The sequence below is a fragment of the Achromobacter sp. 2789STDY5608615 genome, assembly GCF_001298995.1.
Classification (GTDB): Bacteria; Pseudomonadota; Gammaproteobacteria; order Burkholderiales; family Burkholderiaceae_B; genus Achromobacter; species Achromobacter insuavis.
This window is the reverse complement of record NZ_CYTY01000030.1, coordinates 1-50,013: the sequence shown is the minus strand read 5'-3', so window position 1 is coordinate 50,013 and position 50,013 is coordinate 1. Positions and strand designations below refer to the sequence as shown.

Below are 50,013 nucleotides of genomic sequence, written 5' to 3'. Positions count from 1 at the left end.
GCGGGGCCGCCGTGGCCTTGCAGTTCGAGCACGTCCTCGCCGGTGTAGGAATGCGGCCCCTTGAAGTACAGCGCGATGCCTTCATCGAGCAGTTCGCCGTCGACCGCCTTGAACGGCAGATAGTGCGCGTGGCGCGGCGTGAGTTCGCGCTGGAACAGGCGACGCACCAATTCGGACAGGTCCGCACCAGAAACGCGCACGACGCCGATGCCGCCTCTTCCGGGGGCGGTGGCAATGGCGGCGATGGGAGCATGAACGGACATATCGGGGACAACGCGAGGCAAGGACAATAGGGGAATATAACTGTTGCGCGGGGCCTTGTTTGCTGGTTAAGGTGCGCCAGAGGTTTAAAACCCGAAACATCCCTGGGAGATCATGATGGCATCTCGGTTTTCGCGTGTGTTGGCCTGTGGTTCGGTAGCGGTCCTGCTGGCCTTCGGCACCCTCAATTCGGCGCTGGCGCGCGACCTGGTGATCGGGCTGAAGACCGAGCCATCGTCGATGGATCCGCAGTATCACGCGTTGACGCCGAACACCCAGATCTCCCAGACCATCTTCGACACGCTGGTGGCCACCGACGCGCAGCTCAAGCCGGTGCCGGCGCTGGCCGAATCCTGGACCGTCGACGGCAAGGTGTGGACCTTCAAGCTGCGGCCCGGCGTCAAGTTCTCCGACGGCTCGCCGTTCACCGCCGAGGACGTGGTCTTCACCTATGACCGCGTGCCCAAGGTGCCGAACAGCCCGTCGCCGTTCACGCTGTACCTGGGCTCGGTGGCCAAGGCCGAAGCGGTGGATCCGATGACCCTGCGCATCACCACCAAGGAAGTGGCGCCGAACCTGCTGGTGAACCTGGCGCAGCTGCCCATCATGTCGAAGAAGGCCGCCTCCGGCCCCGCGGCCGAAGGCAAGACCACCACGGAATTGAACAGCGGCGACGGCCTCATCGGCACCGGCCCGTACAAGTTCGTGTCGTGGAAGCGCGGCGCCGAATTCGTGCTGGCGCGCAATGAAAATTATTGGGGCAAGAAGCCTACCTGGGACAAGGTGATCTATCGCCCGATCAGCAACGCCGCGGCGCGCGTGGCGGCCCTGCTGGCCGGCGACGTCGACATGATCGAGGATCCCCCGACCGATGACCTGCCCAAGCTCAAGGGCGACAAGAAGCTATACGTCGAAGAGACGCCGTCGGTGCGCGTGGTGTACGTGGCGCTGGACCAGTACGCCGAGCCCTCGCCCGGCATCCAGGGCACCGACAAGAACCCGCTGAAGGACAAGCGCGTGCGCGAGGCGTTGTCGCTGGCGATCAACCGCGATGCGCTGGTCGAGCGCGTGATGGGCGGCGTGGCGCTGCCCGCCGGCAACCTGCTGCCTTACCCCATGTTCGGGTCGAGCAAGGAACACTCCAAGGCGCCCAAGGCCGACGTGGAAAAGGCCAAGGCGCTGTTGAAGGAAGCGGGCTATCCCAACGGCTTCTCGATCACGCTGGGCTCGCCCTCGGGCCGCTACGTCAACGACTCCAAGGTGGCGCAGGCCATCGCCTCGATGTGGACGCGCGTGGGCGTCAAGACCAGCGTCGACGCCATGGCGCCGCCGGTGTTCTTCAAGAACCGCGACAGCTACGCGTTCTCGGCCTATCTGGCCGGCTGGTCGGTGACCAGCGGCGAGATGTCGAACGCGCTGACCTCGCTCCTGGTGACGCGCAATCCCGAGGCGGGCCTGGGCACCACCAACCGCAGCCGCTACTCGAATCCCAAGATGGACGAGCTGGTGAAGGAAGCCTCGTCCACCATGGATGACGCCAAGCGCGCCGAGCTGCTGTCCAAGGCCAGCAACATCGCCATGGACGACTTCGCGATGCTGCCGGTGCACTTCGAGCTGTCGGTGTGGGCGATGAAGAACGACATCCGCTACCAGGGCCGTCCCGACCAGGTCACGCTGGCGCAGTTCGCAACGCTGAAGAAGTAATGCGCGCAGCGGGCGGTATGACGTGCTAGCGACAATCGTACGAAGACTGCTGCAAACCATCGTCGTCATGCTGGTCATGTCGGCGCTGGTCTTCGCCGGCATCTACATGGTCGGCGATCCGGTATCGATGCTGGCCAGTCCGGAGGCCACCGAGGCGCAGCGCGCCGCCATCCGCGCCTCGCTCGGCCTGGACCTGCCGCTGTGGCGGCAGTACCTGATCTTCATGGGCCAGGCGGTGCGCGGCGATTTCGGCAACAGCTTCCTGACCGGCGAGCCGGCCATGCACCTGATCCTGGAGCGCATGCCGGCCACGGTCGAGCTGGCCTGTGTGGCCATGCTGATGTCGGTGCTGATCGGCGTGCCGCTGGGCATTCTGGCCGGGCTCAAGCCGAAGGTGGCCGGCTCGCGCGTCATCATGACAGGATCGGTGCTGGGCTTCTCGCTGCCCAACTTCTGGGTCGGCCTGATGCTCATCATGGTGTTCGCGGTGATGCTGGGCTGGGTGCCGGCCGGCGGCCGCGGCCAGACCGTCAGCATCGGTTCGCTGCAGTTGAGCGTGCTGACGCTGGATGGCTGGCTGAGCCTGGCCCTGCCCGCGGCCACCATCGCCTTCGCCAAGTGCGCCATGATCATCCGCGTGACCCGCGCCGCCACGCGCGAGGCGCTGCCGATGGACTACATCAAGTTCGCGCGCGCCAAGGGCCTGTCGGAAAAGCGCGTGCTGGGTGTGCACCTGCTCAAGAACATCCTGATCCCCGTGGTCACCGTGGCGGGCCTGGAGTTCGGCCAGGTGATGGCCTTCGCGGTGGTGACCGAGACGGTGTTCTCGTGGCCCGGCATGGGCAAGCTGCTGATCGATTCCATCATCAACCTGGACCGGCCGGTGGTGGTGGCGTACCTGCTGCTGATCGTGTTCTTCCTTGTGATGCTGAACCTCGTGGTGGACATCATCTATACGGTGCTGGATCCCCGCGTACGCCTGGATAGCCGCCGATGACCGCCCCCGCGACCACCACCGTGCCGACCGCCGCCGCCAAGGAACAGACGCCCTGGCGCCGCTTCCTGGGCGATTTCTTCGCCAGCAAGCTGGCCACGCTGGGCCTGGTGATGCTGGTGCTGATCGTCGGCGCGGCGCTGCTGGCGCCGTGGATCGCGCCGCAGAATCCGTATGACCTGGCGACGCTGGACATCATGGATTCCAAGCTCAAGCCCGGCAGCGAAAGCGGCGACGGCGGCATTCATTACTGGCTCGGCACCGACGGCCAGGCGCGCGACCTGCTGTCGGCGATCCTGTACGGCATGCGCACCAGCCTGCTGGTGGCCACCGTATCGGTGCTGGCGGCGTTCGGCATCGGCGCCACGGTGGGCCTGATCGCGGCCTACTTCGGCGGGCGCATCGACGCGCTGCTGATGCGCATTGTGGATATCCAGTTGTCGTTCCCGGCGATCCTGGTGGCGTTGATGCTGCTGGCGATCCTGGGCAAGGGTGTGGATAAGGTGATCATTGCGCTGATCGTGGTGCAGTGGGCCTATTTCGCCCGCGCCGCGCGCGGCGCCGCATTGGTCGAGCGCGGCAAGGAATACGTCGAGGCGGCGCGCTGCATGTCGCTGTCGTGGGGGCGGGTGCTGTTCCGCCACGTGCTGCCCAACTGCATGCCGCCGCTGATCGTGATCGCCACCATCGACCTGGCGCACGCCATCGCGCTGGAAGCCACGCTGTCGTTCCTGGGCGTGGGCGTGCCGGTGACCGAGCCGTCGCTGGGCATGTTGATCTACAACGGCTTCGAGTACCTGCTGTCGGGTCAGTACTGGATCTCGTTCTTCCCCGGCATCGCGCTGGCGCTGGCCATCATCGCCATCAACCTGGTGGGCGACCACCTGCGCGATGTGCTCAACCCGCGCCACGCGAATTGAGGGTGGACGCGATGCAGACGCAAGCTGTGGACAAGTCGCCGGTGCTCGATGTGCGGGGCCTGAAGACGCATTTCTTCACCCGCAATGGCGTAGTGAAGGCGGTCGATGGCGTCGACCTGACGGTGGCCGAAGGCGAGATCCTGGGGCTGGTGGGCGAATCGGGTTCGGGCAAGAGCATCACCGGTTTCTCGCTGATGGGCCTGCTGGATGAACCGGGCCGCATCGTCGAGGGCGAACTGCGCCTGAACGGCGAGGACCTGCGCGGCGCGTCGCCGGCGCGCTGGCGGCAGTTGCGCGGGCAGGAGATCGCCATGATCTTCCAGGACCCGATGATGACGCTGAACCCGGTGCTGCGCGTCGATACGCAGATGATCGAAGCGGTGCAGGCGCATCACAAGGTATCGCGCGAACAGGCGCGTGAACGCGCCCTGCAGACGCTGACGATGGTCGGCATCCCGTCGCCGCAGGAACGCCTGCGGACCTATCCGCACCAGTTGTCGGGCGGCATGCGGCAACGCGTGGCGATCGCGATCGCGCTGCTGAATTCACCGCGCGTCATCATCGCCGACGAACCCACCACGGCGCTGGACGTGACCATCCAGGGGCAGATCCTGTTCGAAGTGCAGAAGCTGTGCCGCGAGACCGGCACCGGCCTGGTGTGGATCACGCACGACCTGGCGGTGGTGGCGGGCCTGGCCGACCGCGTGTCGGTGATGTACGCCGGCCGCGTGGTCGAGACCGGCAGCACGCGCGACGTCATCAGCCATCCGATGCATCCGTACACGCACGGCCTGATCGCCTCGATTCCGACGCCGGAATCGCGCGGCCGGCCGCTGGTGCCGATTCCCGGCATGACGCCGTCGCTGCTCAACCTGCCGCAGGGCTGTGCGTTCCGCGGGCGCTGCCCGCGCGCCAGCGAGGCCTGTATGACCGAGCCGCAGCCCGTGGAAGTGCGCCCGTCGCAATGGGTGCGCTGCTGGCATGCCGGCGCGCCGGAGGTCCAATGAACGCCGCCGATCGCAACGCCGCCCCCATCCTGTCGCTGCGCGGCGTGGAGCTGCGCTTCACACAACACGTGGACCTGGCCGGCCGCATCGCCAACCTGCTGGGCGCGGGTTTGAAGACGCAAGTGGTGCACGCCGTGGCCGGCGTGGACCTGGACGTGCAGCCGGGCGAGGTCATCGGCATCGTCGGTGAATCCGGTTGCGGCAAGTCGACGCTGGGACGCATCGTCTCGGGCATCCTGCCGCCCTCTTCCGGTGAAGTGCACTATCAGGGCCAGGCCGTGAAGGCCATGGCGGGCCCGCAGCGGCGCGCCTACGAGCTGGGCGTGCAGATGATCTTCCAGGACCCCTACGCCTCGCTCAACCCGCGCATGCGGGTGCGCGAGATCATCGGCGAAGCGCCGGTGGCGCACGGCCTGATCCGCGCGCGCGACAAGGCCGAGTATGTCGCCGGCCTGATGCGCCAGGTGGGGCTCGACCCGGCCTTCGCGCAGCGCTATCCGCACCAGTTCTCGGGCGGCCAGCGCCAGCGCATCGGCATCGCGCGCGCGCTGGCGCTGAAACCCTCGGTGATCGTGTGCGACGAGGCCGTGGCGGCGCTGGACGTGTCGATCCAGGCGCAGGTGCTGAACCTGTTCGAGAAGCTGCGCGACGAGCTGGACCTGACGTACCTGTTCATCAGCCACAACCTGAGCGTGGTCAGCCACATCTCGGATCGCGTCGCCATCATGTACCTGGGCCGCGTGGTCGAGCTGGCGCCGACCGACACGGTGTTCCAGCGCGCCAACCATCCATACACGCAGGCGCTGCTCAAGGAACTGCCGACGCTCACGCCGGGACGCCGCAGCTACCAGCCGATCAAGGGCGAGCTGCCGTCGCCGCTGGATCCGCCCGGCGGCTGCGCCTTCCATCCGCGATGTCCCCAGGCCATGCCGCGCTGCAAGACCGAGCGGCCGCTGCTGCGCGAGGTCGCGCCGATGCAGTTCAGCGCCTGCCATCTGAACGACCCGGCCTGACGCCAATCCGTAACAACGCTGGACGCGGCCGGCGACGGGCGCGAGAATTTCCCGGTACCCTGTCATACGACATCCGTTCTCTTCTTTCCTTTCCGCCTACCTTCCGCCATGAAAACCCTCGCCGAAATCGAACGCGCCCACGGTGAACTGACCGAACTGCGCCGTGACATCCACGCCCATCCCGAACTGGCCTTCCAGGAAACGCGCACCTCCAACCTGGTGGCCGAGCGCCTGCGGCAATGGGGGCTGGAAGTCCACACCGGGCTGGGGAAAACCGGCGTGGTCGGCGTGCTGCGTGGCGGCAGCGGCGGCAAGACCATCGGCCTGCGCGCCGACATGGATGCGCTGCCCATGCCCGAGCACAACCGCTTCGCGCACAAGTCCACCATCAGCGGCCGCATGCACGGCTGCGGCCACGATGGCCACACCACGATGCTGCTGGGCGCGGCGCAATACCTGTCCACGCATCGCGATTTCGACGGCACCGTGGTGTTCATCTTCCAGCCGGCCGAGGAAGGCGGCAACGCCGGCGCGCGCGCCATGATGCAGGACGGCCTGTTCGACAAATTTCCCTGTGACGCGGTGTTCGGCATCCACAACATGCCCGGCATGCCGGTCAATCAGTTCGGTTTCCGCGCCGGCCCCACCATGGCGTCGAGCAACCGCTGGGACATCGTCATCAAGGGCGTGGGCGGCCACGCCGCGCAGCCGCATGCGTCGGTCGACCCGATCATCGTCGCGGCCGACATGGTGCACGCGCTGCAGACGGTCATCTCGCGCAGCAAGAACCCGCTGGAGCAGGCGGTGCTGTCGATCACGCAGATCCACGCTGGCGACGCCTACAACGTGATTCCCGGCGAAGCGGTGCTGCGCGGCACGGTGCGCACCTATTCGGTCGAGGTGCTCGACAAGATCGAGGAAGACATGCGCCGCATCGCCACCACGCTGCCGCAGGTGTACGGCGGCAGCGGCACGCTGGACTTCGTGCGCGCCTATCCGCCGCTGGTGAACTGGGACAAGGAAACCGCGTTTGCCGCGCAGGTGGCCGAGGACGCCTTCGGCGCCGAGAACGTGGTGCGCGACATGCCACCCTTCATGGGCGCCGAGGACTTCTCGTTCTTCCTGGAGGCTCTGCCCGGCACCTATCTGTTCCTGGGCAACGGCGACGGCGACCACCGCATGGAGAGCTATCACGGCATGGGGCCGTGCCAGCTGCACAACCCGAACTACGATTTCAACGACGCGCTGCTGCCGGTGGGCGCGACGTATTGGGTCAAGCTGGTCGAGGCCTATCTGCCCAGGCACAAGTAGCGCGCCACCGCGCTTCATGCATTGTGGCGATATGCTTATGCGCGATGCCACACCAGCCGCCCGGTCTCCCGGGCGGTTTTTCTATATGACGCCAGGCTTTGTTCAAACGCCGATAACTTCGTTTGAGATACAAGGCGCGCTTTCCATAATCGGTCATTCCTGATCCATCCGCGGATGGACCGCAGCGCCGGCGCCAACGCCGCGACGCCAACCGGAGTGACCGATGTCCCAGAGCAACGCCGTGCGGCGCGAAGAGGCCGCCCCCGTCCCGCCGCCCCCGGCCGCGCAGGCGTTCGAGCTGCGGCCGCTGGCGGGCCCCGTGGGCGCCGAGCTCATCGGCCTGGACCTGGGCCGTGAACTGTCGTCCGCCGATTTCAAGCGCGTGCACCAGGCGCACCTGGACCACCACCTGCTGGTGTTCCGCGACCAGCGCATCACGCCGCAGCAGCACATCGACTTCAGCCGCCGCTTCGGCCGCCTGATGATCCACGTGCTGCACCAGTTCCACCTGGCCAACCATCCCGAGATCCTGATCGTCTCCAACATCATCGAGAACGGCCAGCCGGTCGGCCTGGGCGATGCCGGCAAGTACTGGCATTCGGACATCTCGTACAAGGAATTGCCCAGCCTGGGCTCGCTGCTGCACGCGCAGGAACTGCCGGCGCAAGGCGGCGACACGCTGTTCGCCAACATGCACCTGGCCTACGACACCCTGCCCGCCGCATTGCGCAACGCCGTCGAGGGCAAGCGCGCGGTGCATTCGTACCTGGCCAAGTACGGCCAGCTGCAGAAGGAAGGCAACTGGCGCCCCGACCTGAGCGCGCAACAGGTGGCGCAGGTGCAGGCGGTGTCGCACCCGGTGGTGCGCACCCATCCCGAGAACGGCCGCCGCGCGCTGTTCGTGAGCGAAGGCTTCACCACCCATATCGAAGGCCTGCCGGAGGACGAGAGCCGGCAGCTGCTGGACGAGCTGTTCGCGCACAGCGTGCGGCCCGAGCACATCTACCGCCACCGCTGGCAGCCGCACGACCTGGTGTTTTGGGACAACCGCTCGCTGATCCACCTGGCCGGCGGCACGCCCGACCACCTGCGCCGCAAGCTGTACCGCACCACCATCGAAGGCGACGCGCCGTTCTAGGCCGGCCCGCGACTTATCCACAAGGAACGCCATGCGTCTGTCTCCCGATCTGCGCGAACGATTGATCCGCACCGCCACCGCCGCGGGCGTCGCGCTGGCGCTGGCCATCGTCGCGCTGGCCGCGCCCACGCCAGCCGTGGCGGGGCAAGCCGACCTGCCCGCCCCCGGCGCCGCCAGCGCGCAACACGCGCCCTCGTCCCTGCCGCGCTGAACGGTTGGCCTAGCCGGGCCTGTGGATATCCCGCAGGCCCGGGCGCAGGGCCCGCGTCAGAAGTCGGCGCGCAACGTCAGCGCGACCCGCCGCCCTTCCCCGAAGACCACGCCCTGGCTCTGCGGCATGTAGTAGTGCTTGTCGAACAGATTGGTGGCGTTCAGCGACACCGTCATGTGCGGATCGATCTTGTAGGCGATGCGCGCATCCGCGGTGTAGAAGCCGCTCTGCGTGACCGTGGTGGCTCCGCTGCCGCTGAACAGCTTGCTGGTGGCATTGATGCCGCCGCCCACTTCCCAGCGGCTGAGGTCGCCGGGCAGGCGGTAGTTGGTCCAGACCCGGAACAGGTGCTTGGGGGCGATCTGCGAGAACGCCGAGGCGCTGGTATCCAGGCTGGCCTCGTCCAGGTACTTGCTGTCGTTGTAGGTATATCCGGCCATGACGGTCCAGCCCGGCGTGATCTGGCCGGAGGCGCGCAGGTCCAGGCCACGCGAGCGCGCCTTGCCGGCGGCCGCGAAGAACTGGCTGGTGTCATCGGTCGGCAGGGCGCGATTGCTTTGCGTGATCTGGTACAGCGCGGCCGATGTCTGCAGCCTGCCGTCCAGGTAGTTGCCCTTCACCCCCACTTCGAATTGTTCGCCTTCCATCGGCTTGAGCAGCTCGCCGGATGGCGTGCGCAGCGCCTGCGGCTGGAAGATGGTGGAGTAACTGGCATAGACCGAATGCGCGTCGTCGACGTCGGCCACCAGCCCGGCGTAGGGCGTGACCTTTTTCTTGTAGGCATCGCTGCTGGATGCGTTGCCGAACGGGTTGTAGGTCTGGTCCTGCTGATAGCGCGTATCCCACCACGAAACCCGCGCGCCGACGATGGCGGTGAGCGCATCGGTCAGGTGAAAGCGCGTGTTGCCGTAGATGCCGTATTGGCGCTGCACCACCGCGCCCTTGGAGGTATGTTCCGGCAAGCCGCTCCAGCTCGGCTTGGCGTAGGAATAGTTCCAGATGTCGATGGTCTGGAAGTTGAACAGGTTGTCGGTGCCGTAGTAGCTCGTGCCGTAGTTGTACATGCGGCTGTAGTTCGCGCCGATCACCAGATCGTGCTGGCGGCCCAGCAGCGTGTACTTGCCGGTGGCGTTCAGGTCGTAGCTCTGGTTGTCCTCGTAGTAGTCGGTGTTGGTGGTGCCGAAGGTGGCCGTGTGGGTGGCCTTGTCGACGTTGCCGAACAGCTCGCCGGACAGCACCCGCGCCGTGTTGTGGTCGAAGCTGCCGGTCGCGGTGAGCTTCCAGTCCTGGCCCAGCTTGTGTTCGAGGCTGGCGAACACATTGGTGTTGGCGTAGCGGTCGTGATTCCACGACGCCCCGAAGAAATCGTTGCGCTTGCCGGCCACCGAATAATCGTCGTACAGCGGCGCCTTGTCGGCCCAGCCGACGTTGGAATCGCGCTGGCTGTAGCTGACGCCCGCGCGCAGCAAGGTGTCGGCGGACAGGTCGGCCTCCAGCGTGCCGTAGTACGACTGGTCCTTGCGCCAGGTCGAATCCAGTTCCAGGTCCTTGCGCTGCGCGGCGGCCACGAAGCGCCCCCGCACCGTGCCGGATGCGTTCAGCGGGCCGCCGATATCCACCTGGCCGCCGAAGTTGTCCCGGGTGCCGGCGGTGGTCGAGACCGAGGCCGTGAATTCCGATGGCGCGCGCTTGCGCACCAGGCTGATGACGCCGCCGACGCTGCCGAAGCCGCCGTACAGGCCGGCTGGACCGTCCAGCACTTCGACGCGTTCGTACATGGCCAGGCTGGGCGCATTGGTGCCGGCGGTGGACGACATGTCCGAGTTCATCACCACCGGCAGTCCGTCCACCACCATCGAGCTGATGGGGAAGCCGCGCGAATAGTATTGGACCCGGTCGGCGTCGCTTTGCAGCACCATCACGCCGGGTGTGCGCTTCATGGCCTCGTCCAGCGATTGCAGGTTCTGTTCCTGGATCTGCTGCTGCGTGATGACGCTGATGGTCTGCGGAATCTCGCGTTGCGACAACGGGATCTTCGAGGCGACCGTGGTCGGCGGATTGAGGCGCTGGGCCACCGGGTCGATGGCCGCGCCGCTGACGGCGATGGCCGGCAGCGTGGCCACGCCATTGGCGGCGGGCGCGGCCTTCAGCACATATTGTCCCTGGCTGTTGGCAACCGCTTGCAGGCCGGTGCCGGCCAGCAGCGCGGCCAGGCCGTCCGCGGCGCCGAAGCGGCCTTTCAGGCCGGGGCTGTGCTTGCCGTCGACCAGTTCGGTGGCGCTGGCGAGATAGACGCCCGCCTCGGCCGAGAAGCGCGCCAGGGCCGCCTGCAACGGACCGGCGGGGATGTCGTAGCTGCGCGTGGCGGGCGCTTGCGCGGGGCGTTCCGAGGCCATCTGTTGCGCGTGGGCGGGCAAGGCCCCGGCCGCCAGGAACGCGGCGGCCAGATGCAGGGTCAGCGCGACGCGCCGGGGGCTGCGCAACGCAGGCGCGCGGCGCGGCCTGGCGATGGCGGGACGGGCGGGGGACAAGCGGCGGGACATGGCGTTCGATCCTTGCTGGAAGTGAGAGTGTCGTCAGCGCGTTGCCATCGCGGGGCCGCCGGCCCTGGCGTGCAATGGCGCTTTCACTTCCTGAATCAATCGAGCGGCCGCAAACGGAACCTGGCGCGCCGCGCACGCGACAAAAAAGTTGTAACGCCCATGTCAGCGCGGGGCCGCGTCGTCGGCCGCCACCAGCGTGGTCCACCATGGCATCGGCCGTTGCACCTTTACCTGCGCCGCTTGCGCCAGCAGGGCCAGGGCGCTGTCGACGTCGCGCAGCGGGAACGTGCCGAAGACGCGCCGTTGCGCCACTTGCGGCGCAACGCCGATATGGCCGAGCGTGTAGCGGCCCAGTTCATCGGCGATTTCCCGCAGGGTCAGGTTGTTGGCCAGCAGATCGCCCCGGATCCAGGCTTCGCGCGCCGGATCGGCGCGCGTGGCGGAGCCGACCTCGGCGGCGGTAAAGCGTGCCTGCCGGCCCCTCGCGATGACGGTCGGGGGCGCGTTTCGCGCGGTGCGGATCTCGACCGCGCCCTGATAGACCGCCAGCAGCGTCGCACCCGCCTCTTGCCGCACGGTGAAGCGCGTGCCGAGCGCCCGCAGCCGGCCTTCGGCGGTGTCGACCACGAACGGGCGGTCCTTGTCCGTCCCCGTCTCGATCAGGATTTCACCGGCCACCAGGTGCAGACGGCGCAACCCGGGCTGGAAGTCCCGGTTGAAGGCGCTGGCCGTGTTGAGCCAGACGCGCGAGCCATCGGGCAGCACGGTGGCGCGGATCTCGCCGGTGGCCGCGCGGTAGTCGGCGCTCCAGGCCGCGGCCAGCGGGCCCAGCGGCGTCTGGCGCCAGCCCAGCCAGCCGAAGACGCCGACGCCGGCCAGCGAGGCGATGCGGACCAGGGCGCGCCGGCGCCGCAGGACGCGCTGGCCGGCGGCGTGCAGGTTGTCGCTGGTCAGCCGCGGGTCGGGCGTGTCGCGCAAGGGCGCGAGGATGCGCTGGCTGACCTGTTCGACGTAGGCCCAGGCCTGGCGGTGACTGGCATCGGCATCGAGCCAGGCCAGCCAGCGTTGCCGGTCGGCCGCGACCGCGTCGCCGGAGATCAGCAGTGCATACCACTCGGCGGCCTGCTCCATGACATGGTGCGGCGGATTGGCGCGGGCCTGGCGCGCGTCCGGTCCTGGCGCGGGGATCAGGGGGATGGCGGCCATATGGGTCAGGCGAAGGTCGGATCCCGCAGCGCGCTGGCGGTGGCGGCCGCCTCGGTCAGCATGCAGCGCAGCATGACCTGGGCCACGTACTTGCGCACCATGCGCGGCGAGATGTGGAGTTCGGCGGCGACGTCGGCGCTCGGGACCTCGCACACCGCGGCCATCAGGAAGGCCTGGGCAGCCTTGGGCGGCAGGTCGCGCAACAGCGCGCCGATCTCCTGCAGCGCCTCCAGCACGATCGCCTGGCGCTCGGTGGACGGCGCGCAGGCCTCGGGCCGCGCCGCCAGCGTGTCGAGCCAGGCCTGCTCGATCTCGCGCCGATGCCACAGGTTGATGCACATGCCCTGCGCCATGCTGCGCAGATAGGCGCGGGCCTCGCCCGGACTGCCGAAGCCGCGCGGCGCCGGCTTGTGGATAAGCCGCAGGAAGGCGTCGTGCGCCAGGTCCGCGGCATCGGCCGCGTTGCCCAGGCGCCGCTGCAACCATCCGCGCAGCCAGCCGTGATGCTCGTGGTAGAGGGTCTCGATGGAGGGCGTGGAAAGATATCCCTGCGGATTCACGGTTCGATTCGGTGGCGGTGGAGGCTGGGGCAGACGCCCAAGGGGGGCGCATTGGCGATAAATAGTAATCATTATTGATATCGCATGAAAGGAAATTCGTCGATGCGCCGTTGCGGTGTGCGGCGCCGGGCACACTGCCCTCCTCTCTACAATGGACCGCCCGTCCCTTCTTCATCCGGCCGTCCACGGCGCCCCGGATGTGTCCTCCGGAACCCTTATGCTGGCCGCTTCCTCGATCGAACTCATCGGCAACACCCCCCTGATCGCGCTGAGCCGCGTGCACGACGGCCCCGGCCGCATCGTGGCCAAGGCCGAATTCCTGCAACCGGGCGGCAGCGTCAAGGATCGCGCCGCCAAGGCCATCCTGCTGGCCGCGCGCGCCGACGGCCGCCTGGCGCCCGGCATGCCGGTGATCGAGATGACCAGCGGCAACATGGGGGCGGGCCTGGCCGTGGCCTGCGCCGCGCTGGGGCATCCGCTGGTGGTCACCCTGTCCGCGGGCAACAGCCCCGCCCGCGCCCGCATGCTGGAAGGCCTGGGCGCCGAGGTGGTGCTGGTGCCGCAGGTCGATGGCGCCCCCGGGCAGGTCACCGGCGCCGACGTCGAGGCGGCGGCCCGGGTGGCGGCCGCGCTGGCGCGCGAACGCGGCGGTTTCTACGTCGACCAGTTCAATGCCGTCGAATGCATCGCCGCGCACGAAACCGGCACCGGCCGCGAAATCCTGGAACAGGTCGGCGCCCCCGTGGACGGCTGGGTCGCGGCCGTCGGCACCGGCTGCACCTTCATGGGCGTGGCGCGCGCGCTCAAGGCGGCGAGCGCCGCGACGTTGTGCGCGGCCGTCGAGCCGCTGGGCTGCGAGGTGCTGGCGGGGGAACCGGTGACCAAGGCGCGTCACCTGATCCAGGGCACCAGCTACGGCGCGGTGCCGCCGCACTGGGATCCGTCCCTGATGGACCTGAGCATCGCGGTCACCGACGACGAGGCGCAGCAATGGCGTCGCCTGCTGGCCGTGCGCGAGGGGCTATACGTGGGCTATTCCGCCGCCGCCAACGCGTGCGCGGCCGCCAAGCTGTTGCGCTCGGGCCGGCTGCCCGCGGACGCGACGGTGGCCACGGTGCTGTGCGATACGGGCCTGAAATACTAGCAAGCGGGTTTTCCACAGCTTCCGCGGATAACACTATCCACAGCGCCTGTGGAATTCCTGTGGATTGCCTGTGAATTGGCTGTGGACGAATGGGGATAACTTTTTTCGGCCTTGTTGTGGAAAAGTCGCTTGCGGTGGTTTTCGGAGCAAAACGCAGGCGGAACGCGCAGGCGCGGACGCGAAACCAGCCGTAAAAACAGCCAAAAAATAGCGGCGGAAAGAAATCGGGCGGCCCCATGGGCCGCCCGATACGCGCCGCGCGGCGCCTGCCGCGCGCGAATGCCGCGCCTACAGCTTCAGGCCCAGCGCCTTGGCCACGCCCGCCGCGTAGGCCGGATCGGCCTTGCGGAAGTGTTCCAGCTGGCGGCGCTGGATTTCCTCGGGCACGCTCGCCATGTGGCGGCCGATGTTGCCGAACAGCAGTTCCTGCTGCGCCGGCGTCATCAGGCGGAACAAGGCGCCCGGCTGCGAGTAGTAGTCGTCATCGACGCGGTGGTTCCAGCGCGCGGCGGCCTGGCCGTCCAGCGGCAGCGGCGGTTCGCCGGCCGACGGGGTTTCCTTCCATTCACCGGCGCTGTTGGGCTCGTAGTTGAGCGTGCCGCCGGCGTTGCCGTCCACGCGCGCCGCGCCGTCGCGGTGGTAGCTGTGGAACGGGCAGCGCGGCGCGTTCACCGGGATCTGGTGGTGGTTGATGCCCAGGCGGTAGCGGTGCGTGTCGCCGTACGAGAACAGCCGGCCCTGCAGCATCTTGTCCGGCGAGAAGTCGATGCCGGGCACCACGTTGGCGGGCGTGAAGGCGGCCTGCTCGACCTCGGCGAAGTAGTTCTCCGGGTTCTTGTTCAGTTCCAGCACGCCCACTTCGATCAGCGGGTAGTCGCCGTGCGGCCACACCTTGGTCAGGTCGAACGGGTTGATGTGATAGGTCTCGGCGTCGGCCGCGGGCATGATCTGCACCTTCAGCGTCCACTTCGGGAAGTTGCCCTGCTCGATGTTGTCGAACAGGTCGCGCTGCGAGCTTTCGCGGTCGTGGGCCACGACCTGCGCCGCTTCCTCGTCGCTCAGACAGGCGATGCCCTGCTGCGACTTGAAGTGGAACTTCACATAGAAGCGTTCACCGCCGGCATTGACGAAGCTGAAGGTGTGCGAGCCGAAGCCATGCTGCTGGCGCAGGTTGGCCGGAATGCCGCGGTCGCTCATCAGGATGGTGACCTGGTGCAGCGATTCGGGGCTGAGCGACCAGAAATCCCAGGCCGCGGTGGCGCTGCGCAGGTTGGTCTTGGGATCGCGCTTCTGGGTGTGGATGAAGTCGGGGAACTTGAGCGGATCGCGGATGAAGAACACCGGGGTGTTGTTGCCGACCAGGTCCCAGTTGCCTTCGTCGGTGTAGAACTTGATGGCGAAGCCGCGCACGTCGCGTTCGGCGTCGGCTGCGCCGCGTTCGCCGGCCACGGTCGAAAAGCGCAGGAACAGCGGGGTCTGCTTGCCGACCTTGGAGAAGATGCTGGCGCGGGTGTATTGGGTGATGTCGTGGGTGACGGTGAAGGTGCCATAGGCGCCCGAGCCCTTGGCATGCACCACGCGTTCGGGGATGCGTTCACGGTCGAAATGGGCGAGTTTCTCTATCAGCCAGAAGTCCTGCAACAGCGCCGGACCGCGCGGGCCGGCGGTCAAGGTGTTGTTGTTGTCGGCCACCGGCGCCCCGGAGGCGGTGGTCAGATGCTTCTTGTCGGTCATGGCTCACTCCCTACGTAATTCCTGGAATGCGCGGCGCCTGGGCCACGCTGCGTGATCGGACACCGTCCCGGACATTGCCGGCCGGGGGATATCTCCGACACATCATAGGGGTCAATTTTTTCGTTGTGAAGTTGATTGAACTACCAAATTTGATTGAAAATAACTATCGTCAGGGCGACTTGACGCGCATCGCCGTCAAACCAACGTGGAACCTGGACGAAAAAAAACCGGCCTCTGGGGGCCGGCTTTTCATGGCGCGAGCGGGAATCAGCGGTTGGCCGCGGCTTCCGTCTTGCGCTGCATGGCGCGGGTGATGGACCACTGCTGGGCGATCGACAAGGTGTTGTTGACGCACCAGTAGAGCACCAGGCCGGCCGGGAAGAAGAACATCATCCCGCCGAACACCAGCGGCATGATCATCATGACCTTGGCCTGGACGGGGTCCGGGGGCGTCGGGTTCAGTTTGATCTGCAGGAACATGGTGGCCATCATGATGGCGGGCAGAATGAAGAACGGGTCGCGGATCGACAGGTCGTGCACCCACAGGATCCACGGCGCGCCGCGCATTTCGACGCTGGCCAGCAGCACCCAGTACAGCGAGATGAACACCGGGATCTGCACCACCATCGGCAGGCAGCCGCCCAGCGGGTTGATCTTCTCGGTGCGGTACATCTCCATCATGGCCGCGTTGAGCTTCTGCTTGTCGTCGCCGTACTTTTCCTTCAGGGCCTGCAGGCGCGGGGCGACCTGCTTCATGCGGGCCATGGAGCGGTAGCTGGCGGCGGCCAGGGGGTAGAACAGCGCCTTGATCAGCACGGTCAGGGCGACGATGGTCCAGCCCCAGTTGCCCAGGATGGAATGCAGCCAGGTCATCAGCGTGAACAGCGGCTTGGCGATGATGGTCAGCCAGCCGTAGTCGACCACCAGTTCCAGGCCGGGGGCGAGCGCCGCCATGGCCTTCTGGTCCTGCGGACCGACCCACAGGTGCGAATCGACGCGGGCGGCGGCGCCCGGGGCGATCTCGCCGACGGCTTCGATGGTGCGGGCGGCGTAGACGTTCTTCTGGACTTCCAGCACTTCGTTGTTGCGCGGCTTGCCTTGCGGCGGCACCCAGGCGGTGGCGAAGTAGTGCTGCACCACGGCGATCCAGCCGTTGTCGGCCTGCTTGATGTAGTTGGCCTTCTTCTTCTCGATGTCGGCGAAGGTCATCTTCTGGAACTTGTCCTGTTCCGAGTAGACGGCCATGCCGGTGAACGTGTGATAGAAGCTGGAGGTGTCGGCCGGATCGTTGCCGTCGCGCTCGAGCTGCAGGTACAGCGCCGGCGTCACGGGGGCGGCGCCGACGTTGGCCAGGTCGTGGCGCACGTCGATGTCATAGCGGCCGCGATGCAGCGTGAAGGTCTTGGTGACCTTGACGCCGCCGGATTCGGCTTCGAACGCCACCACCAGGCTGTCGCCGGTCAGCTGGCGCTCGGTCGAGACCACGCGGAACGGGGTCTGGTGGGTGGGGAAGCTGCCGCCGATCACGCCGGTCTGGGCGATGTAGGTCAGGCCCGCGCTGCGGTCCAGCAGCACGGTGGGCTTGTCGGGCTGGCCGGTGGCCGGGTACTTCAGCAGCTCGGCGCGCACCAGTTGGGCGCCCAGCGTGTCGAAGGTCAGGCGCAGCACGTCGGTGGTGATGACCACTTCTTCCGAGCGCGTCGGCACCGGCGTGGCGGCGCCAGGCACGGCCGAAGGCGTGGCGGTGGCGGTCGCGGGCGGCGCATTGGGCACCGAAGGCGTCGCGTTGTTCGCGGCGGCCGGCGTGTCGTTGGCGGGCGTGCTGGCCGTGGGCGTGGGGGCCCCGAACAGCGACGGTTTGCCGTTATGGATCTGCCAGTTGTTCCAGAGGAGCAACAGCGAGAAGGAGAAAATCATCCAGAGGACGGTTCGTCGGATATCCATGGTGCCTACTGAAGTGAATACGGGCCAGCAAAGCCCGCCAGTTTAGCGTCAATCATGCTCGGTGCGGTGCCCATGGGAGCAGCAGGCCCCGCGGTTGGTTCCCTTGGACGGCGGAACCGGGTCCCAGCCGCCGGGCGACCAGGGGTGGCAGCGGCCGATGCGTCGCAGCATCAACCAGAAGCCGCGCCAGGGACCGTGGCGTTCGATCGCCTCGATCGCGTACGCCGAGCAGGTCGGGGTGAAGCGGCATTGCCGGCCGATCCAGGGACTCAGGAAAAACCTGTAGAACCGGATCGGGGCAATGAGTAATGCGGCCCCCACGGAACGCCCGCGTCGCGGACGGCCTGCCTGCCGGGGGGATGGCCCGTTCATCGCGCGATCCGCTCGAAGTGAGCGTCCGCTTCGGCCCGGGCCGCCTGTTTCAGCGCGGTGAGCGTGGCGGGCGTGACCTTGCTGTGCAGTCGCACGACGTAGTCTTTCGCCGGCAATCCCAGGCGCCGGTGGCGGAACGCTTCGCGGATGACCCGCTTGAGGGCGTTGCGCGTGGTGGCGTGGGCGGCGAAGCGCTTGGCGATCACCAGGCCCAGCCGGGCACAGGCGTCCTGACCGGGAGGCAGATCGTTGGAAGCGGCGCTCACAACGAAAAACGCCCCTCGGGCCAGACGCCGGCCTTTGAGGGCGGCGGCGAACTCGGAGGGGCGATGCAGCCGCGCCTCCGGCGGAAGCGTGGCGCGCGGCATGGACTGCGGGTCAGCGGGTCGGGTGTCTGCGCAAGAAGCGAGACTTAGACAGCCAGACGCTTGCGGCCCTTGGCGCGGCGAGCGTTCAGGATGGCGCGGCCAGCGCGGGTCTTCATGCGCACGCGGAAACCATGGGTGCGCTTGCGGCGGGTAACGGAAGGTTGGTAGGTGCGTTTCATGGACGATCCACAAAAAGAACAAAAGTCAGAAGGGACCTGCCCGGAGGGTTCCTGGTCGCAAATCCGGTAGCGGGTATCTAGTAAGCGCCTCGCTGCGAATTCGCACATGACATGCGGATTCACTGGCAAAGACAGGCTTGTAGACGGGGCTCTGGTCCGGGCAATACCCGGGCGACCTATTCAGCAAGGCACAGTTCCGGGGGCGGGGTAAGTGTAACCATTACCCTATTACCCGTGTGAACCTGGGCCTTCTGCGAAACCTTCTGACAGACAGAATTCGGAAAAGCCCACCATTTCAGCAAGTTTTCCCTGTCTTGTCAAACAGTTAAGGGGGCGGGTTGTGCACGCTCATGCCCTACCCTGTGGATAACCCGTGCCCAGGCAAGGTAGAATCGAGGTTTGAATAAGAGCGACATGAAAGAATTCTGGCAGACCTGCGTCAGTCGTCTTGAGCAGGAACTCCCCCCCCAACAAATCAGCGCGTGGATACGACCGCTGGTCCCGCTTGCGTATGACGAAACGCAGGCGGTGCTGCGCGTTGCCGCCCCCAACCGGTTCAAGCTGGACTGGGTGCGCAAGAACTTCTCCCACCAGATCGAAGCGTTGGCCGCGGAGTGGTTCGAGCGTCCGGTACAGGTCCTGTTCGAATTGCCCACGCAAGGCACCACCCCGCGCATGCCGGTGGCGCCCGTGCGCGCGCAGCCGCCCGTGCCGACCGCGCCTTCGGCCGCCGCGCCCCTGGGCGGCGCGCCGCCGCCAGGCATGCCGGCGCAGCCCGCCGCGCCCGCTCCCGTCGCGACCACCGCGGCGGCCGCGGCCGTGAACGCGGACGCCGCCAACATCGTGTACGAGCGCTCGCGCCTGAACACCGACCTGACGTTCGAGAACTTCGTGACGGGTAAGGCCAACCAGCTGGCGCGCGCCGCCGCGCTGCAGGTGGCCGAGAACCCGGGCACCTCGTACAACCCGCTGTTCCTGTACGGCGGCGTGGGCCTGGGCAAGACCCACCTGATCCACGCCATCGGCAACGCCATGGTGGCGGCGGGCACCGGGGTGCGCGTGCGCTACGTGCATGCCGACCAATACGTGTCCGACGTGGTCAAGGCGTACCAGCGCAAGGCGTTCGATGACTTCAAGCGCTACTACCATTCGCTCGACCTGCTGCTGATCGACGATATCCAGTTCTTCTCCGGCAAGAACCGCACGCAGGAAGAATTCTTCTATGCGTTCGAGGCGATGGTGGCGCAGCGCAAGCAGATCATCATCACCAGCGACACCTATCCGAAGGAACTGTCGGGCATCGACAGCCGCCTGATCTCGCGCTTCGATTCCGGCCTGACGGTCGCGATCGAGCCGCCCGAACTCGAGATGCGCGTGGCGATCCTGCTGCGCAAGGCCGAGTCCGAGGGCGTGCCGATGCCCGAGGAAGTGGCGTTCTTCATCGCCAAGCACCTGCGCAGCAACGTGCGCGAACTCGAAGGCGCGTTGCGCAAGGTGCTGGCCTACGCCCGCTTCCACGGCCGCGATGTGCTCACCGTGGACGTCTGCAAGGAAGCCCTGAAGGATCTGCTGTCCGTGTCCAACGGCCAGATCACCGTCGAGAACATCCAGAAGACGGTGGCGGATTTCTACAAGATCAAGGTCGCCGACATGTATTCGAAACGCCGGCCGGCCAATATCGCTTTGCCGCGCCAGGTCGCCATGTACCTGGCCAAGGAGCTGACCCAGAAAAGCCTGCCGGAAATCGGCGATCTGTTCGGTGGCCGTGACCACACCACCGTGCTGCACGCCGTACGCAAGATTTCCGACGCCCGCGCCAAGCAAGCGGAGCTCAACCATACCCTGCACGTGTTGGAACAAACTCTAAAAGGATGACCATGCAACTCGTACAAACCACACGCGATGCATTGCTGAAACCGCTGTCGACCGTGGCGGGCATCGTCGAAAGACGCCATACCCTGCCCATCCTGGCGAACATCCTGATGCGCAAGGAAGGCAACAAGGTTGCCTTCATCGCGACCGACCTGGAAGTGCAGATCACCACGCACGCCGACTTCGGTGTGGGCCACGACAACGAGTCCACCACGGTCGCGGCGCGCAAGTTGCTGGACATCCTGAAAGCCCTGCCGGACACCGGCGACGTGCGCCTGGCGCTGGCTAGCAACAAGCTGTCGGTGCAGTCGGCCAAGAGCCGCTTCGCGCTGCAGACGCTGGCCGCCAGCGAATTCCCCACCGTGGCCCAGCCCGAGCAGTGGGACGTGTCGCTGAGCATGCCGCAACGCACGCTGCGCCACCTGTTCAACATGGTGCACTTCGCCATGGCGCAACAGGACATCCGCTACTACCTGAACGGCATGCTGCTGGTGTTCGAACCGGGCCGCGTGCGCGCGGTCGCCACCGACGGCCACCGCCTGGCGCACTGCTCCACCGAAGCCGACGGCATCAGCGAACGCCACGAAGTGATCGTGCCGCGCAAGACCGTGCTGGAAATGCAGCGCCTGCTGGAAGACTCCGACGAGCTCGTCTCGATCGACGTGGCGCCGGGCCAGATCCGTTTCCGCTTCGGCGACGTCGAGCTGGTGTCCAAGCTGGTCGAAGGCAAGTTCCCCGACTTCACCCGCGTCATCCCGACCAACTACACGCGCCACTTCCTGGTGGGCCGCGAAGCCCTGCAGGGCAGCCTGCAGCGCGCCGCCATCCTGACCACCGACAAGTTCAAGGGCGTGCGCCTGCAACTGGCGCAGAACCAGATGAAGATCTCTTCTTCCAACGCCGAGCAGGAAGAGGCGCAGGAAGAAATCGACATCGACTACGGCCACGAACCGCTGGACGTGGGCTTCAACGTCGGCTACCTGCTCGACGTGCTGGCCAACGTCAAGGTGGACAACATCCAGTGGTCGGTCATGCCCGATGCCAACGCGTCGGCGCTCATCACCCTGCCCGAAGACGACCAGTTCAAGTACGTCGTCATGCCCATGCGGATCTGAGTCCGCGCAGCTGTGGGTTTGTGCCGCCCGCGGGCCTGATGGCCCGCCGGCGGTCCGGCCGCCAGGCCGTTCTTTAAAGCGTTATCGATACAGACATGTCAGATCAGCAGAACACCACTCCCGAGAACGGCGGCTACGGCGCCGACTCGATCAAGATGCTCAAGGGGCTGGAGGCCGTGCGCAAGCGCCCCGGCATGTACATCGGCGACACGTCGGACGGCACCGGTCTGCACCACATGGTGTTCGAAGTCGTCGACAACGCCATTGACGAAGCGCTGGCCGGCTGGTGCGACGACATCGTCGTCACGATCCACACCGACAACTCGATCTCGGTCACCGACAACGGCCGCGGCATCCCCACGGATATCCACAAGGACGACGAATTCCACCGCAGCGCGGCGGAAATCGTCATGACCGAACTGCACGCCGGCGGCAAGTTCGACCAGAACTCGTACAAGGTGTCCGGCGGCCTGCACGGCGTGGGCGTGTCGTGCGTGAACGCGCTGTCCGAGTGGCTGCGCCTGACCATCCGCCGCAACGGCGAAGTGCACCAGATGGAATTCCGCCAGGGCGAGCGCGTCGCGCCCCTGGCCGTGACCGGCACGACCGACAAGCGCGGCACCGAAGTGCGCTTCCTGGCCGACCCGATCATCTTCAACAACATCGAGTACCACTACGAGATCCTCTCCAAGCGCCTGCGCGAGCTCTCGTTCCTGAACAACGGCGTCAAGATCCGCCTGATCGACCAGCGCCAGGGCAAGGAAGAGAACTTCGCCTTCTCGGGCGGCGTGAAGGGCTTCGTCGAATACATCAACCGCGCCAAGACGGTGCTGCACCCGAACGTGTTCTCGGTCACCACCGAGTCGTCGGCGGGCGGCGTGCCGGTGGGCGTGGAAGTGGCGATGCAGTGGAACGACAGCTACAGCGAAAGCGTGCTGTGCTTCACCAACAACATCCCGCAGCGCGACGGCGGCTCGCACCTGACCGGCCTGCGCGCGGCGATGACCCGCATCATCAACAAGTACATCACCGACAACGAACTGGCCAAGAAGGCCAAGGTCGAGACCTCCGGCGACGACATGCGCGAAGGCCTGGCCTGCGTGCTGTCGGTGAAGGTGCCCGAACCCAAGTTCAGCAGCCAGACCAAGGACAAGCTGGTGTCCAGCGAAGTGCGTCCGGCCGTTGAAGAGGCCGTGGCCCGCACGCTGGAAACCTGGCTGCTGGAGCATCCGAACGACGCCAAGGCGCTGTGCGCCAAGATCGTCGAAGCCGCCCGCGCGCGCGAAGCCGCCCGCAAGGCGCGCGAAATGACGCGCCGCAAGAGCGTGCTGGAAGGCGCCGGCCTGCCCGGCAAGCTGGCCGACTGCCAGGAAAAGGATCCGGCGCTGTGCGAGCTGTACATCGTCGAGGGTGACTCCGCAGGCGGCTCGGCCAAGCAGGGCCGCGACCGCAAGTTCCAGGCCATCCTGCCGCTGCGCGGCAAGGTGCTGAACGTCGAGAAGGCGCGCTTTGACCGCCTGATCGCCAGCGAGCAGATCGCCACGCTGATCACCGCGCTGGGCACCAGCATCGGCCCGGATTTCAACGTCGACAAGCTGCGCTATCACCGCCTCATCATCATGACCGACGCGGACGTGGACGGCGCGCACATCCGCACGCTGCTGCTGACGCTGCTGTACCGCCAGATGCCCGAGCTGGTGCAGCGCGGCTACGTCTACATCGCCCAGCCGCCGCTGTACAAGGTCAAGGTCGGCCGCGAAGAGCGCTACCTGAAGGATGACCAGGAAGAAGCGCAGTTCATGCTGCAGCTGGCCCTGAAGGACGCCGAGATCATCTCCGGCGGCAACATCATCCGCGGCGACGAGCTGAACGAGCTGGCGCGCCAGTACGTGGCCGCCGACGGCGTCATCGCGCGCCTGTCGCGCGTGTTCGACGTGGCGGCGCTGTCGGCCATGGCCGAGGGCGTCGAGATCAACCTGGAGTCGACCGAGGCCGCCGCCGATTCGGCCAAGCGCCTGGCCGACGCCATGCGTGATCCGGTCAGCGGCAACGGCGTGGAAGTGGTGCCCGAATTCGACGAGGCCACCGAACGCCATCGCCTGTCGATCCAGCGCATGCACCACGGCAACGTGCGCGTCAGCATCATCGACGCCGACTTCGTCGGCGGTTCCGACTACGCGATCCTGTCGCGCGCCGCCAAGAGCTTCTCCGGCAAGGTCGGCCCGCGTTCGCTGGCCGCGCGTGGCGAAGGCGAAAAGCGCAAGGAGCAGAACGTCTCCGACTTCCGCGAAGCCATGCAGTGGCTGCGCAGCGAAGCCGATCGCGGCATCTCCAAGCAGCGCTACAAGGGTCTGGGCGAAATGAACCCGGAACAGCTGTGGGAAACTACCATGGACCCGAAGGTGCGCCGCCTGCTGCGCGTGCAGATCGAGGACGCCATCGCGGCCGACGAGGTCTTCACCACGCTGATGGGCGACGACGTCGAACCGCGCCGCAACTTCATCGAGGCGCATGCGCTGTCGGCGGGGAACATCGACGTCTGATCCACCGAAATCGTCCGGATGTTCGACAGGCCATCCGGAGTGCAGGAAAAAGGGGCTGTATTACAGCCCCTTTTTTATTGTCGTGAATGTAGGTGCCGACTGGTTCTCAGCGCCTCAGAGCGTTCGCGCTATGGATGTTCCGAGCACATACCGTCACGGTCAAGCTCGCCCGGCCGGTAGGTTGGCAGCAAATCGCGCTGCTCACCGTCCTCGTCCTCTACGGCGATTGAAGAGAGGTGCGAATTGTCCTCACAAATGTGACACTCCTCACGGCCCTCTTCGAACGCATGTTTTTTGCAAAAATACTGTGACGGCTCGCATACCGTGCGTTGGTAGTCCACCAGGACATGCGTCGCACTCGACGATCCGCACACTTCACACAAAAAATCAGCCACAAGACCTCCTTCTCCTGAAATTTCCATTCAAAAGCGTCGGTTTGTCCCGCACTGCGTAGTGGAGACAGGCGACACACGTATTGGAAATTCTCGCACACATACAAGAACCCTTTCGGCAGTTTCGTCAATTACGGGTCGCCGATCGGGATCTGCTTTGTCATGATTATCGGAGGCGTTGTTTATCTTATTGTCCCTGCACGTCGCTGGCCCACGGCTCCGCCGTCAACCGTTCGGCCAGGTATTCGATCAGCGCCTGCACCCGCGCCGGCCGCCGGCGGCCCGGCGGCGTGACGATGTGCAGCGCGATCGGGTCGATCTGCCAGTCGTCCATGGCGGTTTCCAGCGCGCCCGATTGCAGGTCTTCCCAGGCCAGGAATTCCGGCTGCAGCGCCAGGCCCAGGCCGGCCTGCAGCGCGGGTGACAGCGCCTCGGCGTTGTTGACGTTCAGCTGCACCGGCAGCGACTGCGAGAACTCGCCGTGCTTGTCGTGGCGGAAGCGCCAGCTCGAGCCGTTGCGCGCGTACATGTATTGCAGCGCGGTGTGCTGCGCCAGGTCGCGCGGATGCTTGGGCTTGCCGGCGCGCTTGAAGTAGCTGGGCGCGCCCACCAGCAGGATGCGCACCGAGCACAGGCGCCGCGCCAGCAGCGTGGAGTCCACCAGGTTGGAGATGCGCAGGGCCAGGTCGAAGCGTTCCGACACCAGGTCGGCCTGCTTGTCGTTGAACTCGATTTCCAGGTCCACATCGGGATGCGCCTGCATGAAGGGCGGCAGCATCGGCGCCAGGTGCGTGACGCCGAAGGACATGGGCGCGGCCAGGCGGATTTTGCCGCGCAGGCTGGTGGATTTCTCGGTGACCTCGGCCTCGACCGCCTCGCCCTCTTCCAGGATGCGCGCGGCGCGCTCCAGCGCCGCATAGCCGGACTCCGTCAACGACATGCTGCGCGAGGTGCGGTGGAACAGCATGGTCTTCATCTTGGTCTCCAGACGCGTGATGGTCTTGGACACCGTGGCCTGGGACAGGGACAGTTCGGCCGCGGCCTTGGCGAACGAGCCCGTGTCGGCGACCTTGGCGAAGATCGCCCAGCCCTCCAGATCCGGCAGTTTGTTCATGGTGGTTCTCGCAAAGAAAGTCGCGTCGATGATAGCGGCTGACTATGTGACGAACAAGAATGCCCGGGGCGCACCGGCGGGAAATGCCCGTGTCACGGGGATCATGCAAAAAATGGAAAGGATGCAATTCCCCGCTGCGGATTCTCAGGCGGGGGGCGGATCCCTACTATGCCCATACCGACACACGACGTGAACGAAACCCCTCAAGCGGCATTCGAGCACGACGACAGCGGGGCAAGCCGGAACGGTTTGCGCAGTGCCCGAATTCACCTTGCCGCATTCCCCTGAACGATTCCCTGAAAGAGAGAGCCACCATGTCCGCCAACAAATACCTCGAAGTCCTGACCCCGCAGAACAGCCAGATCATCTTCATCGACCAGCAGCCGCAGATGGCCTTCGGCGTGCAGTCGATCGATCGCCAGACGCTCAAGAACAACGTGGTGGGCCTGGCCAAGGCCGCGCGCACCTTCAACATCCCGACCACCATCACCACCGTCGAGACCGATGGCTTCTCGGGCAACACCTTCCCCGAACTGCTGGCCGTGTTCCCCGAGAACAAGATCCTCGAGCGCACCTCGATGAACTCGTGGGACGACCAGAACGTGCGCGACGCGCTGGCCGCCAACGGCCGCAAGAAGATCGTCGTGGCCGGCCTGTGGACCGAGGTCTGCAACACCACCTTCGCCCTGTGCGCCATGCTCGAAGGCGACTACGAGATCTACATGGTGGCGGACGCCTCGGGCGGCACCTCGGCCGACGCGCACAAGTACGCGATGGATCGCATGATCCAGGCCGGCGTGGTGCCGGTGACCTGGCAGCAGGTGATGCTGGAATGGCAGCGCGACTGGGCCCGCCAGGAAACCTACGACGCCGTGACCGGCATCGCCAAGGAACATTCCGGCGCCTACGGCATGGGCATCGACTACGCCGTCACCCACGTGCACAAGCTGGCCGAGCGCGTGACGCACGGCGAGCGCATCGGCCCCAACCCGGCCAAGTAAGCCCCGCGCCCGGGCCGGCAACGGCCCGGGCCGCTTCTTTTTCCGATCACGGCAGGCGGCGGGATGCACGGCCCCTGGCGACCCAGCGCGATCCCGGAGCATTCCATGCCGAATTCCCCTTCTCCCTCCGCGGGAGGCAGCTTTGCGCCTCTGCGCCAGCCCGTGTTCGCCGTCCTGTGGGCGGCCGCGGTGCTCGGCAACGTGGGCAGCTTCATGCGCGACGTCGCCAGCTCCTGGCTGGTGACCGACCTGTCGGCCAGCCCGGCCGCGGTGGCGCTGATCCAGACGGCGGCGACGCTGCCGATCTTCCTGCTGGCGATTCCGGCCGGCGTGCTGTCGGACATTCTGGACCGCCGGCGCTTCCTCATCTTCGTGCAGTTGCTGCTGGCCTCGGTCAGCGGCACCTTGTTGCTGCTGTCGCACTTCGGCGCGCTGACGGTGGACTACCTGATCGCGCTGACTTTCGTCGGCGGCATCGGCGCGGCGCTGATGGGCCCGACCTGGCAGTCGATCGTGCCCGAGCTGGTGCCGCGCGAGAACCTGAAGGGCGCGGTGGCGCTGAACTCGCTGGGGATCAACATCGCGCGCGCCATCGGCCCGGCCGCGGGCGGCCTGATCCTGGCCAGCTTCGGCGCGGCGGTGACCTACGGCATGGACGTGTTGAGCTATGTATTCGTGATCGCCGCCCTGCTGTGGTGGAAGCGTCCGGCGGCGACCGACAGCGCGCTGTCGGAGAACTTCCTGGGCGCGTTCCGGGCCGGCCTGCGCTATACGCGGGCCAGCAAGGAACTGCATCGCGTGCTGCTGCGCGCCGCGGTGTTCTTCCTGTTCGCCAGCGCGGTGTGGGCCCTGCTGCCGCTGGTGGCGCGGCAGATGCTGGGCGGCACGTCCGGCTTCTACGGCATGCTGCTGGGCGCCGTGGGCGCCGGCGCGATCCTGGGCGCGCTGGTGATGCCGAAGCTGGGCGCCAAGCTGAATGCGGACGGGCTGGTGCTGCTGGCGTCCGTGGTCAGCGCGGTGGTGATGGGCGTGCTGGTGTTCGCCCCGCCCAAGTGGCTGGCGGTGCTGATGCTGGTGCTGCTGGGCATGGGCTGGATCACCGCGCTGACCACCTTCAACGGCGTGGCCCAGGCGATTCTGCCCAACTGGGTGCGCGGCCGCGGCCTGGCGGTGTACCTGATGGTGTTCAACGGCGCGATGGCGGCCGGCAGCCTGGGCTGGGGCCTGGTGGCGCGTGAAATCGGCGTGCCCTACGCCCTGGTGGTCAGCGCCGTCGGCCTGGTGATCGTGGCGCTGCTGTTCCATCGGGCGCGGCTGCCGGTGGGCGAAGCCGACCTGCAGGCGTCGAACCACTGGCCCGAGCCGCTGGTGTCGGAGTCGGTGGCGCATGACCGCGGCCCGGTGCTGATCCAGGTCGAGTACCGCATCCGCCAGGCAGACCGTCCGGCGTTCCTGGAAGCGATGCAGCGCCTGTCCCAGGAGCGCCTGCGCGATGGCGCCTATTCCTGGGGCGTGGCCGAGCACACCAGCGATCCCGAGCGGGTGGTGGAGTGGTTCTTCGTGGAGTCGTGGGCCGAGCATCTGCGCCAGCACCATCGGGTCTCGCATGCCGACGCTGATCTGCAGGCCGAGGCGCTGCGGTTCCATATCGGTCCCGACAAGCCCGAGGTGCATCACTTCCTGGCCCTGAAGCGCTGACGCCCCGCTTTCCCATTCGTCCCACCTGGAGGCTCGCCATGATAGAGCGCCGACCTTTGACAACCCTGGGCCACGCCCGCCGCGGCTGGCTCGATGTGAAACACCATTTCTCGTTCGCCAACTACCTGGATCCGCGGCGCATGAACTGGGGCGCGCTGCGCGCCTGGAACGACGAGACCATCGCGCCGGGCGCCGGTTTTCCCGCGCTGCTGCACACCGATGTGGAAATCATCACCTGCGTGCGGGAAGGCGCGTTGACCCATGAGGATGACCTGGGCAACCGCGGCCGCACCCGCGCCGGTGACGTGCAGGTCATGAGCGCGGGCAGCGGCCTGACGCACGCCGAATTCAACATGGAAGGCGGGCCGGCGCGGGTGTTCCAGATCTGGATCGAACCGGATCGCCGCGGCGTGCCGCCGAGCTGGGGCAGGAAGACGTTTGCCCGCGATGCCTGCGACGGCCATTTCGTCACACTGGCCAGCGGCATCGAGGGCGACGAGGATGCGCTGCCGATCCGTAGCGATGCGCGGGTGCTGGCGGTGGCGCTCAAGGCGGGCCAGGCCGCCACCTACCGCTTCGCCCGCGGTCGGCGCCGCGGCTACCTGGTGGCGTCCAAGGGCCGCCTGACCGTCAACGACGTCGAGCTGGGCAGCGGCGACGGCGCCGCCATCGAGGACGAAGCCGATGTGCGCATCACCGCGCTCGACGACGCCGAAGTGCTGCTGGCCGATACCCACGCGTGATCCGACTTTCCCCCTTCCTGACACACACGAGAATGCGCATGAAGATCTATCTGCTTTCCCTGGGCGCCGGTCTGCTGGTCGGCGTGGTGTACAGCCTGCTGCAGGTGCGTTCGCCGGCGCCGCCGCTGGTGGCGTTGATCGGCCTGCTGGGCATCCTGGTCGGCGAGCAGCTGGTGCCGGTGGGCAAGCAGCTGCTCAATGGCACGGCCTTCGTCGCCGCCTGCGACAAGGAAAAGGCGGTGAGCCACGTGTTCGGGCAGCTGCCGGGCCGGCAGGCCCAGGACAAAGACCAGGGCTGAACCCCTTTTTTCGCACCCACGGAGATATCGTATGCCTACCCGCCGCGACCTCATCGGTGTTGCTTCCACGCTGGCCCTCAATAGCCTGTTGGGCGGACGCGCCGCTGCCCGTTCCAAAGGAGAATCCCCCATGCCAAACGCCTCAACCGCCTACCCGGACGTCATCTTCCACAACGGCCGCATCACCACGCTGGACCGCGCCAGGCCGCTGGCCAGCGCCGTCGCCATCCAGGACGGATGCTTCGTCGCGGTCGGCACCGATGCCGAGGTCATGGCGCTGGCCGGTCCCGCCACCCGCCGCGTCGACCTGAAGCAGCGCGGCGCCCTGCCCGGCCTGTTCGACAACCATACCCACGTGGTGCGCGGCGGCCTGAACTACAACATGGAGCTGCGCTGGGACGGCGTGCGCTCGCTGGCCGACGCCATGGCGATGCTCAAGCGCCAGGTCGCCATCACGCCGGCGCCGCAATGGGTGCGGGTGGTGGGCGGCTTCACCGAGCACCAATTCGCCGAGAAGCGCCTGCCGACGATCGAGGAGATCAACGCCGTCGCGCCCGACACGCCGGTGTTCCTGCTGCACCTGTACGACCGCGCCCTGCTCAACGGCGCCGCGCTGCGCGCGGTGGGCTACACCAAGACCACGCCCAACCCGCCGGGCGGCGAGATCATCCGCGACGCGCAGGGCAACCCGACCGGACTGCTGCTGGCCAAGCCCAACGCCACCATCCTGTACGCCACGCTGGCCAAGGGGCCCAAGCTGCCGTTCGACTACCAGGTCAATTCCACGCGCCATTTCATGCGCGAGCTGAACCGCCTGGGCGTGACCGGCGTGATCGACGCGGGCGGCGGTTTCCAGAACTATCCCGATGACTACGCCGTGATCCAGAAGCTGGCCGACGAAGGCCAGATGACGGTGCGGCTGGCCTACAACCTGTTCACGCAGAAGCCCAAGCAGGAGAAGGAAGACTTTCTCAAGTGGACGTCCAGCGTGAAGTACAAGCAGGGCACCGACTACTTCCGCCACAACGGCGCCGGCGAGATGCTGGTGTTCTCGGCCGCCGACTTCGAGGACTTCCGCGTCGAGCGGCCGGACATGCCGCCCGAGATGGAAGGCGAGCTGGAGGAAGTGGTGCGCGTGCTGGCGCAGAACAAGTGGCCGTGGCGTCTGCACGCCACCTATGACGAGACCATCTCGCGCGCGCTGGATGTGTTCGAGAAGGTCAACCAGGACACGCCGCTGACCGGGCTGAACTGGTTCTTCGACCACGCCGAGACCATTTCCGACAAGTCGATCGACCGCATCGCCGCGCTGGGCGGCGGCATCGCCGTGCAGCATCGCATGGCCTACCAGGGCGAGTACTTCATCGAGCGCTACGGCGCGGCCGCGGCCGAGGCCACGCCGCCCATCGCCAGGATGCTGGATCGCGGCGTGAAGGTTTCCGCCGGCACCGACGCCACCCGTGTCGCGTCCTACAACCCGTGGGTGTCGCTGTCGTGGATGGTGACCGGCAAGACCGTGGGCGGCACCCGCCTCTATCCGGCGCGCAACTGCCTGGACCGCGAGACCGCGCTGCGCATGTGGACCGAGAACGTGGCCTGGTTCGCCAACGAGGAAGGCAAGCGCGGCCGCATCCAGCCGGGCCAGCTGGCCGACTTCATCGTGCCGAGCAAGGACTACTTCCGCTGCAGCGAGGACGAGATCTCGTTCCTGACCTCGGACCTGACGGTGGTTGGCGGCCGAGTGGTCTACGGCGCCGGCGAATTCGGGCCCGAGGACGACAATCCGCTGCCGCCCGCCATGCCGGACTGGTCGCCCACGCGCCTGTTCGGCGGCTATGCCGCCTGGGGCGACCCCGACGGCGCCGGCCGCAATTCGCTGGGCTACCGCAACATGGCGGCCTGCGCGTGCGCCACCAGTTGCGGGCTGCATGGGCATGACCATGCCAAGGCGTGGGCCTCGAAGGCGCCCAGTTCCGACCTCCAGGGCTTCTTCGGCGCCCTGGGTTGCTCCTGCTGGGCCGTCTGAGGAGGCCGGCCATGAACGCGACCTTTCAATGGGAGCGGCGGCTGGCCGGCCTGGCCCGGCCGCTGTTCGGTTCGCCGGCAGTGCGGTTCCTGGCCTACCTTGGCCTGTGCGCCGCCTACCTGCAGGGCGGGCTGGTCAAGCTGACCGACTTTCCCGGCGCGCTGGCGGAGATGGCGCATTTCGGGCTGGCGCCCGGGCCGTTGTTCGCGGTGCTGGTGATCGCGCTGGAACTGGCGGCCTCCGCCATGATCCTGAGCGGCCGCCTGCGCTGGCTGGGGGCGCTGGCGCTGGCCGCCTTCACGCTGGCGGCCACGGGCATCGCGCTGCGCTACTGGGAGATGCCGGCCGGCCAGGAACGCTTCATGGCCGCCAATGCGTTCTACGAGCACCTGGGACTGGCGGGGGGATTGCTGCTGGTGGCGTGGCTGGATCTGCGCGAGCCGCGCCCGGACGGCGCGACTGCCTGACGACGGGCGGCCGCGGGCAAAAAAGGCCCCGATGTCGGGGCCTTGTCGTTTCCGCGCGGCGGGGGGGGGCGTTGCCATCATCGCCCCGGCCGCGCCTTCAGATCGGCCATTTCTTCCTGCATCAACTGGTGCGCGTAGCGCGAGAACACGCTGACCAGGCGGGTGCGGGTGTGGTACGGCGGGTACAGCAGCGCCACCGTGACCGGCACCGCCGGGCTGAACGGGCGCACTTCGACGCCGTTGGCCTCGTATTCCTCGCGCGCGGCCAGCGGGTTGATCAGCGCCACGCCCAGGCCGGCGCCCACCAGCGCACAGACCGACGAGCCCAGGCCGGCCTCGGCCACGGTCTGGCGCTCGACCTTGGCGGCCTTGAAGACCGCGTCGATCTTTTCCCGCAGCGGCGTGGCGCTGGGAAAGGCGATGAAGGGCTCGCCGGCGAAATCGGCCGGCTTGAGCTTTTTCAGCTTGGTCAACCGGTGCCCCTTGGGCAGCACCGCCACGCAGTTCATGGTCAGCACCGGCTCGACCTGGATGCCGGGGCTGTCGCCCGACAGCATCGCCAGGCCGGTGTCGCAGAAACCCGAGCTGATCCAGTTGTGCACCGCGCTGGCGTTGCCGGAATGGATCGAGACCATGACGTCCGGGTATTCGGTCTTGAAGGCGGCCACGATGCGCGCCAGCAGGCCGCCGGCCAGGCGCGGCATGGCCGCCACGCTCAGGCGGCTGGCGCTGAAGGAGCGGATGCTGGCCGCCGCCGATTCCAGGCCGGCCAGGCCGATGAAGGTCTTTTCGACCTCCTGGAAGAAGCGCGAACCGTCCTGGGTGGGGGTCAGGCGGCTGCCGTTGCGGTCGAACAGGGGAAATTGGGTGATTGCTTCCAATTGCGCTATTAAGCGGCTAACGTGCGGCTGCGAGGTATGCACTCTGCGCGCCGCGGCGGTCATGGATCCGGTCATCATGACGGCCCGGAAAGCCTCGATGTGTCGCAAGCCCATTCGTGTAATGGCCATATCAAATCCGTATAGAGGAATACCCGATTGGAACTGGATAAAACCATAACGCTAGTTGATACTTTTTGCCAGCCGCGGGGCTCATCGCGGGACGCGGCGGGTCGTATGCACTCCGGCTCCGCTGTTCGTGAACATAAGCACGCGCCGCTCGACCGGCGCCAAGGGAATAAGATGAAAGCATTTGCCGCGATTTCGGTCGCCGCCGCCCTGTTCGGCAGCGCCGCCGCCCACGCCGAAGGCCCCAGCCGCCTGGACAAGATCCGCGACACCGGCGTGATCACCATCGGCCATCCCGAGACCTCCGTGCCGTTCGCCTACCTGGACGGCAACCAGAAGCCGATCGGCTACACCGTCGAGATCTGCCAGGAAATCGCCCAGCACATCAAGACCGCGCTGAAGCTGCCCAAGCTGGACGTGCGTTACAACCCGACCACCTCCGCCACGCGTATCCCGTTGCTGGCCAACGGCACCATCGACCTGGAGTGCGGCAACACCACCAACAACCTCGAACGCCACAAGCTGGTGTCGTTCGCGCCCACCACGTTCGTGGCGCAGGTGGTGCTGGTGGCGCGCAAGGACGGCGGCGTGGATCCCAACAACCTGGCCTCGTTCCGCGGCAAGTCGATCGCGGCGCAGGCCGGCGGCCAGACCTTCAAGCTGATTTCGCGCTTGAACGCCGAGGGCAACCTGGGCATCACCATGGCACCCACCAAGGATACGGCGGAAACGTTGCTGATGGTGGAATCGGGACGCGCCGCGGGCTCGGCCAACGATGACGGCATCGCCTATGGCGTGGTGGCCTCGTCCAAGAACCCCGACGCCTTCGTGATCGGCACCAAGGGCCTGGAACTGGCGCCCTACGGCATCATGCAGCCCAAGGACGATCCGGCCTTCAAGAAGGTGGTGGACGACGCCGTGCTGGACCTGATGAAGAGCGGCCGCGTCGCCGCGATCTACGACAAGTACTTCAATTCCCCGATCCCGCCCAAGCAGATCAACCTGAAGTACCCGATGAGCGACGCGCTCAAGCGCGCCCTGGCCCATCCGACCGACTCCGGCGACCCCAAGGCCTACGAGTAAGCCGGTCCGCCGCCGCGGCCCCCGGGGGCCGGGCGGCGACACGCTAAACCGGGCGCCGGCCGCCGGCGCCCGTTTCTTTGGTTGTCCACAGGTCCTCAAAGCATGAATTACAACTGGAGCTGGAGCATCTTCCTGGAGATGTCGCCCGACGGCGTGCATACCTTCCTGGAGACCATCCTGATCGGCGTGGGCTGGACCCTGGCGCTGGCCCTGACGGCGTGGGTGTTCTCGCTGCTGCTCGGCTCGTGCCTGGGCGTGATGCGCACCGCCTCGTCGCGCCTGGCCAATGCGGTCGGCGCCACCTATGTCGAGATTTTCCGCAACGTGCCGCTGCTGGTGCAGATGTTCCTGTGGTATTTCGTGCTGCCGGAGCTGCTGCCGCATGCCTGGGGCCTGGCCATGAAGCAGATGCCGCAGCCCTGGGGGCAATTCCTGCCGGCGGTGCTCTGTCTGGGCTTCTACGGCTCGGCGCGCGTGGCCGAGCAGTTGCGCGCCGGCATCCAGTCGCTGCCGCGCGGCCAGTTCCAGGCGGGCACGGCGCTCGGCCTGACCGAGACGCAGGTCTACCGCTACATCATCCTGCCCGAGGCCTATCGCATCGTGCTGCCGCCGCTGACCTCGGAGTTCATGGGCACGATCAAGTATTCGTCGGTGGCGCTGACCATCGGCCTGCTGGAGCTGACCGGCCAGACCCGCTCGATGGCGGAGTTCAGCTTCCATATCTTCGAGGCGTTTTCGGCGGCGACCGTGATCTACCTGATCCTGAACGGCACGGTGGTGCTCGGCATGCGCCTGCTTGAACGCCATGTGGCGGTTCCCGGCCTGATCGGCGCGGCGACCAAGAACGGACGCTAGGAACCGCCATGGGCAAATTCGATTTCGACGTCATCGGCAGCGCGCTGCCGTACCTGTTCCAGACCGGCATGACGTTCACGCTGACCCTGACGCTGCTGGCGGCGGTGATGGGGCTGGCGCTGGGCACCGTGCTGGCGATGATGCGCCTGTCGCGCTACCGGATCCTGTCGGTGCCGGCGGGCATCTACGTGAACGTGATGCGTTCCGTGCCGCTGCTGCTGGTGATCTTCTGGTTCTACTTCCTGGTGCCCTACATCGCCGCCTGGATCGTGGGCTCGCCCACGCCGCTGCGGGTGGGGGCGTTCAACTCGGCGGTGGTCACGTTCACGCTGTTCGAGGCCGCGTACTTCTGCGAGATCATGCGCGCCGGCATCCAGTCGATCGCGCGCGGCCAGGTCTCGGCCAGCATGGCGCTGGGCCTGAACCACTGGCAGGGCATGCGCTACGTGATCCTGCCGCAGGCGATCCGCAACATGGTGCCGGCGCTGCTGACGCGGGTCATCATCCTGTTCCAGGACACCTCGCTGGTGTACGTGCTGTCGCTCACCGATTTCCTGGGCGCGGCGTCCAAGATCGGCCAGCGCGACGGCCGGCTGGTGGAACTCTATCTCTTCGTGGCGGTGGTGTATTTCGTGATCTGCTTCACGGCATCCCGTCTGGTCAAACGGCTGGAAAAGCGCGTCCGGGTGCTGCGCTAGGCGCCCAGGTTATCCACAGGTCCAACGATGCAACTCTCTTCGAAACCCCCGATGATCGAGATCAAGCAGGTCAGCAAGTGGTATGGCGATTTCCAGGTGCTGGATGATTGCAGCACCACCGTCGGCCGCGGCGAGGTGGTGGTGGTGTGCGGCCCCTCCGGCTCGGGCAAATCGACCTTGATCAAGACCGTGAACGCGCTCGAGCCCTTCCAGAAGGGCGAGATCGTGGTCAACGGCATCCAGGTGGGCGATCCGCGCACCAACCTGCCCAAGCTGCGTTCGGTGGCCGGCATGGTGTTCCAGCATTTCGAGCTGTTCCCGCACCTGTCGGTGACCGAGAACCTGTGCCTGGGCCAGCTCAAGGTGCTCAAGCGCGGCAAGGACGAGGCCCGCGCCCGCGCGCTGGCGCTGCTGGAGCGGGTCGGCCTGTCGGCGCACAAGGACAAGCACCCGGGCGAGCTGTCCGGCGGCCAGCAGCAGCGCGTGGCGATCGCCCGCGCCCTGTCGATGGACCCGGTGGTGATGCTGTTCGACGAGCCGACCTCGGCGCTGGACCCGGAGATGGTCAACGAGGTGCTGGACGTGATGACCGACCTGGCCGGCGAAGGCATGACCATGATGGTGGTGACCCACGAAATGGGGTTTGCCCGCCGCGTCGCCGACCGCGTGATCTTCATGGACGGCGGCAAGATCGTCGAAGACTGCCCGAAGGACGCGTTCTTCGGCGATGTCGAGGCGCGCGCCCCGCGCACGCGCCAGTTCCTTTCCAAAATTTTGCAGCACTGATAGCCATGAGCCAGCGGATCTCCGTCGACCCCTCCCACCCGCTCGTCGACCTGCGCAGCGACACGGTCACCCACCCCACCGCCGCCATGTACGAGCGCATGCGCACGGCGCCCATCGGCGACGATGGGCTGGACGGCGACCCCAGCGTGCGGGCGCTGGAAGCGCACGTGGCCGCGCGCCTGGGCAAGGAAGCCGGGCTGTTCGTGCCCAGCTGCACCATGGCCAACCTGCTGGCGGTGCTGGCGCAGACCCAGCGCAATGAGCAGGTGGTGCTGGAGTCGGCCGCGCACATGTACACATCCGAGCGCGGCGCCGCCACCTTCACCGGCTTGTTCTACCAGGGCGTGCCCGGCACCGACGGCGCGATGGACCTGAACCGCCTGGAAGACGCGATGCAATCGGGCGGCCACAAGCTCAAGACCTCGCTGGTGGCGATGGAGACCTCGCACAACAACGCCGGCGGCGCGGTGCTGCCGCTGGACCACATGCAGGCGGTGTACGGCATGGCGCAGACGGCCGGCGTGCCGGTGCACCTGGATGGCGCGCGCCTGTTCAACGCCGCGGTGGCGCTGGGCGTGGCGCCGGCCGAGATCACCCGCCATGCCGATACCGTGTCGCTATGCCTGTCCAAGGGCCTGAGCGCGCCGGTGGGCGCGGTGCTGACCGGTCCGCGCCAGGTGATGGCGCGGGCGCGGGTGCTGCGGCGCATGCTCGGCGGCACCCAGCGCCAGGCCGGCATCATGGCCGCGGCCGGGCTGGAAGGCGTGCAGACCATGGGCGACCGGCTGGTCGAGGACCATGCGCGCGCGCGTCGCCTGAGCGACGGCCTGAACCGCCTGGATCCGGTGCTGTCGGCCACGGTGCCGCAGACCAACATCGTGCAGGTCGAGACCGCCGACACCGGCATGACCAACGCGCACTGGGTCACGGCGCTGGAAGCGGCGGGCCTGCTGACGCGCCCGTGGGGCCGCACGCGGCTGCGCTGCGTGACCCACCGCCACATCGACGACGAGGACATCGACCGCGCCATCGAGGCCTTCAAAAAAGTGCTGGCAAGCCGCTGATCCGGCGTTTCACGGGGGCGGGCGATGCGATAATGCGGGATGTCCGCCGCTACCCAACTTTCCAAGAAAGATTATCTCTGCGCCCTGACGGTGGTGGTGATCTGGGGCCTGAACTTCGTCATCATGAAGATCGGCCTCAAGGGCCTTTCCCCCATGATGCTGGGCGCGCTGCGATTCGCGCTGGCCGCCTTCCCCCTGGTGCTGTTCGTGCGGCCGCCGCGCCTGCCATGGCAATGGATCGCCGCCTACGGGCTGGTGCAGGGGCTGGGCCAGTTCGGCCTGCTGTTCACGGCCCTCAAATTCGGCATGCCGGCGGGCATGGCCTCGCTGGTGATCCAGACCCAAGCCTTCTTCACGTTGCTGCTGGCCGCGCCGGTGCTGCGCGAACGCGCGCGGCCGCATCACTGGCTCGGGCTGGGCGTGGCCGCGCTGGGGTTGGCGGTGATCGCCGCCGGCCGCGGCGAGGGACCGGGCCAGATGACCATGCTGGGATTCGTGCTGACGCTGGGCGGCGCCGCGATGTGGGCGGTGTCGAACATCATCGTGCGCCTGGCCAGCCGCAAGTCGCCCGGCTACGACCCGTTCGCGTTCATCGCCTGGAGCAGCGCCGCGCCGGTGCTGCCGTTCCTGGGGCTGGCGGTGCTGGCCGACGGCTGGGACGCGGTGACGGGCATGATCCTGGGGATAGGCTGGGGCGAGGCGCTGTCGGTGTTGTACCTGGCGGTGCTGGCCACGCTGCTGGCCTATACCCTGTGGACGCAGCTGCTGACGCGCCATCCGGCCGCCAGGATCGCGCCGTTCTCGCTGCTGGTGCCGGTGGTGGGCCTGTGGGCGGCGTCGGCCGCCTTCGATGAGCGGCTGCAGCCGCTGCAATGGCTGGGCGCGGGCTGCGTGCTGGCCGGCCTGATCATCAACCAGGTCGGCGGGCGCTGGCTGCGCAACCGCTGATCCCGTCCCGCGCCGCGGGCCTGGCCCGCGGCATTCATCCTTGTCTCCACCCCGCTTTCGGATGAGCGGCGTAGGCCGTGGCGCGCTTCCTACAGCTGTTCGAAATGGGCATAACGCTTGTCGGTGTAGTCCCGGCGCGTGACCATTTCGACGACCTCGGCCCCGGGCGGGCCGCGCCGCAACCATTCCAGCATGTGATCGACCTGGTCGGGCGTGCCCTGCACCAGGGCCTCGACCGTGCCGTCCAGCATGTTCTGCACCCAGCCGCGGGCGCCCAGCAGGTGCGCGCGCCGCACCGCCGCATGGCGGTAGCCCACGCCCTGCACGGTGCCGCTGACGGTGACGTGGACGGTCTCGATATGGGTGTCTTGCATTGGTTTTCCTTCGGATGATGCGCCGCGGCGCGCCGGTGACCTAGGCGGTTCCGACTACAGCGGATGATCGATAGGCCCCTCGGGCATCGAAGCGATACGTTAGAGCACATGTCAAAACGTGCCAACGGGAACACCCGCAAGCAAAGCTTGGAGAAGCCATTATGGAAGAGACCAGTTTGTTGTCGGAAGCAGAAACAGCACGCTATCGGGACCAGGGCTACCTGGCCCTGCCGGACATGTGTCCGCAGGACGAGGTGGGCTATATCCGGCGCACGCTGCTGGAACTGTTCGCGAACAAGACGGGCTACAACGAGGGGGCGCAATACGATTTCATCAGTCGCGACGACCCGTCCAAGCCGGCCAAGTTTCCCAGTTTGCACGATCCGCGCCATTATGCCCCGGGCCTGCTGAAGACCGCCTATCACGAGCGCACGCTGGAGCTGGCGCGCCAACTGCTGGGCGAGGACGCCGCGCTGTACGGCGAACATGCGCTGCTCAAGCCGGCGCTGGTGGGGCCCGAGACGCCGTGGCACCAGGACGAGGCGTTCCGCTCGCCCGACTTCGTCTACAACGAGCTGAGCATCTGGCTGGCGCTGCAGCCGGCCACGCTGGAGAACGGCTGCATGCAGTTCATCCCGGGCTCCAACAAGAGCGAGGTGCTGGAGCATCGCTCGCCCGGCGGCGACAAGACGCTGCACCCGCTCGAGTGCTGCGCCGATTTCCCGCGCGACCAGGCGGTGGCCGAACCGCTGCAACCCGGCGGCTGCACCGTGCACGATGCGCGCACGCTGCATTTCACGGGCGCCAATACGTCGCCGCAGCCGCGGCTGGCGTACATCCTGATCTACAACACGCCGCCGGTCTACAAGCCGGGACGGCGCGAGTTTCCGTGGCTCGAAGGCCGCTGGACCGACAGCCAGACCCGCAAGAAGGAATGGCATCGCCGTGGCGGCCTGGCGGTGGACGTGCTGCGGCGCCTGCCGGGGGCGCGGCTGACCAGCCCGCGCTGGGTGGCGTGGGCCACGATCCGGGCGGTGACCAAGGTCTGGCCGCGCTAGCGGCGGAGTCAGCGGCCGCGTCGCCGTCGACGCAAATGCGGTCGCGATGAAGGGGGAACCGGGGCCGGCAAGGGGCGCTTGCCGGCCTCGGCGCGTATACTGGGCGGCGCCGCGGGGCCTTGCCGCCCGGCGTGAACGGCAAGTGTCTGGAGGACGCATGCGGGTTCGCGCGGGCCGGTCGCCGCGGGGTCGCGTCCCACTTTCCCCAGAAAAATAACCATGACCGCTAACCTCTCCACGATCACCTGCATCGAAGACCTGCGCGCGATTGCGCGCAAGCGCGTGCCGCGCATGTTCTACGACTACGCCGATTCGGGCGCCTGGACGGAAGGCACGTACCGCGCCAACGAAAGCGATTTCCAGAAGATCAAGCTGCGCCAGCGCGTGGCGGTGAACATGGAAGGCCGCTCGCTGCGCACGACACTGGTGGGCCAGGACGCGGTGATGCCGCTGGCGATTTCGCCGACGGGCCTGACCGGCATGCAGCATGCCGATGGCGAGATCCTGGCGGCCAAGGCGGCGGCCGATTTCGGCGTGCCGTTCACGCTGTCGACCATGAGCATCTGCTCGCTGGAAGACGTGGCGGCGGCCACTGGCAAGCCGTTCTGGTTCCAGCTCTACGTGATGCGCGACCGCGAGTTCGTCGGCGACCTGATCGACCGCGCCAAGGCGGCCGGCTGCTCGGCGCTGGTGCTGACGCTGGACCTGCAGATCCTGGGCCAGCGCCACAAGGACATCAAGAACGGCCTGTCGACGCCGCCCAAGCCGACCCTCCGCAATCTCATCAACCTGGCGACCAAGCCGCGCTGGTGCATGGGCATGCTGGGCACCAAGCGCCGCACGTTCGGCAACATCGTCGGCCACGCCAAGGGCGTGAGCGATCTGTCGTCGCTGTCGTCGTGGACGGCCGAGCAGTTCGATCCGCGCCTGAGCTGGGACGATGTGGAATGGATCAAGCAGCGCTGGGGCGGCAAGCTGATCATCAAGGGCATCCTGGATGTCGAGGATGCGCAGCTGGCGGCCAACAGCGGCGCCGATGCGCTGATCGTCAGCAACCACGGCGGACGCCAGCTGGATGGCGCGATGTCGTCGATCGCGGCGCTGCCGTCGATCGCGGATGCGGTGGGGTCGAAGATCGAAGTGTGGATGGATGGCGGCGTGCGCTCGGGGCAGGACATCCTCAAGGCGGTGGCGCTGGGGGCGCGCGGAGCGATGATCGGGCGGGCCTTCCTGTACGGGTTGGGGGCATACGGTCAGGCGGGCGTGACTCGCGTGCTGGAGATCCTTTACAAGGAAATGGATACGACGATGGCGCTTTGCGGGCGGCGCAATATCGACGTCGGGGATCGGAGTATTTTGTTGCCGGGGACTTATCCGGTCTGAAGGTTTCTCTGATCGGCTGGAAGCCGGTGGGTCGCTGTGGCGGCTTGCCGGCTTTTTTGTTTTTTGCTTGCGGGTTTTTGCTCGCGAGTCTTTCTTCGTAGGTCGGCCGGCGCGGCGAGGGGTGTGGCGCTGCGGGTTTATTCCCGGTTGCCGGTGCCGAGGAATTGGCTGGGGCGCCTTAGCGCCGGGTCGAACGGGTTGAGTTGGGCGCTGATGCCGGCGGCTTCGCGGCGCAGGATTTCGACGATGAGGGGGAGGCGTTCGTCGCTGATGCGTTCGACGGGGGCGGCGATGCTGAGGGCGGCGACGGTGACGCCGTTGGGGTCGTGCACGGGGACGGCGAGGCCGGCGATGTTGGGGAAGATGCCCTGGCCCTTGCTGCGGGCGTATTGGAGTTCCTGGCATTCCTTGATGCCGGCGCGCATCGAGATTTCGTCGACGAAGCCGAGATGGTGCAGGCGCGGGATGTTGAAGCGCAGGACTTCTTCGCGTTCGGCCTCGGGCAGGTTGGCCAGCAGCAGCAGGCCGCCCTGGCCCAGGCCGAGCGGGACGCGGCCGCCGATGTCGCCGGTGTGCGAGCGCACCGGGAAGGCGCCGTCGATGCGGTCCAGGCAGACGGCGTCGAAGCCGCTGCGCACCAGCAGGAAGATGGTGTCGTTGAGCATGCCGCTCAGGCGCAGCATGACGGGGCGGTAGATCGAACGCAGGGTCGATTGGTGGTTGCCGGCGGCGGCGGCCAGGGAGAAGAAGGCGACGCTGAGCTGGTAGCCCTTGCTCTGGGCGGGTTGTTCGACCATGCCTTCCTGGACCAGGCCCTGCAGCACGCGGTGCACGGTGGCCTGGGCCTGGCCGGTGCGGGCGGCGATGTCGGTCAGGCGCAGTTTTTCGCCCTTGGCGTCGGACAGGACGCGCAGCACGGCGAAGGCGCGTTGCAGGACGCCCTGGGCGCCGGCGTCGTCGGCGGCTTCTGATTTCTTCATTGTTCAATTCCGATAATCAAAATATACGGCTGTATTTTTATCAGAAAATTCAGTTATACGGAAATAATAAGAAGAAAATTCGATTCTTCGGAAAACCCTAATTGACCGGCCTTTTCGGCGACTCCTAGACTGCCCTGCATCGATTGCACCGCGGGGCCGGCCCCGCGCAGCGCTCCTCACCGGGCACGGGGTTTGGAATATGTCATTTCTGCGGTTGGACAACGTCTCCAAGAATTACGGCGACCTGCGGGTCGTCTCGGATCTGAACCTGGCGGTCGAGAAAGGGGAATTCGTGTCCTTGCTGGGGCCGTCGGGCTGCGGCAAGACCACCACGCTGCAGATGATCGCGGGCTTTGCCGACGTGACGCGCGGCAGCATCACGCTCGACGGCCGCGACATCACCCGTGCCAAGCCGAACACGCGCGGGCTGGGCATCGTGTTCCAGAGCTATGCGCTGTTTCCGCACCTGACGGTGGCGGACAACGTGGCGTTCGGGCTGAAGATGCGCAAGGTCGAGCGCGCCGAGCGCCAGGCGCGGGTGCGCGAGGCGCTGGCGCTGGTGAAGCTGGACAAGCATGCCGACCGCTTTCCGCGCGAGCTGTCGGGCGGGCAGCGCCAGCGGGTGGCGCTGGCGCGCGCGCTGGTGATCCGGCCGCCGGTGCTGTTGCTGGACGAACCGTTGTCGAACCTGGACGCCAAGCTGCGCGAGGACATGCAGTTCGAGCTGCGCAGCATCCAGAAGCAGATCGGCACCACCACCGTGATGGTGACGCACGACCAGGCCGAGGCGCTGTCGATCAGCGACCGCGTGGTGGTGATGCAGGACGGCCGCGCCACGCAGGTGGACGCGCCCTACCGCATGTACGAGCATCCGCAGAGCGAATTCATCTCGCGCTTCGTCGGCAAGACCAACCTGCTGCCGGGCCGCGTGACGCGCTGCGGCGCGCAGGCCGAGGTGGAGACCGGCGCGCTGCGCGTGCTGGTCGACGGCGCGGGCCTGCGTCATGGCGACAGCGTGCAGCTGTCGCTGCGGCCGGAGAAGCTGGTGCCGGTGCCGGCCGGCCAGGGCAAGCTGTCCTGTGTGGTCAGCACGCGCTACTTCCTGGGCAGCCAGTGGATGTACGGGCTGGATTCGCCGGTGGGGGCGCTGACGGTGCTGACGCCCAACGACGGCCGCCGGCCGCACGATGATGGCGACCAGATCGGCCTGGACTGGGCCGAAGGCGTGCTTCGCGTGCTGCCCGTGGCGGCGGTTGCCGAAGAGGCCTGACATGGCGACGCTGACCCAACCCGGCGCCGTCCGCGCGCCCAAGCCGCGCACCGACGGCCTGCTGGCCATTCTCGGTTCGATCCCGCTGGCGATCGTGTTCCTGACGTTGGTGCTGACGCCGCTGGCGTTGACGCTGGTGCTGTCGTTCCGACCGTTCGACTACAGCGCGGGCATCCTGCCCGGGCACACCTTCGAACACTACCTGGCGGTGGTGACCGACGGCTATTTCCTGGAGATCTTCTGGCGCACGTTCTGGATCGCGGGCGTGACCACGCTGATCTGCGTGCTGATCGGCGCGCCCGAGGCCTACATCCTGTCGCGCATGGGCAAGCCGTGGCGCTCGATCTTCCTGCTGGTGGTGCTGTCGCCGCTGCTGATCTCGCTGGTGGTGCGCGCCTTCGGCTGGAGCATGCTGCTGGGGCCGGGCGGGGCCATTGGCCGCGCGGCCGCGGCGCTGGGCCTGGGACCGCTGCTGTACACGCCCACCGCCGTCATCATCGGCCTGGTGCACGTGATGCTGCCGTTCATGGTGATTCCGGTGTGGACCTCGCTGCAGAAGCTGGACCCGACCGTGGAGCACGCGGCGCTGTCGCTCAATGCGTCGCGCTTCCAGACGCTGCTGCGCATCGTGCTGCCGCAGGCCATGCCGGGCATCCTGTCGGGCAGCCTGATCGTGTTCGGGCTGTCGGCCAGTTCGTTCGCGATTCCCGCGCTGCTGGGCGGACGCCGCCTGAAGATGGTGGCCACGGTGGTCTACGACGAATTCCTGACCGAATTGAACTGGCCGCTGGGCGCGGCCATCGCCATCGTGCTGCTGGTGGTCAACGTCATCATCATGATGGCGTACAACCGCGTGGTGGAACGTTCCTACCGGCGCAGCCTGGGTTGAGCGAGGACAGCGATCATGCAGAAGAACGGTCCTTTCGCATTGGCCTTCAATGCCCTGGTGGTGACGTTCGTGCTGGCGCCGCTGGCCATCGTGTGCCTGGTGGCGTTCACGCCCGAGTCGACGCTGACGGTGCCGACCACGCAGTTCTCGCTGCGCTGGTTCCACGCGGTGTTCGAGCATCCCAATTTCATGCAGGCGTTCAAGAACAGCCTGTGGCTGGCGTTCCTGTCGGCCAGCATCGCCGTGTGCCTGGCGGTGCCGGCGGCCATCGCCATCACGCGCTACCGCTTTCCCGGGCGCGATGCGCTCAACGGCCTGTTCCTGTCGCCGCTGATGATTCCGCACCTGGTGCTGGGCGTGGCGCTGCTGCGCTTTTTCGCGCTGATGGGCACCACCGGCAGCTTCGGCTGGCTGGTGTTCAGCCACGTGGTGGTGATCACGCCCTACGTGATGCGGCTGGTGATCGGCGCGCTGGTGGGCTTTGACCGCTCGGTCGAGCATGCCGCGCTGTCGCTGGGCGCGAGCCGCGCCACGGTGTTCTTCCAGGTGACGCTGCCGCTCATCATTCCGGGCGTGTCGGGCGGCTGGCTGCTGGCCTTCATCAACAGTTTCGACGAGCTGACCATGTCGGTGTTCATCACCGCGCCGTCGACCATCACGCTGCCGGTGCGCATGTACATGTACGCCACCGAGTCGATCGACCCGATGATGGCCGCCGTGTCGGCGCTGGTGATCGGCCTGACCGCGGCGACCATGCTGCTGCTGGATCGCGTCTACGGGCTGGACCGCGTGCTGGTGGGACAGAAATGAAGCGCAAGCCGGGTACGCAACGGGAGACCCCGCCATCATGGCAATACTGAAACGCCTGGCCGAAACGGCCCGGCCCGCCGTCGCCTTCACGCTGGACGGCAAACCCTGCACCGCGCTGGCCGGCGATACCGTGCTGACGGCGGTGCTGACGCAGGCCGAGCGCCTGCGCCTGTCGGAATTCGGCGGCGGGCCGCGCGCCGGCTTCTGCATGATGGGCGCCTGCCAGGACTGCTGGATGCAGCGCGAGGATGGCACGCGTCTGCGCGCCTGTTCCACCTACATCGAAGCGGGCATGCGCCTGCGCAGCGCGCCGCTGCGCGCCGAGCAGGTGCCGGGCACGCTGGCGGCGGAGGGCGACGCATCATGAACCTGATCCTGCCCGTGATCGTGGGCGCCGGCCCCGCCGGCATTCGCGCCGCGCAGACGCTGGCGGCCCAGGGCCTGCGGCCGGTGGTGCTGGACGAGGCGCCGCGCGCCGGCGGCCAGATCTACCGCCAGCCGCCGCCCGGCTTCGCGCGGACCAAGGCGGCGCTGTATGGCTTCGAGCACCGCAAGGCCGATGCGCTGCACCGCAAGATGGACGAGCTGGCGCCGCAACTGGATTACCGGCCCGGCAGCCTGGTGTGGAACGCCGAAGGCAAGACGCTCGATGTGCTGCGCGACGGCAAGAGCGCGCCCGTGCCCTACACCCACTTGATCCTGGCCACCGGCGCCACCGATCGCGTGCTGCCGTTCCCGGGCTGGCTGACGCCGGGCGTGTACACCCTGGGCGGTTCGCAGGTGGCGTTGAAGCACCAGGGCTGCGCCATCGGCGAGCGCGTCGCGTTCATGGGCACTGGTCCCCTGCTCTATCTGGTCGCCTACCAGTACGCCAAGGCCGGCGCCCGCGTTGTGGCGGTGCTGGATACCTCGCGCTTCGCCGACCGCCTGGCGGCGTTGCCCGGCATGCTGCGCGCGCCGGGCCTGCTGGCCAAGGGGCTGTACTACATGGCCTGGCTGCGCGCGCATGGCGTGCCCATGGCCAGCGGCGTGCGGCCGGTGCGGGTCGAGGGCGAAGCGCGCGTCACCGGGCTGCTCTACCGCCAGGGAGCGCGGCAGCGGCGGGTGGATTGCGACGCGTTGGGCTATGGCTTGTCGCTGCGTTCCGAAACGCAGCTGGCCAGCCTGGTGGGCTGCCAGTTCGCCTTCAATGTCCGCGACCGTGGCTGGACGCCGCGCCTGGACGCGGCCGGGCGCAGCAGCGTGGCCGGCGTGTACGTGGCCGGCGACGGCGCGGGCATCGGCGGCGCCGACGCGGCCGAGCTGGCCGGCGAGCGCGCCGCGCTGGCCCTGCTGGAAGATGCGGGGCATGCGCAGCCGGCGCAGCGGGCGCGCCAGCTCGAAGCCCGCCTGGCCGCCAACGGCCGCGTGCGCGACGCGCTGGAGCGAGCCTTTCCGTTTCCCGAGGATTGGGCCGCCGACATCGCCGACGACACCGTGGTGTGCCGCTGCGAGGAAGTCACCGCGGGCACGCTGCGCGCGGCGGTCCACGGCACCGGCGCGCACGAACTGAACCGCCTGAAGGCGCTGACGCGCGTCGGCATGGGCCGCTGCCAGGGCCGCATGTGCGGCGCCGGCGCGGCCGAAGTGCTGGCGCACGCCTGCGGCGCCGGACCCGACGCGGTCGGCCGCCTGCGCGGCCAGCCGCCGGTCAAGCCCATTCCCGTGGATATCGTCTGCCAGGATCGTTCCGCAAAGGCCGCGCCATGACCGAACGCATCGACACCGAAGTCGCCATTCTCGGCGGCGGCATCGTCGGCGGCAGCGCCGCGCTGTTCCTGCGCCGGCTGGGCGTGCCGGTGGTGCTGCTGGAGGCCGCGCTGTGCGGCGCCCGCGCCAGCGGCGTCAACTACGGCGGCGTGCGCCGCCAGGGCCGCGGCCTGGAGCAGATGCCGCTGGCGCGCCGCGCGCATGAACTCTGGGGCCAGCTGCCGCAGCTGATCGGCATCGACGGCGAATACGTGCGCTCGGGGCACCTGAAGCTGGCTTGTTCCGACGCGGATCTGCAGGCCCTGCATGCCTACCGCGCGCAGACCCGCGGCTTCGGCATGAACCTGGAAATGCTGGACCGCGCCGCGCTGGCGCGGCGTTTCGGCTGGCTGGGCGCGCACGTGGTGGGCGGCTCGTTCTGTCCCGAGGACGGCCACGCCAACCCGCGCCTGGTGTCGCCCGCCTTCGGCCGCGCCGCCCGTGCGCTGGGCGCCGACGTGCGCGAAGGCACTACCGTCACGCAGGCCATCCACGACGGCGAGCGTTTCGTGCTGCGCGCCGGCGACGCGCTGGAGGTGCGCGCGCGCTTCCTGCTCAATTGCGCCGGGGCCTGGGCCGGGCGCTTCGCGCAGGACTTCGGCGAGACCGTGCCGGAGACCGCGATCCATCCGTTGATGATGGTGACCGAGCCGCTGCCGCTGTTCATGGACGTCAGCCTGGGCATGCAGGGCGGCGGCATCTACGCGCGCCAGGTGGCGCGCGGCAACTGCGTCATCGGCGGCGGCCGCGCCGTGTCTTCCGGCCCCGATCTTGCCCGTCCCGGCCGCGAGGCGCTGGGCACCTTGATGGCCAATGCCGAACGCCTGCTGCCGCCGCTGCGCGGCGCGCAGGTCATCCGCTTCTGGACCGGGGTGGAGGGCAACATGCCCGATCACAACCCGGTGCTGGGCCCCAGCGCCACCGTGCCGGGCCTGTTCCATGCCTTCGGCCTGTCGGGCGCGGGCTTCCAGATCGGCCCGGCCGTGGGCGAAGTGCTTTCCGAACTGGTCGTAAACGGCCGGTCTTCCATTCCCATCGACGCCTTCGGCATCGGACGATACACGGGGGCCGCTCACGGCGCCGTGCCTCGGTTGGGGCCTGTTCGTGAGCAAACGCTGGAGTCACCATGATGCACAAGAAACAGGGCGTTCGCCGCCCGTCCAAGGGGAAGTGGCTGCTGGGCCTGGCGCTGGCCGCGCTGTCGGCGGGCGCCATGGCGCAGCAGAAGACGCTGTACGTCGGCATGAACGGCGGCGACATGGAGCGCGCCTTCACGCAGTACGTGTTCCCGGATTTCGAGAAGGCCAACAATGTCAAGATCGTGGTGGTGCCCGGCACCTCCACCGACGTGCTGGCCAAGGCCCAGGCTTTCAAGGACAAGCCGCAGATGCACGTCATGTTCCTGGACGACGGCATCATGGCGCGCGCCATTTCCATGGGCCTGTGCGAGCCGCTCAACGACGATCCGGTGCTCAAGGACCTGTACCCGACCGCCGTCATGAAGGACCGCATGGCCGCCGGCATCGACATCGGCATGACCGGCCTGGGCTACAACACCCGCCTGTTCAAGGAGAAAGGCTGGGCCGCGCCGACCTCGTGGATGGACCTGGCCGATCCCAAGTTCAAGGGCAAGGTGGTGTTCCAGTCGGCCTCGGGCAGCACCTTCGGCCTGCACGGCTTCCTGATGTTCAATCGCATCCAGGGCGGCAATGACCAGAACACCGAGCCCGGCTTCAAGCAGTGGCCGTCCACCATCGGCCCCAACGTGCTGGAATACATCCCCAACTCGGCCAAGCTGGCCGAGATGATCCAGTCCAACGAAGCCGCCATCTTCCCGCTGACGCCCACCGCCATCGCCCGCCTGAAGAAGCGCGACATCCCCGTGGAATACGCCCAACCCAAGGAAGGCTCGGTGATCCTGATGGTGGCCGAGTGCGTCATCGCCAAGAACAGCGAGCCGGAACTGGCGCAGAAGCTGGCGCTGTACCTGCTGTCGCCGCAGGCCCAGGCCAAGGCACTGGAAATGGGCGGCCATTTCCCGTCCAATAAGAACGTTCAACCGCCGGCCGGCAGCGAAGAGGCGCTCAAGCGCTTCCAGGGTTACATGGCCAACGCCAAGATCCTGGACTGGGACCAGATCAACGCCACCCGTCCCGCCTTCAACGCGCGCTGGAACCGCACGGTCGAACGCTGAGGACAGGCGCGCCTTGCCGTCCGCGACGCTGCGCGCGTCGCGGACGGCAAGGCGCCGATCACACCCAGGGCGCGCGCGCCCTTAACGGAGTAGGCGAGGCATGCGGCTCATCATCAGGTCTGGCGGCGAATCGGCCATGGCGGAATGGCGCGAACAATTCAGGGTCCACGCGCCCGATCTGGAGATCGTCAGCTGGTTCGACGACGTCGACCCCGCCTCGATCGACTACGCCCTGGTGTGGGCGCCCGACCACGGCCGCCTGGCCACCTTCCCCAACCTCAAGCTCATCATCAGCGCCGGCGCCGGCGTCGACCACATCGTCTCGGACTCCGCCTGGCCGCGCCACCTGCGCATCGCCCGCATGGTCACCCCGCGCACCGAAACCGAGATGGCCGAGTTCGTGCTGACCAGCGCCCTGATGCTGACCCGCGACCTCAAACGCGCCATCGACCAGCAGGCGCGCCGCCACTGGGAGCTGTACGACTCGCTGCGCGTGGCCGCCGACGTGCGCGTCGGCATCATGGGCCTGGGCCACCTCGGCATCGCCGCCGCCCGCCTGCTGGCCAAAGTCGGTTTCCCCGTCAGCGGCTGGTCGCGCGGCGCCACCACCTTGCCCGACGGCCTGCCGTCCTACGCCGGCCCCGAACAGTTCCCCGAATTCCTGTCCCGGACCGACCTGCTGGTCTGCCTGCTGCCCGCCACCGAGGCCACCCGCGGCATCCTCAACCGCGACACCTTCGCCCACCTCCCCCGCGGCGCCAGCCTCATCAACGCCGGCCGCGGCTCCCACATGGTCACCCAGGACGTCCTCGACGCCCTCGACAGCGGCCACTTGCACCAGGCCTTGCTCGACGTCTTCGACCCCGAACCCCTGCCCCCCGAGTCCCCCCTCTGGACCCACCCCCAAATCATCATCACCCCCCACTGCGCCGCCATCCCCGACCGCC

Annotated in this window: 46 protein-coding genes and 1 pseudogene; 34 read left to right on the top strand and 13 right to left on the bottom strand. The window is 67.3% G+C overall.

Going from position 1 to position 50,013, the window contains the following annotated elements:
• Positions 1-263: pseudogene (locus AOZ49_RS31920) on the bottom strand (tRNA uridine-5-carboxymethylaminomethyl(34) synthesis GTPase MnmE); the annotation flags it as partial.
• 115 nt (positions 264-378) lie between these two features.
• Here AOZ49_RS31920 and AOZ49_RS22755 point away from each other — a divergent pair.
• The 8 genes from AOZ49_RS22755 (at position 379) to AOZ49_RS22720 (ending at position 8,559) form a co-directional block, all read left to right on the top strand.
• The gene (locus AOZ49_RS22755) at positions 379-1,965 is read left to right on the top strand and encodes an ABC transporter substrate-binding protein (RefSeq protein WP_054431109.1); all 1,587 of its coding nucleotides are present in this window, start codon (positions 379-381) and stop codon (positions 1,963-1,965) included.
• Between the two features lie 22 nt (positions 1,966-1,987).
• Entirely contained in the window at positions 1,988-2,962 is a 975-nt protein-coding gene (locus tag AOZ49_RS22750; RefSeq protein WP_054477891.1) for an ABC transporter permease, read from the top strand.
• On the top strand, positions 2,959-3,879 hold the full coding sequence (locus AOZ49_RS22745) for an ABC transporter permease (RefSeq protein WP_054431005.1): 921 nt from the start codon (positions 2,959-2,961) through the stop codon (positions 3,877-3,879). Before AOZ49_RS22750 ends, AOZ49_RS22745 begins: the two co-directional genes overlap by 4 nt.
• Before the next feature lie 11 nt (positions 3,880-3,890).
• Positions 3,891-4,886 carry an ABC transporter ATP-binding protein gene (locus tag AOZ49_RS22740; RefSeq protein WP_054431110.1) on the top strand — a complete coding sequence of 332 codons (996 nt, stop codon included), beginning with the start codon at positions 3,891-3,893 and terminating at the stop codon, positions 4,884-4,886.
• The gene (locus tag AOZ49_RS22735; protein ID WP_082380553.1) at positions 4,883-5,899 is read left to right on the top strand and encodes an ABC transporter ATP-binding protein; all 1,017 of its coding nucleotides are present in this window, start codon (positions 4,883-4,885) and stop codon (positions 5,897-5,899) included. Before AOZ49_RS22740 ends, AOZ49_RS22735 begins: the two co-directional genes overlap by 4 nt.
• A gap of 108 nt (positions 5,900-6,007) precedes the next feature.
• Complete coding sequence (locus AOZ49_RS22730; protein ID WP_054431007.1) at positions 6,008-7,210, top strand: M20 aminoacylase family protein; 1,203 nt, start codon at positions 6,008-6,010, stop codon at positions 7,208-7,210.
• 223 nt (positions 7,211-7,433) lie between these two features.
• Complete coding sequence (locus AOZ49_RS22725) at positions 7,434-8,348, top strand: TauD/TfdA dioxygenase family protein (protein WP_054477889.1); 915 nt, start codon at positions 7,434-7,436, stop codon at positions 8,346-8,348.
• 31 nt (positions 8,349-8,379) lie between these two features.
• Positions 8,380-8,559: a hypothetical protein gene (locus AOZ49_RS22720; protein WP_054431010.1), complete on the top strand. Its 180-nt coding sequence runs from the start codon at positions 8,380-8,382 to the stop codon at positions 8,557-8,559.
• A gap of 56 nt (positions 8,560-8,615) precedes the next feature.
• Here AOZ49_RS22720 and AOZ49_RS22715 read toward each other — a convergent pair whose 3' ends face one another.
• The 3 genes from AOZ49_RS22715 to AOZ49_RS22705 all read right to left on the bottom strand — a co-directional run bounded on the left by AOZ49_RS22715 (position 8,616) and on the right by AOZ49_RS22705 (position 12,868).
• Positions 8,616-11,102, bottom strand: a complete 2,487-nt coding sequence (locus AOZ49_RS22715; protein ID WP_054477887.1) for a TonB-dependent siderophore receptor — start codon at positions 11,100-11,102, stop codon at positions 8,616-8,618.
• A 162-nt stretch (positions 11,103-11,264) separates the two neighbouring features.
• Positions 11,265-12,308, bottom strand: coding sequence for a FecR domain-containing protein (locus AOZ49_RS22710; RefSeq protein WP_231690419.1), 1,044 nt, complete (start codon positions 12,306-12,308; stop codon positions 11,265-11,267).
• A 5-nt stretch (positions 12,309-12,313) separates the two neighbouring features.
• Positions 12,314-12,868 carry a sigma-70 family RNA polymerase sigma factor gene (locus AOZ49_RS22705; protein WP_054431015.1) on the bottom strand — a complete coding sequence of 185 codons (555 nt, stop codon included), beginning with the start codon at positions 12,866-12,868 and terminating at the stop codon, positions 12,314-12,316.
• 217 nt (positions 12,869-13,085) lie between these two features.
• On the opposite strand from AOZ49_RS22705, the gene AOZ49_RS22700 reads away from it, so the two are divergent.
• Positions 13,086-14,012, top strand: a complete 927-nt coding sequence (locus AOZ49_RS22700) for a PLP-dependent cysteine synthase family protein (RefSeq protein WP_054477885.1) — start codon at positions 13,086-13,088, stop codon at positions 14,010-14,012.
• A 288-nt stretch (positions 14,013-14,300) separates the two neighbouring features.
• Here the strand turns inward: AOZ49_RS22700 and AOZ49_RS22695 are convergent, their stop codons facing one another.
• The 5 genes from AOZ49_RS22695 to rpmH all read right to left on the bottom strand — a co-directional run bounded on the left by AOZ49_RS22695 (position 14,301) and on the right by rpmH (position 18,609).
• A complete protein-coding gene (locus AOZ49_RS22695) occupies positions 14,301-15,746 on the bottom strand; it encodes a catalase (RefSeq protein ID WP_054431018.1) in 1,446 nt (481 codons plus the stop codon).
• Positions 15,747-16,013: 267 nt separating this feature from the next.
• The gene (gene yidC, locus AOZ49_RS22690) at positions 16,014-17,690 is read right to left on the bottom strand and encodes a membrane protein insertase YidC (protein ID WP_054477883.1); all 1,677 of its coding nucleotides are present in this window, start codon (positions 17,688-17,690) and stop codon (positions 16,014-16,016) included.
• 48 nt (positions 17,691-17,738) lie between these two features.
• Positions 17,739-18,062 carry a membrane protein insertion efficiency factor YidD gene (gene yidD / locus AOZ49_RS31915; RefSeq protein ID WP_082380551.1) on the bottom strand — a complete coding sequence of 108 codons (324 nt, stop codon included), beginning with the start codon at positions 18,060-18,062 and terminating at the stop codon, positions 17,739-17,741.
• Positions 18,059-18,430, bottom strand: coding sequence for a ribonuclease P protein component (locus AOZ49_RS22685; protein WP_006392133.1), 372 nt, complete (start codon positions 18,428-18,430; stop codon positions 18,059-18,061). Before AOZ49_RS22685 ends, yidD begins: the two co-directional genes overlap by 4 nt.
• A gap of 44 nt (positions 18,431-18,474) precedes the next feature.
• Positions 18,475-18,609: a 50S ribosomal protein L34 gene (rpmH, locus tag AOZ49_RS22680; protein ID WP_003816025.1), complete on the bottom strand. Its 135-nt coding sequence runs from the start codon at positions 18,607-18,609 to the stop codon at positions 18,475-18,477.
• 414 nt (positions 18,610-19,023) lie between these two features.
• Here rpmH and dnaA point away from each other — a divergent pair, with 414 nt between their 5' ends.
• The 3 genes from dnaA to gyrB all read left to right on the top strand — a co-directional run bounded on the left by dnaA (position 19,024) and on the right by gyrB (position 24,139).
• Positions 19,024-20,484: a chromosomal replication initiator protein DnaA gene (dnaA, locus tag AOZ49_RS22675; protein WP_054431022.1), complete on the top strand. Its 1,461-nt coding sequence runs from the start codon at positions 19,024-19,026 to the stop codon at positions 20,482-20,484.
• 2 nt (positions 20,485-20,486) lie between these two features.
• On the top strand, positions 20,487-21,596 hold the full coding sequence (gene dnaN / locus AOZ49_RS22670) for a DNA polymerase III subunit beta (protein ID WP_054431113.1): 1,110 nt from the start codon (positions 20,487-20,489) through the stop codon (positions 21,594-21,596).
• Positions 21,597-21,691: 95 nt separating this feature from the next.
• Positions 21,692-24,139, top strand: a complete 2,448-nt coding sequence (gene gyrB / locus AOZ49_RS22665) for a DNA topoisomerase (ATP-hydrolyzing) subunit B (protein ID WP_054477881.1) — start codon at positions 21,692-21,694, stop codon at positions 24,137-24,139.
• Between the two features lie 579 nt (positions 24,140-24,718).
• Here the strand turns inward: gyrB and AOZ49_RS22660 are convergent.
• The gene (locus AOZ49_RS22660; protein WP_054477880.1) at positions 24,719-25,645 is read right to left on the bottom strand and encodes a LysR family transcriptional regulator; all 927 of its coding nucleotides are present in this window, start codon (positions 25,643-25,645) and stop codon (positions 24,719-24,721) included.
• A 314-nt stretch (positions 25,646-25,959) separates the two neighbouring features.
• Here AOZ49_RS22660 and AOZ49_RS22655 point away from each other — a divergent pair, with 314 nt between their 5' ends.
• From AOZ49_RS22655 to AOZ49_RS22630, 6 genes are all read left to right on the top strand, one after another.
• Positions 25,960-26,646 (top strand): hydrolase, encoded by a 687-nt coding sequence (locus AOZ49_RS22655; RefSeq protein WP_006392138.1) that lies wholly within the window; start codon positions 25,960-25,962, stop codon positions 26,644-26,646.
• Positions 26,647-26,751: 105 nt separating this feature from the next.
• The gene (locus tag AOZ49_RS22650; RefSeq protein ID WP_054477878.1) at positions 26,752-28,344 is read left to right on the top strand and encodes an MFS transporter; all 1,593 of its coding nucleotides are present in this window, start codon (positions 26,752-26,754) and stop codon (positions 28,342-28,344) included.
• A gap of 38 nt (positions 28,345-28,382) precedes the next feature.
• The gene (locus AOZ49_RS22645) at positions 28,383-29,087 is read left to right on the top strand and encodes a pirin family protein (RefSeq protein ID WP_054431032.1); all 705 of its coding nucleotides are present in this window, start codon (positions 28,383-28,385) and stop codon (positions 29,085-29,087) included.
• Positions 29,088-29,125: 38 nt separating this feature from the next.
• Positions 29,126-29,386, top strand: a complete 261-nt coding sequence (locus AOZ49_RS22640; protein WP_054431034.1) for a XapX domain-containing protein — start codon at positions 29,126-29,128, stop codon at positions 29,384-29,386.
• A 130-nt stretch (positions 29,387-29,516) separates the two neighbouring features.
• Positions 29,517-31,412 carry an amidohydrolase gene (locus AOZ49_RS22635; RefSeq protein ID WP_054477876.1) on the top strand — a complete coding sequence of 632 codons (1,896 nt, stop codon included), beginning with the start codon at positions 29,517-29,519 and terminating at the stop codon, positions 31,410-31,412.
• 11 nt (positions 31,413-31,423) lie between these two features.
• Positions 31,424-31,879, top strand: a complete 456-nt coding sequence (locus tag AOZ49_RS22630; protein ID WP_054477875.1) for a DoxX family protein — start codon at positions 31,424-31,426, stop codon at positions 31,877-31,879.
• A gap of 77 nt (positions 31,880-31,956) precedes the next feature.
• On the opposite strand, the gene AOZ49_RS22625 is transcribed toward AOZ49_RS22630, so the two are convergent.
• Positions 31,957-32,889 (bottom strand): LysR substrate-binding domain-containing protein, encoded by a 933-nt coding sequence (locus AOZ49_RS22625; RefSeq protein WP_006389526.1) that lies wholly within the window; start codon positions 32,887-32,889, stop codon positions 31,957-31,959.
• 171 nt (positions 32,890-33,060) lie between these two features.
• On the opposite strand from AOZ49_RS22625, the gene AOZ49_RS22620 reads away from it, so the two are divergent.
• The 6 genes from AOZ49_RS22620 to AOZ49_RS22595 all read left to right on the top strand — a co-directional run bounded on the left by AOZ49_RS22620 (position 33,061) and on the right by AOZ49_RS22595 (position 38,320).
• Positions 33,061-33,969: an amino acid ABC transporter substrate-binding protein gene (locus AOZ49_RS22620; protein ID WP_006392145.1), complete on the top strand. Its 909-nt coding sequence runs from the start codon at positions 33,061-33,063 to the stop codon at positions 33,967-33,969.
• 102 nt (positions 33,970-34,071) lie between these two features.
• Entirely contained in the window at positions 34,072-34,824 is a 753-nt protein-coding gene (locus tag AOZ49_RS22615; RefSeq protein WP_054431039.1) for an amino acid ABC transporter permease, read from the top strand.
• Between the two features lie 8 nt (positions 34,825-34,832).
• The gene (locus AOZ49_RS22610; protein WP_054431041.1) at positions 34,833-35,522 is read left to right on the top strand and encodes an amino acid ABC transporter permease; all 690 of its coding nucleotides are present in this window, start codon (positions 34,833-34,835) and stop codon (positions 35,520-35,522) included.
• 51 nt (positions 35,523-35,573) lie between these two features.
• Positions 35,574-36,308: an amino acid ABC transporter ATP-binding protein gene (locus AOZ49_RS22605; RefSeq protein WP_054431043.1), complete on the top strand. Its 735-nt coding sequence runs from the start codon at positions 35,574-35,576 to the stop codon at positions 36,306-36,308.
• 5 nt (positions 36,309-36,313) lie between these two features.
• Complete coding sequence (locus tag AOZ49_RS22600; RefSeq protein ID WP_054477873.1) at positions 36,314-37,372, top strand: threonine aldolase family protein; 1,059 nt, start codon at positions 36,314-36,316, stop codon at positions 37,370-37,372.
• 39 nt (positions 37,373-37,411) lie between these two features.
• The gene (locus tag AOZ49_RS22595; protein ID WP_054431046.1) at positions 37,412-38,320 is read left to right on the top strand and encodes an EamA family transporter; all 909 of its coding nucleotides are present in this window, start codon (positions 37,412-37,414) and stop codon (positions 38,318-38,320) included.
• 89 nt (positions 38,321-38,409) lie between these two features.
• On the opposite strand, the gene AOZ49_RS22590 is transcribed toward AOZ49_RS22595, so the two are convergent.
• A complete protein-coding gene (locus tag AOZ49_RS22590) occupies positions 38,410-38,694 on the bottom strand; it encodes an acylphosphatase (protein WP_054431048.1) in 285 nt (94 codons plus the stop codon).
• A 161-nt stretch (positions 38,695-38,855) separates the two neighbouring features.
• Here AOZ49_RS22590 and AOZ49_RS22585 point away from each other — a divergent pair, with 161 nt between their 5' ends.
• Together AOZ49_RS22585 and AOZ49_RS22580 are read left to right on the top strand one after the other, a co-directional pair.
• Entirely contained in the window at positions 38,856-39,752 is an 897-nt protein-coding gene (locus AOZ49_RS22585; protein WP_054431049.1) for a phytanoyl-CoA dioxygenase family protein, read from the top strand.
• Between the two features lie 219 nt (positions 39,753-39,971).
• The gene (locus tag AOZ49_RS22580; RefSeq protein WP_054477871.1) at positions 39,972-41,135 is read left to right on the top strand and encodes an alpha-hydroxy acid oxidase; all 1,164 of its coding nucleotides are present in this window, start codon (positions 39,972-39,974) and stop codon (positions 41,133-41,135) included.
• A 137-nt stretch (positions 41,136-41,272) separates the two neighbouring features.
• On the opposite strand, the gene AOZ49_RS22575 is transcribed toward AOZ49_RS22580, so the two are convergent.
• Positions 41,273-42,115 (bottom strand): IclR family transcriptional regulator, encoded by an 843-nt coding sequence (locus tag AOZ49_RS22575; RefSeq protein WP_054431053.1) that lies wholly within the window; start codon positions 42,113-42,115, stop codon positions 41,273-41,275.
• 199 nt (positions 42,116-42,314) lie between these two features.
• Here AOZ49_RS22575 and AOZ49_RS22570 point away from each other — a divergent pair, with 199 nt between their 5' ends.
• The 8 genes from AOZ49_RS22570 to AOZ49_RS22535 form a co-directional block, all read left to right on the top strand.
• Positions 42,315-43,385 carry an ABC transporter ATP-binding protein gene (locus AOZ49_RS22570; protein ID WP_054477870.1) on the top strand — a complete coding sequence of 357 codons (1,071 nt, stop codon included), beginning with the start codon at positions 42,315-42,317 and terminating at the stop codon, positions 43,383-43,385.
• A gap of 1 nt (position 43,386) precedes the next feature.
• The gene (locus AOZ49_RS22565) at positions 43,387-44,274 is read left to right on the top strand and encodes an ABC transporter permease (RefSeq protein ID WP_054431055.1); all 888 of its coding nucleotides are present in this window, start codon (positions 43,387-43,389) and stop codon (positions 44,272-44,274) included.
• A gap of 15 nt (positions 44,275-44,289) precedes the next feature.
• A complete protein-coding gene (locus AOZ49_RS22560) occupies positions 44,290-45,084 on the top strand; it encodes an ABC transporter permease (protein WP_054431056.1) in 795 nt (264 codons plus the stop codon).
• Positions 45,085-45,121: 37 nt separating this feature from the next.
• A complete protein-coding gene (locus AOZ49_RS22555; protein ID WP_054431058.1) occupies positions 45,122-45,451 on the top strand; it encodes a (2Fe-2S)-binding protein in 330 nt (109 codons plus the stop codon).
• The gene (locus AOZ49_RS22550; protein ID WP_054477868.1) at positions 45,448-46,833 is read left to right on the top strand and encodes an FAD/NAD(P)-dependent oxidoreductase; all 1,386 of its coding nucleotides are present in this window, start codon (positions 45,448-45,450) and stop codon (positions 46,831-46,833) included. The genes AOZ49_RS22555 and AOZ49_RS22550 overlap by 4 nt, the downstream gene beginning before the upstream one ends.
• Positions 46,830-48,002 (top strand): NAD(P)/FAD-dependent oxidoreductase, encoded by a 1,173-nt coding sequence (locus tag AOZ49_RS22545; protein WP_054431061.1) that lies wholly within the window; start codon positions 46,830-46,832, stop codon positions 48,000-48,002. The genes AOZ49_RS22550 and AOZ49_RS22545 overlap by 4 nt, the downstream gene beginning before the upstream one ends.
• On the top strand, positions 47,999-49,066 hold the full coding sequence (locus tag AOZ49_RS22540; protein WP_054431062.1) for an ABC transporter substrate-binding protein: 1,068 nt from the start codon (positions 47,999-48,001) through the stop codon (positions 49,064-49,066). The genes AOZ49_RS22545 and AOZ49_RS22540 overlap by 4 nt, the downstream gene beginning before the upstream one ends.
• Before the next feature lie 100 nt (positions 49,067-49,166).
• Positions 49,167-50,013 (top strand): 2-hydroxyacid dehydrogenase (locus AOZ49_RS22535; protein WP_054477866.1); only part of this gene is annotated, 847 nt, incomplete at its 3' end.

Coding starts and splice junctions, on each gene's coding strand:
- AOZ49_RS22550 (WP_054477868.1), top strand. CDS start 45,448: ATGAACCTGATCCTGCCCGTGATCGTGGGCGCCGGCCCCGCCGGCATT.
- dnaN (WP_054431113.1), top strand. CDS start 20,487: ATGCAACTCGTACAAACCACACGCGATGCATTGCTGAAACCGCTGTCG.
- AOZ49_RS22650 (WP_054477878.1), top strand. CDS start 26,752: ATGCCGAATTCCCCTTCTCCCTCCGCGGGAGGCAGCTTTGCGCCTCTG.
- yidC (WP_054477883.1), bottom strand. CDS start 17,690: ATGGATATCCGACGAACCGTCCTCTGGATGATTTTCTCCTTCTCGCTG.
- AOZ49_RS22590 (WP_054431048.1), bottom strand. CDS start 38,694: ATGCAAGACACCCATATCGAGACCGTCCACGTCACCGTCAGCGGCACC.
- AOZ49_RS22700 (WP_054477885.1), top strand. CDS start 13,086: ATGCTGGCCGCTTCCTCGATCGAACTCATCGGCAACACCCCCCTGATC.
- AOZ49_RS22640 (WP_054431034.1), top strand. CDS start 29,126: ATGAAGATCTATCTGCTTTCCCTGGGCGCCGGTCTGCTGGTCGGCGTG.
- AOZ49_RS22660 (WP_054477880.1), bottom strand. CDS start 25,645: ATGAACAAACTGCCGGATCTGGAGGGCTGGGCGATCTTCGCCAAGGTC.
- yidD (WP_082380551.1), bottom strand. CDS start 18,062: ATGAACGGGCCATCCCCCCGGCAGGCAGGCCGTCCGCGACGCGGGCGT.
- gyrB (WP_054477881.1), top strand. CDS start 21,692: ATGTCAGATCAGCAGAACACCACTCCCGAGAACGGCGGCTACGGCGCC.
- AOZ49_RS22585 (WP_054431049.1), top strand. CDS start 38,856: ATGGAAGAGACCAGTTTGTTGTCGGAAGCAGAAACAGCACGCTATCGG.
- AOZ49_RS22740 (WP_054431110.1), top strand. CDS start 3,891: ATGCAGACGCAAGCTGTGGACAAGTCGCCGGTGCTCGATGTGCGGGGC.
- AOZ49_RS22635 (WP_054477876.1), top strand. CDS start 29,517: ATGCCAAACGCCTCAACCGCCTACCCGGACGTCATCTTCCACAACGGC.
- AOZ49_RS22710 (WP_231690419.1), bottom strand. CDS start 12,308: ATGGCCGCCATCCCCCTGATCCCCGCGCCAGGACCGGACGCGCGCCAG.
- AOZ49_RS22755 (WP_054431109.1), top strand. CDS start 379: ATGGCATCTCGGTTTTCGCGTGTGTTGGCCTGTGGTTCGGTAGCGGTC.
- AOZ49_RS22575 (WP_054431053.1), bottom strand. CDS start 42,115: ATGAAGAAATCAGAAGCCGCCGACGACGCCGGCGCCCAGGGCGTCCTG.
- AOZ49_RS22630 (WP_054477875.1), top strand. CDS start 31,424: ATGAACGCGACCTTTCAATGGGAGCGGCGGCTGGCCGGCCTGGCCCGG.
- AOZ49_RS22595 (WP_054431046.1), top strand. CDS start 37,412: ATGTCCGCCGCTACCCAACTTTCCAAGAAAGATTATCTCTGCGCCCTG.
- AOZ49_RS22730 (WP_054431007.1), top strand. CDS start 6,008: ATGAAAACCCTCGCCGAAATCGAACGCGCCCACGGTGAACTGACCGAA.
- AOZ49_RS22605 (WP_054431043.1), top strand. CDS start 35,574: ATGATCGAGATCAAGCAGGTCAGCAAGTGGTATGGCGATTTCCAGGTG.
- AOZ49_RS22610 (WP_054431041.1), top strand. CDS start 34,833: ATGGGCAAATTCGATTTCGACGTCATCGGCAGCGCGCTGCCGTACCTG.
- AOZ49_RS22625 (WP_006389526.1), bottom strand. CDS start 32,889: ATGGCCATTACACGAATGGGCTTGCGACACATCGAGGCTTTCCGGGCC.
- AOZ49_RS22545 (WP_054431061.1), top strand. CDS start 46,830: ATGACCGAACGCATCGACACCGAAGTCGCCATTCTCGGCGGCGGCATC.
- AOZ49_RS22725 (WP_054477889.1), top strand. CDS start 7,434: ATGTCCCAGAGCAACGCCGTGCGGCGCGAAGAGGCCGCCCCCGTCCCG.
- AOZ49_RS22685 (WP_006392133.1), bottom strand. CDS start 18,430: ATGCCGCGCGCCACGCTTCCGCCGGAGGCGCGGCTGCATCGCCCCTCC.
- AOZ49_RS22620 (WP_006392145.1), top strand. CDS start 33,061: ATGAAAGCATTTGCCGCGATTTCGGTCGCCGCCGCCCTGTTCGGCAGC.
- AOZ49_RS22570 (WP_054477870.1), top strand. CDS start 42,315: ATGTCATTTCTGCGGTTGGACAACGTCTCCAAGAATTACGGCGACCTG.
- AOZ49_RS22540 (WP_054431062.1), top strand. CDS start 47,999: ATGATGCACAAGAAACAGGGCGTTCGCCGCCCGTCCAAGGGGAAGTGG.
- AOZ49_RS22580 (WP_054477871.1), top strand. CDS start 39,972: ATGACCGCTAACCTCTCCACGATCACCTGCATCGAAGACCTGCGCGCG.
- AOZ49_RS22600 (WP_054477873.1), top strand. CDS start 36,314: ATGAGCCAGCGGATCTCCGTCGACCCCTCCCACCCGCTCGTCGACCTG.
- AOZ49_RS22655 (WP_006392138.1), top strand. CDS start 25,960: ATGTCCGCCAACAAATACCTCGAAGTCCTGACCCCGCAGAACAGCCAG.
- AOZ49_RS22645 (WP_054431032.1), top strand. CDS start 28,383: ATGATAGAGCGCCGACCTTTGACAACCCTGGGCCACGCCCGCCGCGGC.
- AOZ49_RS22555 (WP_054431058.1), top strand. CDS start 45,122: ATGGCAATACTGAAACGCCTGGCCGAAACGGCCCGGCCCGCCGTCGCC.
- rpmH (WP_003816025.1), bottom strand. CDS start 18,609: ATGAAACGCACCTACCAACCTTCCGTTACCCGCCGCAAGCGCACCCAT.
- AOZ49_RS22615 (WP_054431039.1), top strand. CDS start 34,072: ATGAATTACAACTGGAGCTGGAGCATCTTCCTGGAGATGTCGCCCGAC.
- AOZ49_RS22735 (WP_082380553.1), top strand. CDS start 4,883: ATGAACGCCGCCGATCGCAACGCCGCCCCCATCCTGTCGCTGCGCGGC.
- AOZ49_RS22715 (WP_054477887.1), bottom strand. CDS start 11,102: ATGTCCCGCCGCTTGTCCCCCGCCCGTCCCGCCATCGCCAGGCCGCGC.
- AOZ49_RS22720 (WP_054431010.1), top strand. CDS start 8,380: ATGCGTCTGTCTCCCGATCTGCGCGAACGATTGATCCGCACCGCCACC.
- AOZ49_RS22565 (WP_054431055.1), top strand. CDS start 43,387: ATGGCGACGCTGACCCAACCCGGCGCCGTCCGCGCGCCCAAGCCGCGC.
- AOZ49_RS22745 (WP_054431005.1), top strand. CDS start 2,959: ATGACCGCCCCCGCGACCACCACCGTGCCGACCGCCGCCGCCAAGGAA.
- AOZ49_RS22695 (WP_054431018.1), bottom strand. CDS start 15,746: ATGACCGACAAGAAGCATCTGACCACCGCCTCCGGGGCGCCGGTGGCC.
- AOZ49_RS22560 (WP_054431056.1), top strand. CDS start 44,290: ATGCAGAAGAACGGTCCTTTCGCATTGGCCTTCAATGCCCTGGTGGTG.
- dnaA (WP_054431022.1), top strand. CDS start 19,024: ATGAAAGAATTCTGGCAGACCTGCGTCAGTCGTCTTGAGCAGGAACTC.